General features: G+C 36.2%; 72 protein-coding genes, 5 tRNA genes and 1 riboswitch. Of the genes, 60 read left to right on the top strand and 17 right to left on the bottom strand.

Going from position 1 to position 56052, the window contains the following annotated elements:
• Positions 1 to 345 precede the first annotated feature (345 nt).
• On the bottom strand, positions 346 to 696 hold the full coding sequence (locus tag EAI80_RS00830; RefSeq protein ID WP_129980575.1) for a DUF2599 domain-containing protein: 351 nt from the start codon (positions 694 to 696) through the stop codon (positions 346 to 348).
• A gap of 1047 nt (positions 697 to 1743) precedes the next feature.
• Between EAI80_RS00830 and EAI80_RS00825 the strand changes: the two genes are divergently transcribed.
• Both EAI80_RS00825 and EAI80_RS00820 read left to right on the top strand, forming a co-directional pair.
• Positions 1744 to 3543 carry an ATP-binding cassette domain-containing protein gene (locus EAI80_RS00825; protein WP_129980574.1) on the top strand — a complete coding sequence of 600 codons (1800 nt, stop codon included), beginning with the start codon at positions 1744 to 1746 and terminating at the stop codon, positions 3541 to 3543.
• Between the two features lies 1 nt (position 3544).
• Complete coding sequence (locus tag EAI80_RS00820) at positions 3545 to 5650, top strand: ATP-binding cassette domain-containing protein (protein ID WP_238634326.1); 2106 nt, start codon at positions 3545 to 3547, stop codon at positions 5648 to 5650.
• 28 nt (positions 5651 to 5678) lie between these two features.
• Here the strand turns inward: EAI80_RS00820 and EAI80_RS00815 are convergent, their stop codons facing one another.
• Positions 5679 to 6569 carry an aldo/keto reductase gene (locus tag EAI80_RS00815; RefSeq protein ID WP_129980572.1) on the bottom strand — a complete coding sequence of 297 codons (891 nt, stop codon included), beginning with the start codon at positions 6567 to 6569 and terminating at the stop codon, positions 5679 to 5681.
• Between the two features lie 106 nt (positions 6570 to 6675).
• Here EAI80_RS00815 and EAI80_RS00810 point away from each other — a divergent pair, with 106 nt between their 5' ends.
• The 6 genes from EAI80_RS00810 (at position 6676) to EAI80_RS00785 (ending at position 7533) form a co-directional block, all read left to right on the top strand.
• Positions 6676 to 7074 carry a hypothetical protein gene (locus EAI80_RS00810; protein WP_129980571.1) on the top strand — a complete coding sequence of 133 codons (399 nt, stop codon included), beginning with the start codon at positions 6676 to 6678 and terminating at the stop codon, positions 7072 to 7074.
• A 48-nt stretch (positions 7075 to 7122) separates the two neighbouring features.
• Positions 7123 to 7198: transfer RNA gene (locus EAI80_RS00805), tRNA-Glu, on the top strand.
• A 5-nt stretch (positions 7199 to 7203) separates the two neighbouring features.
• Positions 7204 to 7279, top strand: a tRNA-Val gene (locus EAI80_RS00800).
• A 7-nt stretch (positions 7280 to 7286) separates the two neighbouring features.
• Positions 7287 to 7362, top strand: a tRNA-Thr gene (locus tag EAI80_RS00795).
• Between the two features lie 5 nt (positions 7363 to 7367).
• Positions 7368 to 7443, top strand: a tRNA-Lys gene (locus EAI80_RS00790).
• 7 nt (positions 7444 to 7450) lie between these two features.
• Positions 7451 to 7533 (top strand) — tRNA-Leu (locus EAI80_RS00785).
• A gap of 73 nt (positions 7534 to 7606) precedes the next feature.
• On the opposite strand, the gene EAI80_RS00780 is transcribed toward EAI80_RS00785, so the two are convergent.
• The 3 genes from EAI80_RS00780 to EAI80_RS00770 form a co-directional block, all read right to left on the bottom strand.
• The gene (locus EAI80_RS00780) at positions 7607 to 8707 is read right to left on the bottom strand and encodes a site-specific integrase (RefSeq protein ID WP_129980570.1); all 1101 of its coding nucleotides are present in this window, start codon (positions 8705 to 8707) and stop codon (positions 7607 to 7609) included.
• Positions 8708 to 8998: 291 nt separating this feature from the next.
• On the bottom strand, positions 8999 to 9535 hold the full coding sequence (locus EAI80_RS00775) for a type II toxin-antitoxin system PemK/MazF family toxin (RefSeq protein ID WP_129980569.1): 537 nt from the start codon (positions 9533 to 9535) through the stop codon (positions 8999 to 9001).
• Positions 9536 to 9559: 24 nt separating this feature from the next.
• Positions 9560 to 10195, bottom strand: a complete 636-nt coding sequence (locus tag EAI80_RS00770) for a LexA family transcriptional regulator (RefSeq protein ID WP_161220248.1) — start codon at positions 10193 to 10195, stop codon at positions 9560 to 9562.
• Between the two features lie 146 nt (positions 10196 to 10341).
• Here EAI80_RS00770 and EAI80_RS00765 point away from each other — a divergent pair, with 146 nt between their 5' ends.
• The 48 genes from EAI80_RS00765 (at position 10342) to EAI80_RS00540 (ending at position 41902) form a co-directional block, all read left to right on the top strand.
• On the top strand, positions 10342 to 10557 hold the full coding sequence (locus EAI80_RS00765; RefSeq protein ID WP_129980567.1) for a helix-turn-helix domain-containing protein: 216 nt from the start codon (positions 10342 to 10344) through the stop codon (positions 10555 to 10557).
• A gap of 31 nt (positions 10558 to 10588) precedes the next feature.
• On the top strand, positions 10589 to 11344 hold the full coding sequence (locus tag EAI80_RS00760) for a phage antirepressor (protein WP_129980566.1): 756 nt from the start codon (positions 10589 to 10591) through the stop codon (positions 11342 to 11344).
• The gene (locus EAI80_RS00755; protein WP_129980565.1) at positions 11337 to 11621 is read left to right on the top strand and encodes a hypothetical protein; all 285 of its coding nucleotides are present in this window, start codon (positions 11337 to 11339) and stop codon (positions 11619 to 11621) included. Before EAI80_RS00760 ends, EAI80_RS00755 begins: the two co-directional genes overlap by 8 nt.
• A 255-nt stretch (positions 11622 to 11876) precedes the next feature.
• On the top strand, positions 11877 to 12053 hold the full coding sequence (locus tag EAI80_RS13265) for a hypothetical protein (protein ID WP_161220247.1): 177 nt from the start codon (positions 11877 to 11879) through the stop codon (positions 12051 to 12053).
• Between the two features lie 2 nt (positions 12054 to 12055).
• Positions 12056 to 12373 carry a hypothetical protein gene (locus tag EAI80_RS00750; RefSeq protein ID WP_129980564.1) on the top strand — a complete coding sequence of 106 codons (318 nt, stop codon included), beginning with the start codon at positions 12056 to 12058 and terminating at the stop codon, positions 12371 to 12373.
• The gene (locus tag EAI80_RS00745) at positions 12363 to 12587 is read left to right on the top strand and encodes a hypothetical protein (RefSeq protein WP_129980563.1); all 225 of its coding nucleotides are present in this window, start codon (positions 12363 to 12365) and stop codon (positions 12585 to 12587) included. Before EAI80_RS00750 ends, EAI80_RS00745 begins: the two co-directional genes overlap by 11 nt.
• A gap of 1 nt (position 12588) precedes the next feature.
• Entirely contained in the window at positions 12589 to 13011 is a 423-nt protein-coding gene (locus EAI80_RS00740) for a hypothetical protein (RefSeq protein WP_129980562.1), read from the top strand.
• Complete coding sequence (locus EAI80_RS00735; protein WP_129980561.1) at positions 13011 to 13682, top strand: YqaJ viral recombinase family protein; 672 nt, start codon at positions 13011 to 13013, stop codon at positions 13680 to 13682. The genes EAI80_RS00740 and EAI80_RS00735 overlap by 1 nt, the downstream gene beginning before the upstream one ends.
• Before the next feature lie 12 nt (positions 13683 to 13694).
• The gene (locus EAI80_RS00730) at positions 13695 to 14954 is read left to right on the top strand and encodes a DUF1351 domain-containing protein (RefSeq protein WP_129980560.1); all 1260 of its coding nucleotides are present in this window, start codon (positions 13695 to 13697) and stop codon (positions 14952 to 14954) included.
• A 2-nt stretch (positions 14955 to 14956) separates the two neighbouring features.
• Positions 14957 to 15910: a recombinase RecT gene (locus EAI80_RS00725; protein ID WP_129980559.1), complete on the top strand. Its 954-nt coding sequence runs from the start codon at positions 14957 to 14959 to the stop codon at positions 15908 to 15910.
• A gap of 23 nt (positions 15911 to 15933) precedes the next feature.
• On the top strand, positions 15934 to 16650 hold the full coding sequence (locus EAI80_RS00720; RefSeq protein ID WP_129980558.1) for a hypothetical protein: 717 nt from the start codon (positions 15934 to 15936) through the stop codon (positions 16648 to 16650).
• A complete protein-coding gene (locus tag EAI80_RS00715; protein ID WP_129980557.1) occupies positions 16650 to 17096 on the top strand; it encodes a hypothetical protein in 447 nt (148 codons plus the stop codon). Before EAI80_RS00720 ends, EAI80_RS00715 begins: the two co-directional genes overlap by 1 nt.
• Positions 17083 to 17280 carry a hypothetical protein gene (locus tag EAI80_RS00710; RefSeq protein WP_129980556.1) on the top strand — a complete coding sequence of 66 codons (198 nt, stop codon included), beginning with the start codon at positions 17083 to 17085 and terminating at the stop codon, positions 17278 to 17280. The genes EAI80_RS00715 and EAI80_RS00710 overlap by 14 nt, the downstream gene beginning before the upstream one ends.
• A 21-nt stretch (positions 17281 to 17301) precedes the next feature.
• Complete coding sequence (locus EAI80_RS00705; protein ID WP_129980555.1) at positions 17302 to 17769, top strand: hypothetical protein; 468 nt, start codon at positions 17302 to 17304, stop codon at positions 17767 to 17769.
• On the top strand, positions 17756 to 18067 hold the full coding sequence (locus tag EAI80_RS00700; RefSeq protein ID WP_129980554.1) for a hypothetical protein: 312 nt from the start codon (positions 17756 to 17758) through the stop codon (positions 18065 to 18067). The genes EAI80_RS00705 and EAI80_RS00700 overlap by 14 nt, the downstream gene beginning before the upstream one ends.
• Positions 18068 to 18073: 6 nt before the next feature.
• Positions 18074 to 18448, top strand: coding sequence for a hypothetical protein (locus EAI80_RS00695; protein WP_129980553.1), 375 nt, complete (start codon positions 18074 to 18076; stop codon positions 18446 to 18448).
• A gap of 12 nt (positions 18449 to 18460) precedes the next feature.
• Entirely contained in the window at positions 18461 to 18691 is a 231-nt protein-coding gene (locus EAI80_RS00690) for a hypothetical protein (RefSeq protein ID WP_129980552.1), read from the top strand.
• Between the two features lie 20 nt (positions 18692 to 18711).
• On the top strand, positions 18712 to 18876 hold the full coding sequence (locus EAI80_RS13260) for a hypothetical protein (protein WP_161220246.1): 165 nt from the start codon (positions 18712 to 18714) through the stop codon (positions 18874 to 18876).
• Between the two features lie 28 nt (positions 18877 to 18904).
• Entirely contained in the window at positions 18905 to 19336 is a 432-nt protein-coding gene (gene ssb / locus EAI80_RS00685; protein ID WP_129980551.1) for a single-stranded DNA-binding protein, read from the top strand.
• Positions 19336 to 19671: a DUF1064 domain-containing protein gene (locus EAI80_RS00680; RefSeq protein ID WP_129980550.1), complete on the top strand. Its 336-nt coding sequence runs from the start codon at positions 19336 to 19338 to the stop codon at positions 19669 to 19671. The genes ssb and EAI80_RS00680 overlap by 1 nt, the downstream gene beginning before the upstream one ends.
• 4 nt (positions 19672 to 19675) lie before the next feature.
• The gene (locus EAI80_RS00675) at positions 19676 to 20386 is read left to right on the top strand and encodes a hypothetical protein (RefSeq protein WP_129980549.1); all 711 of its coding nucleotides are present in this window, start codon (positions 19676 to 19678) and stop codon (positions 20384 to 20386) included.
• Positions 20387 to 20798: 412 nt separating this feature from the next.
• Positions 20799 to 21167 carry a hypothetical protein gene (locus EAI80_RS00670; protein ID WP_129980548.1) on the top strand — a complete coding sequence of 123 codons (369 nt, stop codon included), beginning with the start codon at positions 20799 to 20801 and terminating at the stop codon, positions 21165 to 21167.
• Positions 21168 to 21305: 138 nt separating this feature from the next.
• Complete coding sequence (locus EAI80_RS00665) at positions 21306 to 21734, top strand: terminase small subunit (protein ID WP_129980547.1); 429 nt, start codon at positions 21306 to 21308, stop codon at positions 21732 to 21734.
• The gene (locus EAI80_RS00660; protein ID WP_129980546.1) at positions 21724 to 22989 is read left to right on the top strand and encodes a PBSX family phage terminase large subunit; all 1266 of its coding nucleotides are present in this window, start codon (positions 21724 to 21726) and stop codon (positions 22987 to 22989) included. The genes EAI80_RS00665 and EAI80_RS00660 overlap by 11 nt, the downstream gene beginning before the upstream one ends.
• Positions 22990 to 22992: 3 nt before the next feature.
• Positions 22993 to 24447, top strand: coding sequence for a phage portal protein (locus EAI80_RS00655; protein ID WP_129980545.1), 1455 nt, complete (start codon positions 22993 to 22995; stop codon positions 24445 to 24447).
• 12 nt (positions 24448 to 24459) lie between these two features.
• On the top strand, positions 24460 to 26040 hold the full coding sequence (locus EAI80_RS00650) for a minor capsid protein (protein ID WP_129980544.1): 1581 nt from the start codon (positions 24460 to 24462) through the stop codon (positions 26038 to 26040).
• Positions 26041 to 26046: 6 nt separating this feature from the next.
• Positions 26047 to 26316, top strand: coding sequence for a hypothetical protein (locus tag EAI80_RS00645; protein ID WP_129980543.1), 270 nt, complete (start codon positions 26047 to 26049; stop codon positions 26314 to 26316).
• A gap of 48 nt (positions 26317 to 26364) precedes the next feature.
• Positions 26365 to 26706 (top strand): YjcQ family protein, encoded by a 342-nt coding sequence (locus EAI80_RS00640; RefSeq protein WP_129980542.1) that lies wholly within the window; start codon positions 26365 to 26367, stop codon positions 26704 to 26706.
• A gap of 53 nt (positions 26707 to 26759) precedes the next feature.
• Complete coding sequence (locus EAI80_RS00635; protein ID WP_055232353.1) at positions 26760 to 26978, top strand: hypothetical protein; 219 nt, start codon at positions 26760 to 26762, stop codon at positions 26976 to 26978.
• 98 nt (positions 26979 to 27076) lie between these two features.
• Positions 27077 to 27664, top strand: coding sequence for a DUF4355 domain-containing protein (locus EAI80_RS00630; protein WP_129980541.1), 588 nt, complete (start codon positions 27077 to 27079; stop codon positions 27662 to 27664).
• Positions 27665 to 27680: 16 nt separating this feature from the next.
• Positions 27681 to 28598, top strand: a complete 918-nt coding sequence (locus EAI80_RS00625; RefSeq protein ID WP_129980540.1) for a hypothetical protein — start codon at positions 27681 to 27683, stop codon at positions 28596 to 28598.
• Positions 28598 to 28858: a Rho termination factor N-terminal domain-containing protein gene (locus EAI80_RS00620; RefSeq protein WP_055289266.1), complete on the top strand. Its 261-nt coding sequence runs from the start codon at positions 28598 to 28600 to the stop codon at positions 28856 to 28858. Before EAI80_RS00625 ends, EAI80_RS00620 begins: the two co-directional genes overlap by 1 nt.
• Positions 28859 to 28861: 3 nt before the next feature.
• The gene (locus EAI80_RS00615; RefSeq protein ID WP_129980539.1) at positions 28862 to 29185 is read left to right on the top strand and encodes a phage head-tail connector protein; all 324 of its coding nucleotides are present in this window, start codon (positions 28862 to 28864) and stop codon (positions 29183 to 29185) included.
• Entirely contained in the window at positions 29182 to 29517 is a 336-nt protein-coding gene (locus EAI80_RS00610; RefSeq protein ID WP_129980538.1) for a hypothetical protein, read from the top strand. Before EAI80_RS00615 ends, EAI80_RS00610 begins: the two co-directional genes overlap by 4 nt.
• Complete coding sequence (locus EAI80_RS00605; RefSeq protein ID WP_129980537.1) at positions 29514 to 30017, top strand: HK97-gp10 family putative phage morphogenesis protein; 504 nt, start codon at positions 29514 to 29516, stop codon at positions 30015 to 30017. The genes EAI80_RS00610 and EAI80_RS00605 overlap by 4 nt, the downstream gene beginning before the upstream one ends.
• Before the next feature lie 6 nt (positions 30018 to 30023).
• On the top strand, positions 30024 to 30377 hold the full coding sequence (locus tag EAI80_RS00600; protein WP_129980536.1) for a hypothetical protein: 354 nt from the start codon (positions 30024 to 30026) through the stop codon (positions 30375 to 30377).
• Positions 30378 to 30398: 21 nt separating this feature from the next.
• Positions 30399 to 30824 carry a phage tail tube protein gene (locus EAI80_RS00595; RefSeq protein WP_129980535.1) on the top strand — a complete coding sequence of 142 codons (426 nt, stop codon included), beginning with the start codon at positions 30399 to 30401 and terminating at the stop codon, positions 30822 to 30824.
• 18 nt (positions 30825 to 30842) lie between these two features.
• Entirely contained in the window at positions 30843 to 31226 is a 384-nt protein-coding gene (locus tag EAI80_RS00590) for a DUF6096 family protein (RefSeq protein WP_129980534.1), read from the top strand.
• Positions 31227 to 31369: 143 nt separating this feature from the next.
• Complete coding sequence (locus EAI80_RS00585) at positions 31370 to 31708, top strand: hypothetical protein (RefSeq protein WP_129980533.1); 339 nt, start codon at positions 31370 to 31372, stop codon at positions 31706 to 31708.
• Complete coding sequence (locus EAI80_RS00580; protein WP_129980532.1) at positions 31629 to 34679, top strand: tape measure protein; 3051 nt, start codon at positions 31629 to 31631, stop codon at positions 34677 to 34679. Before EAI80_RS00585 ends, EAI80_RS00580 begins: the two co-directional genes overlap by 80 nt.
• A 12-nt stretch (positions 34680 to 34691) precedes the next feature.
• Positions 34692 to 35057 (top strand): DUF6711 family protein, encoded by a 366-nt coding sequence (locus EAI80_RS00575; protein WP_055232373.1) that lies wholly within the window; start codon positions 34692 to 34694, stop codon positions 35055 to 35057.
• 4 nt (positions 35058 to 35061) lie between these two features.
• Complete coding sequence (locus EAI80_RS00570) at positions 35062 to 36666, top strand: hypothetical protein (RefSeq protein ID WP_129980531.1); 1605 nt, start codon at positions 35062 to 35064, stop codon at positions 36664 to 36666.
• Positions 36667 to 36676: 10 nt separating this feature from the next.
• The gene (locus tag EAI80_RS00565) at positions 36677 to 37729 is read left to right on the top strand and encodes a hypothetical protein (protein WP_129980530.1); all 1053 of its coding nucleotides are present in this window, start codon (positions 36677 to 36679) and stop codon (positions 37727 to 37729) included.
• 4 nt (positions 37730 to 37733) lie between these two features.
• The gene (locus tag EAI80_RS00560) at positions 37734 to 38498 is read left to right on the top strand and encodes a hypothetical protein (protein WP_129980529.1); all 765 of its coding nucleotides are present in this window, start codon (positions 37734 to 37736) and stop codon (positions 38496 to 38498) included.
• Entirely contained in the window at positions 38498 to 40366 is a 1869-nt protein-coding gene (locus EAI80_RS00555) for a DUF859 family phage minor structural protein (protein WP_129980528.1), read from the top strand. Before EAI80_RS00560 ends, EAI80_RS00555 begins: the two co-directional genes overlap by 1 nt.
• Before the next feature lie 15 nt (positions 40367 to 40381).
• Positions 40382 to 40849, top strand: a complete 468-nt coding sequence (locus EAI80_RS00550; protein ID WP_129980527.1) for a phage holin family protein — start codon at positions 40382 to 40384, stop codon at positions 40847 to 40849.
• Positions 40842 to 41090 carry a DUF6275 family protein gene (locus EAI80_RS00545; RefSeq protein WP_129980526.1) on the top strand — a complete coding sequence of 83 codons (249 nt, stop codon included), beginning with the start codon at positions 40842 to 40844 and terminating at the stop codon, positions 41088 to 41090. The genes EAI80_RS00550 and EAI80_RS00545 overlap by 8 nt, the downstream gene beginning before the upstream one ends.
• Positions 41091 to 41107: 17 nt before the next feature.
• A complete protein-coding gene (locus EAI80_RS00540) occupies positions 41108 to 41902 on the top strand; it encodes an N-acetylmuramoyl-L-alanine amidase (protein ID WP_238634324.1) in 795 nt (264 codons plus the stop codon).
• A 95-nt stretch (positions 41903 to 41997) separates the two neighbouring features.
• Here the strand turns inward: EAI80_RS00540 and EAI80_RS00530 are convergent, their stop codons facing one another.
• Complete coding sequence (locus EAI80_RS00530) at positions 41998 to 42201, bottom strand: hypothetical protein (RefSeq protein WP_129980525.1); 204 nt, start codon at positions 42199 to 42201, stop codon at positions 41998 to 42000.
• A gap of 182 nt (positions 42202 to 42383) precedes the next feature.
• Positions 42384 to 42524, bottom strand: coding sequence for a hypothetical protein (locus EAI80_RS13255; RefSeq protein WP_161220245.1), 141 nt, complete (start codon positions 42522 to 42524; stop codon positions 42384 to 42386).
• A 589-nt stretch (positions 42525 to 43113) separates the two neighbouring features.
• Positions 43114 to 43214: riboswitch (TPP riboswitch) on the top strand.
• Between the two features lie 33 nt (positions 43215 to 43247).
• Between EAI80_RS13255 and thiM the strand changes: the two genes are divergently transcribed.
• From thiM to EAI80_RS00510, 4 genes are all read left to right on the top strand, one after another.
• Positions 43248 to 44048, top strand: coding sequence for a hydroxyethylthiazole kinase (gene thiM / locus EAI80_RS00525; RefSeq protein ID WP_238634322.1), 801 nt, complete (start codon positions 43248 to 43250; stop codon positions 44046 to 44048).
• The gene (gene thiD / locus EAI80_RS14005; protein ID WP_129980523.1) at positions 44035 to 45453 is read left to right on the top strand and encodes a bifunctional hydroxymethylpyrimidine kinase/phosphomethylpyrimidine kinase; all 1419 of its coding nucleotides are present in this window, start codon (positions 44035 to 44037) and stop codon (positions 45451 to 45453) included. The genes thiM and thiD overlap by 14 nt, the downstream gene beginning before the upstream one ends.
• A 259-nt stretch (positions 45454 to 45712) precedes the next feature.
• Complete coding sequence (locus tag EAI80_RS00515) at positions 45713 to 46645, top strand: MarR family transcriptional regulator (RefSeq protein WP_129980522.1); 933 nt, start codon at positions 45713 to 45715, stop codon at positions 46643 to 46645.
• Complete coding sequence (locus EAI80_RS00510; RefSeq protein WP_129980521.1) at positions 46645 to 47406, top strand: hypothetical protein; 762 nt, start codon at positions 46645 to 46647, stop codon at positions 47404 to 47406. Before EAI80_RS00515 ends, EAI80_RS00510 begins: the two co-directional genes overlap by 1 nt.
• Positions 47407 to 47454: 48 nt before the next feature.
• Here the strand turns inward: EAI80_RS00510 and EAI80_RS00505 are convergent, their stop codons facing one another.
• The 10 genes from EAI80_RS00505 to EAI80_RS00460 are packed head-to-tail and all read right to left on the bottom strand — an operon-like array spanning position 47455 to position 55799.
• On the bottom strand, positions 47455 to 47910 hold the full coding sequence (locus EAI80_RS00505) for a MarR family winged helix-turn-helix transcriptional regulator (RefSeq protein ID WP_129980520.1): 456 nt from the start codon (positions 47908 to 47910) through the stop codon (positions 47455 to 47457).
• A gap of 54 nt (positions 47911 to 47964) precedes the next feature.
• Complete coding sequence (locus EAI80_RS00500) at positions 47965 to 48633, bottom strand: biotin--[acetyl-CoA-carboxylase] ligase (protein ID WP_129980519.1); 669 nt, start codon at positions 48631 to 48633, stop codon at positions 47965 to 47967.
• Complete coding sequence (gene fabZ, locus EAI80_RS00495) at positions 48633 to 49061, bottom strand: 3-hydroxyacyl-ACP dehydratase FabZ (RefSeq protein ID WP_129980518.1); 429 nt, start codon at positions 49059 to 49061, stop codon at positions 48633 to 48635. Before fabZ ends, EAI80_RS00500 begins: the two co-directional genes overlap by 1 nt.
• Complete coding sequence (gene fabF / locus EAI80_RS00490; RefSeq protein WP_129980517.1) at positions 49048 to 50298, bottom strand: beta-ketoacyl-ACP synthase II; 1251 nt, start codon at positions 50296 to 50298, stop codon at positions 49048 to 49050. Before fabF ends, fabZ begins: the two co-directional genes overlap by 14 nt.
• Before the next feature lie 10 nt (positions 50299 to 50308).
• Positions 50309 to 51061 (bottom strand): 3-oxoacyl-[acyl-carrier-protein] reductase, encoded by a 753-nt coding sequence (gene fabG / locus EAI80_RS00485; protein WP_129980516.1) that lies wholly within the window; start codon positions 51059 to 51061, stop codon positions 50309 to 50311.
• Positions 51048 to 51971, bottom strand: coding sequence for an ACP S-malonyltransferase (gene fabD / locus EAI80_RS00480; protein ID WP_129980515.1), 924 nt, complete (start codon positions 51969 to 51971; stop codon positions 51048 to 51050). The genes fabG and fabD overlap by 14 nt, the downstream gene beginning before the upstream one ends.
• Positions 51968 to 53005, bottom strand: coding sequence for a nitronate monooxygenase (locus EAI80_RS00475; RefSeq protein ID WP_129980514.1), 1038 nt, complete (start codon positions 53003 to 53005; stop codon positions 51968 to 51970). Before EAI80_RS00475 ends, fabD begins: the two co-directional genes overlap by 4 nt.
• Positions 53002 to 53937 carry a nitronate monooxygenase gene (locus EAI80_RS00470; protein WP_129980513.1) on the bottom strand — a complete coding sequence of 312 codons (936 nt, stop codon included), beginning with the start codon at positions 53935 to 53937 and terminating at the stop codon, positions 53002 to 53004. Before EAI80_RS00470 ends, EAI80_RS00475 begins: the two co-directional genes overlap by 4 nt.
• Before the next feature lie 10 nt (positions 53938 to 53947).
• Positions 53948 to 54868 carry a beta-ketoacyl-ACP synthase III gene (locus EAI80_RS00465; protein WP_129980512.1) on the bottom strand — a complete coding sequence of 307 codons (921 nt, stop codon included), beginning with the start codon at positions 54866 to 54868 and terminating at the stop codon, positions 53948 to 53950.
• On the bottom strand, positions 54861 to 55799 hold the full coding sequence (locus EAI80_RS00460; protein WP_129980511.1) for an acetyl-CoA carboxylase carboxyltransferase subunit alpha: 939 nt from the start codon (positions 55797 to 55799) through the stop codon (positions 54861 to 54863). Before EAI80_RS00460 ends, EAI80_RS00465 begins: the two co-directional genes overlap by 8 nt.
• Positions 55800 to 56052: the final 253 nt, after the last annotated feature.

Genomic DNA, 56052 nt, shown 5'->3' with positions numbered 1-56052 from the left:
AATCTCTTTTCTCTACAGTTTTCCCACTTTTAATTTTAATCAGTGAAGGAACTTCTTTAACATTAAATTCCTTGCATATTTTATTTGTGGCACCACTTTTTCTCCAGTAGTCAGTATTAAAGTAATAAATTTTTTTGGGCAATCGATAATCATTATTGTTAATGTAACGTTGAAATTTTATACAATTCGGACAAGAAGGCCTACCGAAATAGACAAAGTATTCCTTATCAGAATCAAATAGGGAGATGTCGCGGATTGTTTCAACTTTGATTTTATAAGATGGCTTTAAATTGATATACAGCGATGATATGACGCAGATAATCACCAAATATATCAATTTTTTCTTTAAGGATTGCAAAAATTTTTAACAACAATTGCCCAATTTGTTTCAGTTCTATGTGGCTCGATATTCCAAGGTGTTTTATTAGGCCCTGCAAATATAACATGGCAATTAAATTGTGCCTCCATACTAGCTGTGTTTTTCCATTTGCTACTTGACTTATGTTTTTTGTATAACAAACTCCAGGCTGTAGCTGCATGAACTGCTAGTACATTTGCATTATTATAGGTACGACCATATAATTTATTTGTAGGAGTAATGCTTAAAGAAACTTCACCTTTTCTTGTTATCCATTTTACGCTTTTGAAATATTCATTATAAGTGTACGTTTTTATGGAAGCTTTTAGCATATCCATAGTAATATTTTGGTCTCTGTAGACAGTTTTATAACTGTTAGTTTGTTTGGCAAATGCAGCATTATAAATTTCTAAGTATTCGTCTCCAGTTAAACTAAAACCATCATCTTCTCCATAAACAGGATTAGCAATTAAACAAGTTAGTGCTAACGTAAGGCAAATTAAAAATGATATTATTTTATTCCTATCTCCTCCTTGTGTTGATTAATGAAAGCGATTTCTTTAAAAAAAGTTTATCATGAGCCATTAATTTACGTCAATAATTATATTGATAGAATATACATACTTTTTTTTCTTTCTGATAAAAATAAGCACAAAAGGTAGATAAACTAGCATCTCTTCATCTATAATACAAATCAAAAAATATATGGAACTACACCTCCAAAAAAATTTACAAGCCAAAAGCAATGATAGGAGTTTTGCACTCCTGACATTTTATAGTTTGAGTAAATTCACTGTCTATCTAATTTCTCTAAATAATAATTTAAAGTGTAATTTTACTTTTTGCTTTAAATCATTATTAATTTTGTGATGTAAGGGTTTACATTCAATAATCTATATGCTTTTGTAATATATATAATAATACTAAAGGTGAACAGTTATGAATAAGAAATTTATACTATTAGCTACTATTAGCAAGTGGTATTGCATGTTTTATTAGCATCCAATCCGTTTATGCTGCATCAATGTCTAAGACATTACGTGGAACATGTGCAGGAACCTCTGCTAGTGTAACAGCGACTTACTATACTCACGAAACAACACGATGGAAAGTAGGATCACCAACCAGTATCGGCTATTCTGGAAAAGGTGGATACGCTACTAAATCAGGAAGTCCAAAAACTTATAAAAGAAGTCCTAGTTTTTACCATTGTGAACAAAAAGTAAATTTTTCAAGCACTGATTATAATTACGTTTCCCATTCCGGCAGCATGATTTATCATTGGTCTGTAAATGGTGCAACTGACAAATGGTCTACATGTAATATAAAATAATTTTAACGACTCCCAGTTCTACTGGGAGTTATATTTAGAAAGGAATAATAATATGATTGAACTCAAAGATGTAACCATCGCCTATGATAGAGTTATTCTAGATCAAGCATCTTTCAGTATTCCCGCTCATTCTATTACTCTTCTAAGAGGTAAAAGTGGTTCAGGAAAAACTGCACTTCTTTATTGTATTGCCCTCATGGATAATAAAAGCAGTTATAAGTATTTCTATGATGGAAAACTCATAGAAGGAGAGGAAAGAGATGAATATAGAAGAAGCCGTATAAGTTATGTTTTACAAGAAAGCAGTCTTCTTCCTCATCTTGATATAACAGGTACACTTCAATATTTTGCGCGTATTTATAATAAAGTATTAACGGATGATGATATAAATAAATGCCTTGATAGGATGCATTTAGATGTTTCTCCTTCACAAAACGTTATGACACTTTCTCTTGGTGAAAGACAAAGACTTTCTATTGCGTGTGCCCTTATTAGTCATCCACAGGTTCTTATTCTTGATGAACCGACTGCTTCTCTAGATCATGATAATGAAATACAAATATATGAAATCCTAAAAGAACTGAGTCATGATATGACTATTGTTATGGCATCACATTCTGAATGTGCAATAGAATATGCTGATGTTACTTATATGATTGAAGATGGTATGCTTTCATCTTCTGATTTTTTATTTTCAGAAGATCAAAGCGGTGAAGGGACAGCCCCTTCTATTAATCAAAATTTCTGTATTGAATATGTTAAAACATATATGAAACATTATAGATTCATGTATGTTCTTTTATTGATGGTTTTTGTTTTAAGTCTTGTTTCATGTCAGGTTATGACTGGAATTATTCATAACTCTAAAAAGCAGGCAATGCAGATGCTAGTAGGACAATTAGAAAACAAAGCTATTATCACAAAAGATAAGCATTCATATGTAGATCAAGACTACAGCAAACTCATCACATTAAAAAACAAGAATGCATATCCTTTATATAAGATGTGTACGGATATAAATGGTGAAGAAGTTTATATTGTGCCTTATTTCAAAGAAGATGATTTATCCAAGTATATAGATAGACCTATACAGGATAAACAAAATGGTATCTATATGGATGAATCTACCTTCTATATTCTCAATCAGAAATCCAAGAACAATAAAATAAACCTTGATATAACAATTAAAGATAGAGAAGGAATGCATCAAACTGAACATAGTTTTGATATGAATGGTGTATTTAAAAATTCTAAAAAAGTCCATTATGTAGTAAAAAGTCAAAGATATATCTACATGCCTTATTCATTAATGAAATCCATTTATGAAAAGAACAGTAAAGATAAACAATATATAGGATACGTAATCTGCTATGATACATACGATAAATTAGAAACAGCTCTTAAAGACTATGAAAGCAGTGGTTATACAATCAATGATTCATTTACAGATAGAGAATCGATGAATAGCTTAAACAACTATTATCAAATGTTGATGTTTACATTTGCAGGTATTATTATTCTTGTAGCTATAATTATTGATATTGTTCTTGAATCACATTTATTAATGCAAAGAAAGAGCGAACTTGTTTTGTTAAGAATTTCTGGTTTAAGAGAAAAAGATTTGATTCATATATCTCTTACCGAAAGCATTATTGGGCTTTGTGCTGTTTTAGTAATTAGTACAATTATATCTATTATCATGTTGCTTTTAACAGGCATATTCTCACTTGTAGCACCTCTTATATCTACTTTTGTATTTATAATTGCACTTCTTTTAGAAAGAGTGATAACGCAATCTAGATTTATCAAAAAGATTGATATTGTTACAGAACTAAGAAATGAGGTGGTTTAATATGCTTGAAATTAAACAACTTAATGTGTCTTTTGGAAAAAAGACTCTATTTAAAGATGCTTCATTCTGCGCTGAATGTGGACATTTAACTGTTATCAAAGGAAGAAGCGGATCAGGAAAATCCACATTTCTTAAAGCCTTCCAATTTGCTTATGACTGTATTTATCTTTATGAAGGTGAAAGAATAGATACTCTTGATGAAGAAAATAAACAAAAGTTTATTTATAATCATCTCGCAAATGTTCATCAGATCCCTTTATTTATAGAAGGAATGACTATTGGCAGTCATATTAAACAGCTAGAAAAATTAGGATGTAAAAGAATTCCTGATTATGAAGAACAATTAGGTATAAAACCTCTTGAAAATAAGTATCCTAAAAGCTTATCTGGAGGAGAAAAAACACGTGCTGCTGTTTATTTAGCCTTAATAAGACAGCCTGAAATACTCATCTTAGATGAACCTACTGCTGCGCTTGATGCAGGTTATGCACAGACAATGATTCATATTCTCAAGGAATATGCAGATAAAGGACATTATGTAATTAGTGCATCACATGATAGTAGAATGATTCAAGCAGCTGATACGCTTTATAAAGTGGAGGGTGCATTAATCATAGATAGAGATCTATCCAAAGAGAAGAATCTAGTAAAAGCACCTATCCTAAAAGATAAAAACATGGATATTCGTTTTTCGCATCGTACTTTCAGAACAGTAATGAATATACTTATTGCTTTCACAATGATTATATGTGCTTATAGTTATAATATTTATGGAACATATAGTGCTTCTTATGAAGACAAAATTAATTCTGTTGCTTCTAGAGACCTTGTTGTCTACAAAGAAAAATATAAGAATGATTATTATACATACTATTCTGGAAAAACACCTCTGAGTCAACAGGATTATAATAAGATTAAAAGTGTCAGTCACATAGAACGCCTTACATGGAGATATGATGTTCACTATAGCACCTTCTCAGAATGGACGGATGATATGAATGGTGCAACAGAAAATAACTATGATCAGATATCACTATCTGATGGTCATATGAATGGTAGTTCATCTATCTTTATGCTTCAAACTTATGATAGCAGGGATGATTATACAAACATCACTATTAAACATGCTGATAATAAAGGTGTCTATTTAAGCAGCGAAAAAATGGAAGCTTTCTTAGAAGAAAATAACCTTAGACTAGAAGATATTAATATCAAGAAGTTAAAAATAGGATTATGGGTTCCAATACCTGTCTATAATGCTTCTGGTATTTCTCAAATGGGAACATCATCTGATGGTGATGAGTGGGTCGATATCAACACACCTTGTGTTAAACTTGTCTATATGAATCTACCTGTGAGAGGAATTTTAAAACCAGGATCAGCTATAAGTACAAATAGTGTCGGTACAGGAAATCCATATGTTTACATTCCTAGAGACTGTATAGCACCTCATATGGAAACTTTTAAAGCCAAAGAAAGTGTTGTCGTTTATAGTATAGAGGATCCTCATAGTGAAAAAGGTTGTGTAACATTCGAAAATGTTCTTCCTTCAAAATACACTACAAATGATGTGACTGATATCATCATGAAAACTCCATGGCGTCCAGATGCTTATACATTAAGAGTAGATAATCTTAAGAATATCAATCAGGTAAAGAATGAATTAGAAAGATTAGGTTTTAGGGTAGAGGGTGCATTTGTAGATAATGATGCAATCAATTCTCTTATCAACAACAATCAGAAAGTATTGATAGAATTCATTGCAGTTGTCTTTATATTATTGTATGGTTTCTATTTTTACCTTAAGTATCTCATTTTAAGAGAAGAGAAACAGACAAGAGACTATCTCTATAACATGGGTTTAACAACTAAGAGAATAGATCACAGTTTCTATCGCACATACTTGAAAAACGCATTAATATTAGGTACATTTGTATGGATTATTCTAGAAGTGATTATGATTTTCACAATAAAGATGATGATTATTCCATTAATCATGCCTATCACAAAAATACATATCGCATTATTCTATACTTCTTCATTTGTGATAGAATTCTTTATACCTGTATCCATTCAAAAGATGATATCAAAACATAACATCCGTTAAAAAAAGACTTCAATTGAAGTCTTTTTAGCTACCACTTCTTATTTTCTTTTCTACAATCTTCATTTACTCTTCTTTCTTTCACAATCTTGTCGAACCATTCAACCATATTAGGATCATTATGAGAGAAGAATAAGCTATTACTAGTATCTAATGTTTTAATAGAATTCATGTCTTCTTCTGTTAATTCAAAATCAAAGACATTGATATTTTCCTGCATTCTTTCAATATGAGTAGACTTGCAAGCAACAATAACACCTCTTTGAACAAGCCATCTCAACATAACCTGGGCAGAACTCTTATTATATTTCTTACCAATAGAAACTAATGTTTCATTAGTAAATAGATTATTTCTTCCTTCACCAAATGGGGCCCATGCTTCCATTTTTACACCATGTTTTTCCATGTTTTCCTGAGCACACCATTGTGCATTAAAAGGATTGACTTCTACCTGGTTCACTGCAGGAATAACCTTTCTATCAAACATACAAATATCTGTCAAACGATCAGGATAGAAATTAGAAACACCAATTGCTTTAATTTTACCTTCCGCATATAACTCTTCTAAAGCACGATAAGCACCATAATAATCACTAAAAGGCTGATGAAGCAAACATAAGTCCAAATAATCTGTTTTTAGTTTTCTTAATGATTCTTCTACTGAAGCCTTACACTCTTCATAACCATAATGATCAATCCACACTTTAGTAGTAATAAAGAGTTCTTCTCTAGGTACACCACATTCCACAATCGCATCTCCTACTTCACTTTCATTGAAATAGCTCTGTGCTGTATCAATGCCTCTATATCCTGACTTAATTGCATCTAAGACACATCTCTTAGTATCTTCTTTAGGAATCTGATAGACTCCAAAACTGATGAGTGGCATTTCTATGCCATTATTTAATTTTACATATTCCATAACGAATACCTCCTACATTTACTGTACTAGACGGTAGTTACTCCCTGTCAAACTTCTCTTGCAATTTCTTATTAAAGTTCTAATATAAAGACAAGGAGGTATACATATGAAGAAGATACTATTATTACTATGTCTCTTATTATGTGCATGTAGTGCTCAAACTGATATAAAGGACTATACAATCATTTATAAGAATAAAGAGGTCTATCCTGGTGTGAGTGCATCAAAGATGTCAGATGCTTTATTTGATTCTAATATTCAATATTCAGAAAAGGATGGAAAAATCCAAACAATCACTCTCTTTACTAAGAAGTATAAACTTAAGAATAGTATTACTGTTGGAACTGATTATTCTACAGTAAAGCATACTTATTCTTCTCCTACTTCTAACCATTACAATAACGGAAAAGGTACAATAACCTATAAATATAAAGAGAAGAATATACAAATTAAGTTTACTTTTAAAGACAAAAAAATTTCAGCATTTTCTTTATCAAAATGTTAAAATAACTATTGACGTATTCGTTTCTCCTATGATATACTCAATTCCGCTGGCCGGTTGGAGAAACGGTTAACTCACATGCCTTTCACGCATGCATTCACGGGTTCGAATCCCGTACCGGTCACCATATATGGAGGTTTAGCTCAGTTGGGAGAGCATCTGCCTTACAAGCAGAGGGTCAGCGGTTCGAGCCCGTTAACCTCCACCATTTTTTTGCCGACTTAGCTCAACTGGTAGAGCAACTGACTTGTAATCAGTAGGTTGGGGGTTCAAGTCCTCTAGTCGGCACCATTAGTGACTCGCTAGCTCAGATGGCAGAGCATCTGACTTTTAATCAGAGGGTCAGGGGTTCAAATCCCCTGCGAGTCACCATCTTGATGCGGGTGTGGTGAAATTGGCAGACACGCTAGACTTAGGATCTAGTGCTTCGGCGTGCAGGTTCAAGTCCTGTCACCCGCACCATTAAAAAATTACCTCGATATAATCGAGGTTTTTTTGTTTATATATTTATAATGGACTAAAAATGGACTAAAATTTATTTGTTGTTCATGATGTTTAATAGTTTATCATCATCATTTGGCATCATATGTGCATAAACTTGTAAAGTTATAGTTGGACTTGAATGTCCAAGTCTTTTCGATATGGCCAGAATGAGGTTTTGATCATTTGGCATGTTATTAATAAGATAACTTGCATGGCTATGCCTAAAATCATGTATTCTTATTTGCTTCACATTTGCTATCTTACAATATTCATTTTTCTTTCTTTCAATTGTTGTATCACTAAGAGGCTTCTCTAGACCGAATACAAAGCAATTATCGTTGAATCCTTCTATTTCTTTGCTGTATTCATAAAGTCTCTGTATTAAGCTAATTAGTTGCTCTGGGAGAGGTATGTTTCTGTTTGAACCTGGTGTTTTTGGTGTTGTTATTTCGTAGGGTTGACCTTTAATTTTTTGATTTATTGTTTTTCTTATCTTTACAGTCTTGAAGCCAGATGTAAAATCATTCCAGTTTAACGCTAAGGCTTCTCCACGCCTACATCCAGTCCAATATAAGAAATTGAATAGTGTTTTATATTCTAGATCATCAATAACATTATCGAACTGCTCGAATTCTTCAAGAGTCCAAAATAGCATTTCTTTTTTTGGCTCTGTTGGGTCTTTGAAATTTCCTTCAAGCTTTAGACAATTGTTTTCTGTTCCGTAGTACTTTTCAGAAAAATTAAAGATAGTTGATAACATGATGAAAATATCTCTTTTGTATCTTAATGAAAGATTCTTTGCATTCATTTCATCTTTCCATTTTCTGATATGTATTGGCTTGATATCATTAATTATCATATTATTAAAATAAGGTCTAATATGCTTGTTGGTTTTATTTACTAGAGAATTGTACGATGACTTTTTCATTTCTTTTTTCTTCTGTGAAAAATACTCATCAATTAATCTGGACATGAGGATGCTTCCTTTTTGTTCGGCAAGAAAGTTTTTTAGAAATTCAGACTCTGCAAATTTGGCTTCTTGCTTTGTTCTGAACCCACGTCTTTTATAATCTTTATACTTATTTGTTATTGGATCTTTATATTTCCCATAGAAATACCATTTTTTAGTTTTCTCGTCTTTTCTTACAGCCATAATAAATCACGCTCCTTCATTTATATTTGCCTTGAACGTGCTTTATGCGTTAAAATAAAGTACGCAAAAGGACTTTATGTGATAGTTTCTTTTATAGTGATGTTGGAGCATCACATTATCCGCATCCTAGTTGGCGCTAGGGTGCTTTTTTTGTAAAAAGAAAAGGAACCTCTAACGAGATTCCTTCAATGGCGCTAGGCCGTTGTGTAAATAACAATAGCGTATAGCTCTTGTTCAATTAGATGTTATCACACAAAGCGGCTATTGTCAAACCTCGTTATTATATCTTTGCTATTTATCATTGATGAATAATTCTTTTATTTTATTATCAACTAAATCAAGAATTAGGCTATCAGCAATCAAATTTTTGATTGGATCATAATGATTTACAGGTTTTTTTATTCTTATTTTACTTACTGTTGTAATATTTTGTACCAATGCAAATGATTTTTTATTCTTGTTAATGTATATGTTTGCGACTTTTTTAAATTCATTAACATTATTGATGACTTTTTGAACGTCTTCAACGTTGTATTCATTTGCATCAGATGAATCCAAATTTGCTAATGCTGTATATAATTCTCTAGTAATATTTAATAATTGCGGATAAACCTGTTTCGAAACAAAATTTCCTATATCTAAATAGTAAGGTTTTTCTTTGGAACTTAGTGGTATGACAGTCAAGACACCATTATTAGGGGAGTCTTTCTTTGTTATTACAATTGCAAAATGTTTGCCACGTAATTCACTACCCATAGAAGGACTAAAGTCAATCAATACAATCTGTCCACGTTTGTATCTTTGATATTTCATTTTCTTTTCTTGCATATAATTTATAATCCTCCTATCAATTTATATTACATCACTTTGGAAAGCGACGGCTCTTCCGATAACCCTAACTTGATTCAACTGCTCTCCAGTAAGGATTATATCCTGATACTTTGGATTCTCAGGCTTTAGAATAACTAAATTCTGTTCACGATAATAGAAGAATCTTTTTAGTGTAGCCTCATCATCTATGATTACTACAGCAATCTCTCCGTTCTCTACTATGTCAGTTTTCTTCACAAAGACAATATCACCGTCATGGATCCTTGCATTTATCATACTGTCGCCCTGGCACTGTAGACAGAAATCAGCACCAATATCAGTGCCGACCATTATATAGCTTTCTCTGTCTTCATCCGCAAAGATAGGCTCACCACATGCTACCTTTCCAAGAAAAGGTAGTTTTATTTTGTCTAGTTTATAGATGTTATCTACTGTTTCAGTTGCTTCTGTCTCGTAATCCCATCCCATTAACTCGCCAGGAGTTGTTTCTAAAGCATTGGCAAAAGCCAAAATTTTAGACTGTGGAAGGTCAACATTACCCTTTTCTATTTTTGCAATCATGCTCTTATCTGCATACCCCATTTTTAAAGCAAGGTCAGTTTGAGTCATCTTCAATTGTTGCCTTCTTCTCTTAATATTTTTGTATAGTTCAAGCATTAATATGTACCTCCTTTCTTTAATTATATAATATCCCATGTTGTAAAATTATTCAACATTTTTGTTGAAAAGGTTGACACACATGCAACTGTGATGTATAGTTGAAGTAGGTTGAAAGAAATGCAACTTAAGAAAGGAGAAACAAAATGACGGATATAGTTAAATTAAAAAAAGCAATAGATGACAGTGGAATGACTATGACTGCCATTGCTAAAAAAGGCGGAATAGCAAGAGAAACATTGTATAATCGTCTGAATGGAATTGGTGAGTTCACTGCCTCTGAAATTGTCGGACTTAGTTACGCATTGAAATTAACCAAAAGACAAAGGGACGAAATTTTTTTAACCGAAAAGTTGAACTAAATGCAACTACATAGAGAAAGGAGAAACAAAAATGAACGAAGTACAATTATTTAATTTTGAAAATCATGAAGTAAGGAGTCTTTTAATTAACAGTGAGCCTTGGTTTGTTGGCAAAGATGTGGCAAAGATTCTTGGGTATAAAGATACCTCAGACGCTTTAAAAAAACATGTTGATGGAGAAGATAAGCTGACAAGGCGATTCGCCGACTCAGGTCAAAGCCGTGAAATGTATATCATCAACGAATCTGGTCTATACAGCTTAGTCCTCTCAAGCAAATTACCAAGTGCCAAGAAATTCAAGCGCTGGGTAACAAGTGAAGTTTTGCCAACATTAAGAAAAACAGGGCAGTACCAAGTGAAAGAGTTGAGTGGCTCAGAATTAATGGCTAAAGCGCTGATTGAAGCGCAGAATGTCTTAGCTGCTAAAGACAAGCAGATTGAGGAAATGAAACCTAAAGCATTATTCGCTGATGCAGTAGCCACTAGCCATACATCTATCCTTGTTGGTGAACTTGCTAAAATCTTAAAGCAGAATGGCATTGACATGGGTCAGAAGCGTTTATTTGCATGGCTCAGAGAAAAAGGCTATCTGATCAAGCGCCAGGGCACTGATTACAACATGCCTACACAGAAGGCTATGGATCTCGGTCTATTTGAAATCAAGGAAGGCTCTTACGTCAACGGCTCAGGAGTAAATATTACTACTAAGACGCCTAAGGTTACTGGCAAGGGTCAGCAGTATTTCATCAATAAATTCTTAGCAAAGGAGTGTGAGAAAAATGTGTAAACAGGCTTCGAACTTGCAAATGTTTGATGTGATTAAGAAACAGTGGGCTGATAGAAATGACATCATGATTTTAGCAAGTTGCAGTGAAGCAAAGGCTTCTAGACTTAAGAAAGAGATGACCGAGAAAGTACTTAAGTCTGGTAAAAGACTTCATGACAGTAGACATTTGCCGATGAAACTGGTTATCGATTATCTTGGGATTGATGAAAAAAGGATCATCAAAAATGCGAATATTGAACATGAGATGATTCTAAAAGAAAAACAATTGAATAAATAGCTTTAGTTGCTCGTAGGCACCTAAGGCTAGGAGACAAATAATAATTCGTAGAATGAACTGCAATACATAATTTAACATTTCTCTTTTTGGGTAATTCCATTGACTATACATACCTACTGTATACGGTCTCCTGGCGCTAAGTGCTTATGAGCACAAAAAAAAGAACACACGACAGACATCGTGTGCTCCCACTCAATCTTGGAAAAGATTGATAAAAATCAGACAGTGCTAATTATAGCACAGAAAGAGGAAATTATGAATAGTAAAAGAATCTTATTAATCACAATTAATTTGTTTGTTTTAGGCATGGTTATTTCAATGATTAGTACAGGCACAAATTGGGATAGTACAGCCGCACATGTCTTAAGTGCTTTCTCATTAGGATTAAACATCTTATTTTTGGAATATATCGGATTAAAGGGGGATAAATAATCATGATCAAACACGTAGAAACACCATTCCTACACCTTGAGATTAAAAACGGGAACTGTGAAGTAACAGGAACAGGAAACACATGGCAGTACCTCTTGCTATTTGCTTACATCGTTAAAGCTGCCAAAGAAGGACGCTTCACTAATGGGTTTGACGCTGAAGGAGAAAAAAAGGAATTCAATAGAATTATAAATAAGGTGTATGAAAGTCCAGATGATGCAATTGAGGCATTTGGACCATTAGGAGATGTAAATACAATCTCCGATATCTTAGAAGCGCTAGACAGATTGTTTGAAGGGGATTACGTAGATGGAGAATAAGAAAGATATTCTAGAGAGCCTTTTTGAGACTCTCACTAGAACTAGAAAGTGGCGAGATGAAATCGCTGAAATGCTTTACCACAAGGATAAGAACGGCAATGAAGAGGTCACTGTCAGACTTTATGAAGGTAATGAAGAAGTGTTCATTGATGTTACTGGGGACAGTGGCATGGCTCTCATTAAAGATGTTATTAATGCTTTAGAGGCTATGTAATATGTGGAAATGGGATATATACAAGCCTCTTCCTCCATATGAGGAATTAGCTCGTAGACTGAATAGATTCATGTATGACGATATGCTTGAACGCAGAAAAATCTATGATGAAGTAACAGGCGATGATCTATATAACATCCAAGTACACCAGTACATGGATAACTCCACAAGGGTCAGAATCATCTATCTTGATGATACTGCTCACACGGTAACTCGAATCATCGATGTGACAGGCATGAAAGTATCAGAAGCATATGAATTCGTTGTAAAAAACATTAGTCATTCAGATGTCAAAAAGATTTCAAAAGAAGAAGTAGATGCAATCGATGCTGTTGAAGGCAAAGTAAGAAGAAGATACCTGTATGCATATGTTCATTCTCCAGAATGCTTTGAATGCACAAAGGTGCGCTTAGGTATTGATTAATGATTGAATTCAAAAATCTATTCGATTGCATTTATGAAGAGATTCCCAAGACAAAAGAAGGGTGGCTCTCTCAGAGAAGGAAGGGGATTGGCGGTTCAGATGCCGGCATAATTGAAGGTGTCAACCGTTACACAACTTTACACGAACTTTGGGAAGACAAGACAGGCAGACAAAAAAGACCTCAGGTTTCAAATCACGCTATTGAGATGGGGAACCGCCTAGAGCCTGTAATGTTCAACCTGTTTGAGGCACTCTATGGTGATGACTATGAAGTCATTGATACAAAGGATTACTCCTTATCCAGGAAAGATAAGGAATGGATGCGAGCCAACTTGGACGGCGCTCTTATTCGAAAGGAAGATGGATCAACAGGGATTTTAGAAATTAAGTCAACAACCATTAACAAGTGGCAGTACTTCCAAGAAGAGTGGGGCGATGATTCAATGCCTCAGACATATTACTGTCAGTGCTTGCACTATATGAATGTGACAGGCGCTGAATTCGTTGTCTTATTCGCTATTGCTATGATGCCGTGGTGCGATGAAACCAAGACAATTATTAGAAGAATTGAAAGAAGCGAGGTGCTTTTGGATTTAATGCAGCTAGAAGCAGATGAAGAAGCCTTCTGGAAAAAGCACATCGTGGAAGATATTGAACCAAATTTTATTTAAAGGAGAAAAAGAATGAGATTTAAGGAAGAAATCAAAGACCGCTTATATGGCGGTCACATCGGAATCGAAACAGACAAGATTGATTTTGAGATTCTCAAGGTCATGCTTGCTGATGATCACAAGAAGATTGCAGATGGAAAGCCAGTAACTGAACTAGCATGGCCTTTTGGAGCAATTACAGCACTCACTGCAGTTAATGACAATGGTGAAGTATTCGCTGACAAGCAGATTGACATCAGATACGAACAGGTGAAGTTCAGGGATGCAATCATTGAAGAAGAAGATACACAGCCTATTGATGCCGATGTCAATGAAGTGGCTGAAATGCCTAGTTTAAGCGTTGTGAAGGTCATTCCAGCGCAGATTGAAGGATGTAACGTAAAACACTTCAAAGAGGCTGTAAAGTCTTATTTGAAGCGCTATGACGGCATTGTAGTGACTGCAGACAACTATAAAGAGTTATCTGATGTTGTTTCTAAACTGAAGAAAGAAAAAGACAATGTCAATGAAAGCAAAAAGGCAGTCAAAAAAGAAGCGATGAAAGTCTACACAGACTTCGAGAACGATATGAAAGAAGTTCTTAAGATGTTTGATGCTTCTATTAGTTCATTATCTAGTGATATTAAGGAATTTACAGATAAGGAAGTAGCAGAGAATGAAATGGTTGTAAGAAAACTCTGTAATGAGGCTCTTAATTATTATGTGCATAGAGATGACTTTGATGGATACTGTGCAACTAAGGTTTTCTCTATTGATCCACGCTGGAGTTCATTAAAGAAGTTTATCAACAGCAAGAAACCAACCAAAGCATTAGTAGATGCAATCAAACAGGAATGCGAAAGAACTAAAGAAACATATAAATCATATATGCAGCGCTGTGAGTCTTTAGACATCTATTTAGAGGCTAGATGTAAAGAAACTGATGTTGATCAAGAGATGATTGATGTAAGTGTCTATAAAGATAAGTTAAGAGACGGCTCTTTTGAAGACATTAAGCCACTCCTAGAAAGAAGATTTAGAGAAATCATCAATAGACGAGATGAACAGGAACATCAGAAGAAAGAAGAAGCAAAGAAGGAAGAAGTTAAGCAGCAGGAAAAGCCTGTGAATGTTTCTTCAGAAGAAAAAGAGCTAAAGATGTTGGTTGGTAAAATCGTAGGAACAAAAGCAGCACTAAATGAGTTGAAAACATCTCTAGACTACCTCAAAGCAAAATATGATGGTTGTTTCGATTATGATTTAAGATTCCCTAGAAAGAAAGAAGGTAAATAAAAATGACAGTTAAAAACAGTTTAAGAAAAGACACAACAAACAAAGCAAAATTCAGTACTTTTATCGCAAGCCCAGCAGTACAGAGAAAAATCAATGATGTTGTTGGCGGTAAGAATGGAACACGTTTCATCGCTTCTATTACTTCTACAGTTGTCAATGATCCAAAGCTTCAGGAGTGTGAGCCTAATAGTATCATTACTGCTGCATTCCTTGGCGAAGCGCTCAACTTATCGCCTTCTCCTCAGTTAGGACAGTACTACTTTGTACCTTACAAGACTAAGAGAGGAACAGTTGCACAGTTCCAATTAGGTTATAAAGGCTACATTCAGCTAGCCATCAGAAGTGGACAGTATAGAAAGTTAAATGTTATTTCAATTAAGGAAGGTGAATTAATCCGTTACGACCCTCTTAATGAAGAGATTGAAGTCAGATTAATTGATGATGAACTTGTAAGAGAGAACGCTAAGACAGTCGGCTATTATGCAATGTTTGAATATACAAACGGCTTTAGAAAAACAATGTACTGGTCAAAAGAGAAGATGGAAGCACATGCGCTTAAGTATTCTCAAGGATATGCAGCAGACAAAAGAAAAGGCACTAACTGGACATTCTGGTCTAAAGATTTTGACGGAATGGCATACAAGACTATGCTACGTCAGCTGATCAGTAAGTGGGGTATCATGTCAATTGATCTGCAGAATGCTATTGATGCTGATATGGCGGTAATCAATAGTGATGGTACAAAAGAGTATGTTGATGCTCCTGTTACATTTGTAAACGAGGAAGAACCACAGGAAGAAGCACCTAAAGCAATCGCAAATGAAAGTTCAGCGCCTAAAGCACTACAGCCACATGAAGAATCTGACAAGGTTCTTGAAGATGCTGGAGTCAATACTGATTTCGGCGATGCTGAATTCGGTGACTTCGATGATGGTTATGATTATGAACAGTTCTAATTAAAGAAAGGAAGACATGAAAGATGGATGAAAAAAGAAGATGGATCAAGTTATACATGATGGACTACGACGAAGTCTATCATGATTCAAAAATGCTACACCTTTGGATTGACATCCTTCTTCATGCCAATCCTGTTGATTACTATCATCATGGCCAGCTTATTAAAAGAGGACAATGTATCTTGTCTCTAAGACAGGTATCAGAAAGATGCGGGATGGCAAAAAACACTATTACTAAATATCTTCATCTCTTAGAAGAGTGCGGAAAAATCAAATTAGATATATCTAGAAAAGGCACTCTTATAACAGTTGAGAACTGGGATAAATATCAGAACCGTGTCTCACCAAGTGTCCTAAAAATAGGACAAGAGGTAGGACAAGAGGTAGGACAAGAGGTAGGACAAGAGGTAGGACAAGAGGTAGGACAAGAGGTAGGACGTAATAAGAATAAAAGAATAAAAGAAATAAAGAATAAAAGAAGACTGTCTGTCAGTGACTCTGACTTGTCTGATTTAAAATCTTTTCTTATTGAAAATGACTTTGAAGAAGTTGCCGATGAAGTAATAGAAACATGTAAACTCTATGGACTTGAGAAAATAACCAATCTAAAGAACTTTGCTTTAGCAGTAGCAAAAGAAAAGAAATGGTACCAGAAGAAAAAGAAACTTAAAAAAAGAGTAACTGAAGAGGATAAAGAAGAATTAAGACGATTAACGGAAGAACTAGGAGGGGATTTATAATGACAATTGTGAATGATAGGAAGTTAGAAGCAGTCGCTAAATTCATTGGTGAAACGGAAGTCGAAGGCAATTGTATTTGTGACAATTTTAATGAAGTACTAGAAGAAAATAAAATCAATGTTCCTTGTACCGCTAGCAATTGCAAAAGCAACTGTCCATTCTATTCAAAAGAGAACTTCTTAAATTGGATTAAGAAGCCAACTAAGAAGTTAAGCATTAGAGAGGTTAAGAGACCTAAAGAAAGAGATTTTAGCCTTTTTTTAGACACAAAAGGTAAATCGTTAGTAAATTATAAAGAATATGCCGAAGCATTAGAAAGATACTGCACTGATTTGGAAAACATATTCGCCAACCTCGAATATGATCTAGACAATGCAGAATGTGAAAATAGAGAGCTAACAGAAAAGTTAGAGAAGGTTAGAGGTGTTCTTGATGGCAATGATTGAAGTGGATGAAAAGAAACTAGATGCAGTATTGAATAACTCGCTGATTAGTTGTTTAGGTATATCTAGTGATTATTTTGGCGATAGATCATGCGAAGAGTTCAATCTTGAAGTCAAATCATTTTCGTGCTCATTATGCTGCCTTAAGAATAAGCAGAGCATTAAAGAGTGGTTGAAAGAAGATTAATTATTTTGGAGGTAGATTAATATGCTAAATGCGGAAAAGAATAAGAAAGTAATACTAGATCTTACAGAAGGAGGCTATTATTTTGCGGTTAGAAAAGATGGACAAAATATTGCAAGAAGCTGTGATGGTCTTAACTGTGAAGACTGTATTTTTGATGAAGAAGAGGATTGCGGTTGCAGTTTTTCGCGTATGAAATGGATGCTCTCTGAATATAAAGAGACTGCCAAATTAAGTAAATTGGAATATGAGTTTTTAAAATGGTCTGAAAAGAAAGGTCATAAATACATTGTAAGAGATAAGATAAATCATTTATTTATCTTTAAAGACGCACCGATAAAACGCGAAAATTGTTGGGTTCCTGAAAGTTCATACTGTTCTATAGCGTTATTCGACAACTTATTCAAATTTATAAAACAGGAAGATGAAGAACCAATAGCAATCAAGGATATTTTAGAGAATTGTGAGGTGGTCAATGATGCTGAAGAATAAAGAAGAGAGAACCTCATTCTTAAGAAATGAGAAGAACTGGGAAGTTGAGTATTTAACACCTGATATTAAAATGCTGACTTTAAAATTAACACCTAAACTATATGTCAGAAAAATTCAAGTGATGGGTTTTAATAAATATTTTAAAAAAAGTGGATGGTATACGCAGTTTACTAAGTTCTTTTATCCTGATGATCTATATTATAGTCCTAATACTTCCGATACAGAATTATTGCGATATTTAACTGCGCATAAAAATGATGATTACATTGAAGACTTAGAAGCGAAAGGAGAACAGTAAAATAACATGAACACTATTTCAATGGAATTACACCAGGAACAGATTACAGAATTACAAAGTCAGATTGAAGAACTAGAAAGTGAAAAGCATTGCTTAGAAGAAGAGTTGGAAGATGCAAACGAAGAATATAGAGAACTAGAAGAAGCATGCCAAGATTTAAAAAAAGAAAACAACACACTTAAAAGAAAGTGCAAGAGCCTTTTCAAGGCAAACCAAACTCTGTTGAATATTTACAATGGGGACTCAAAAAAGATATATGATCTTCAGAATTTGAATAATAAACTTGTTAAAAACTGTAAAAAGGCTAACAGAGATTTCTTTATTCTCGCAGCAGCATATGTTGCTACACTAGCGTTAATGATTTACTTATTTATCAGATAGGAGAGGATGATTATGCCAAATATTTATAGAACATGCAGATATAAAAATGAAAATTATCTATTTCACTGCCTCGAACAGTTTTCGAATGTTATTGGTCCTTCTGTCGCTATTGGTGGACATCTAGGAGGACAGATTAGTCATGTATTCGCTCTAATCGAAGATAGAAAAGGAAATATCCAACGAGTAGATCCTACGATGATTACATTCACTGATGATGAATTTAGTAAATATTTTTTAGAATAGTTAAGAAAGGAATGAAATAGATGTTTTTATTGCAGGTATTAGGAAATGTATTTTGTGTGTTTGCTATTCTCATGCTGATTATTGGTATTCTTATTGCAATATCAGTGATTGCTATTGCAGTTTTCGTTATCGTGTCAATGATTGTGAATGGCATCGAAGAAGATAAGGAGAATAATAACTTATGACAATAAATGACAAGGAGGAACACTATTAATGCTTAATCGTGCTTTATTAGTCGGAAGACTTACAAGAGACCCTGAACTAAGAAGAACAGGGAGTGGAAAGGCAGTCACTTCTTTCAATCTAGCAGTAGAAAGAAACTTCAAGAGCGATGATCAGGAGGCTGACTTCATTAATTGTGTGTGCTGGGGGAAGATTGCAGAAAACACAGAGCGCTATTGCTCTAAAGGTTCCCTCGTTTCTGTTGATGGTCGCATTCAGACAAGAAACTATGAGAACAATCAAGGTCAGAAGGTATATGTTACTGAGGTAATTGCTGACTCTGTACAGTTTATTAATACAAAGAGGGATAGTAATACAGCCACTGCATCACAAGCGCAAACCAATAGTTATCTGCATAATGAACCAATTCAGCAGTTTGAGGATGAAGGCTTAATCATGGATGAAGAGGATATCCAATTCTAATGAGCAAGTACAACTCAAGAAAGACTACAGTTGACGGCTTTACATTCGATTCCAAGAAGGAAGCAAAACGCTATTTGGAATTAAAGCAGATGGAAAAAGACGGATTAATTCATAATCTACAATTACAGGTACCTTTTGAGTTAATCCCTCCTTTTGAAATTGAGATTGATGGCAAAAAGAGAAAAAGAAGAAAGATGGAGTATATTGCTGACTTCGTCTATTACATCAATAACGTTAAAGTTGTGGAAGATGTCAAAGGCAGAAAAACAGAAGTATATAAGATTAAGAAAAAGATTTTTGAATATAAGTTCAAAACAACGATAAAGGAGACATAGAAAAATGATAAGAACTGGTTCTTATTATGCATACAATGCAGATGATGGCAGCTTTTTAGCATGTGGGAGCAGTAATAAAATGAAGAAGTTCTTTGGAATCTCAAACGATACTCTTAGAATCCATTCAAAAAATGGTAAGATATACAATTCAAATAAATATGATCTTCACCTAAAGATTAAGTGGTTCGATGGAGTTATTAAAGATATTGAACCAACAATTAAACTTAAACCAAGGCCAAAACCACAGATAGAAAGAAAACCAAATAAATTAAAATGTAACTTCGTAGAAGTGTTCAAAGTATTCAAGCATCAAGAAGCGGAAGAAGAAAAAGAACACATGAGAAATAATTTTTCTGTTATCAATCTAGAAAGAGTTAGATTTGAACTAAAAAAGCATGCAAAAGAATCATATCCTTACAGAATTGCGTTCTATACTAAGAAATCGCCAACAACTTTGGTATTCGATGAATATTTTCTTTCGTTGGAGTTAGCAGAGCAGCGTATGGAATATCTGAAGAACTTCAAAGGCAAAAAAGACAATGGAGACTTCTGGTATGACGGTGTTAATTACGAAGCAGATAGAGTTATCATTGCAACAAGAACACGAAATAATAGAAATATGATTATTTCTTTAGATGATATATCTACCAAAAAAACTGACTATGACGAATATCTGGAACTAGCTAGATTCATTCAATCAGAATTCATCAGATAATCAAGCAGGGCATTGAGTTCTTTATTAGATTTTATATACTATCAAGAAAATTTATTAGGACCCCTCATACTTAATAGATTCTTTTCTAAAAGCAAGATCCTCTCATGGATTCGATGCCCTAACATATTTTTCTATTCTAAAACCAACAAACAACAGCAGTGTCATGGCTTTGCTTCCATCTCATTCACCTTCTTTCGCAAAGAATAAGAGTATGAAGCGCTAATTTTGCTATCCAACTATAAAGTTATGATGTTGCTGGGAGAAGAGAAGACACAAATTGAAAACCAATAGGAAGAGTAAAGGACTGTTTTCTTCTTCTCCAGAAAGGAGGTTAATTTTTGTTTTTTATTTTATTTGTACTGGTGATAGTGATTTATTTATTTTTTATTTTTGAGTAATCAGGAGGTAACGTATGACAGCCGAAGAAGTCAGAACATATTTAAAATCATATAGGAATCTAAAAGACAAAGCAGACTATCTACAGAATAAGTTAATAAACGTTAAAGCAATCTCATATAGAGACAGTCCAACAGGTTCATACAGTGAGCCCAAGACACAGAATGACTATATATTGATGAAGGATAAGTGTTTAGAAGAAATGGCTCTCATACGTCAAAATATAGATAAACTAGATGATATCAATCATAGGGATGTACTCTTTTATCGATACATCGAACTAATGAGTATCTATGATACTGCTGACATGCTGCATGTATCGCAGAGAACAGCAGAGAAGTATATACATGATGCAATTGAAAAGATGATTGTTATTTTATCTTAACGTGAATACACGGTTATAAACGTTAAACGGCGCAACATTGCGCATTTAAATGTTATATAATGGTAAAAAGAGGCAAATTAAGCAGAGAGGCATAATAAAGCCTCTTTTTTTATTACTTGATGAGAAAGGGGTGCGACTATGACAGAAAAGCAGAAACTATTTTGTGATGAGTATCTAAAAGATACTAATGCTACAAGAGCATATTTAGCAGTATATGATAATTGTAAAAGTGCCATAAGTGCAGCACCTCTTGCCTCTAAGCTTTTAAAAAAAGAAGAGATACAAAAGTATATCTCTGAAAAGATGGAAGAAATCCATAATGAGAACACCGCAGATATTCAAGAAATAGTTGAGTATTTAACATCTGTTATGCGCGCTAAATCAGAGTCTTATGTAATGATCATGAACGGTAACGGTATGCAGAAGGTCATACAGAAGCCTCCGGACGAGAAAGAAAGGCTTAAAGCTGCTGAATTATTAGGCAAGCGTTTTGGTATGTTTACGGAAAATGTAGATGTTACATCGAACGGCAAGACAGTAATCGTGGATGATATAGATGAAAGTTAGTTTAAAGTCCATTATTGGTCCTGCTTTCTATGATGTTCATAAGCATATCAAAAACAATGATTACACGCACTATTGGTTAAAAGGTGGCCGTGGATCATTGAAGTCTTCATTCATTGGTACTGAAATTCCTTTAGGCATCATGAGGGATGCACAAAAGGGACTGATGAGCAATGCAGTTGTTATCAGACGTGTAAAAGATACATTGAGAGGTTCAGTATATGAACAAATCAAATGGGCTATTTACATGATGAAAGTTGAAAATGAATGGGAGATGCCTGACTCAAAACTGCAGATGACTTACAAGCCAACAGGACAAGTCATCATATTTAAAGGTGCTGACAATCCTAAAAAGTTGAAATCAACAAAGGTGTTTGTAGGTTATATAAAATATGTTTGGTTTGAAGAATGTGATGAGTTTGAAAGTCATGACAAGATCACCAATATCAATCAGTCTTTGCTTCGTGGTGGTCCTGAATATTGTGTGTTCTACTCTTTTAACCCTCCTGAAAGCCAAAGAAATTGGTGCAACAAAGAAGTTTTAGTAAAAAGGGATGATACATATGTCTCTCACACTACTTATCTTCAAGCACCGAAAGAATGGCTTGGAGAACAGTTTTTAATTGAAGCTGAACATATGAAAAAAGTTAAGCCTGAAAAATACTGTCATGATTATTTAGGTGAAGTTACTGGTACAGGCGGTGAGGTTTTTACAAACCTTGATATACGTGAGATAACCGACGAGGAAATACAGGTATTCGATAGATTAAAAAACGGATTGGACTTTGGTTATGCTGGTGACCCATTGGCATATGTCAAAGCAAACTATGACAAGACGCGCAGGCGTCTTTTTATTTTTGGTGAAGTATATGGAACTAGACTATCAAATGCCAAGGCCGTGAAACTCATAAAAGAGATCAACCCACTCAATAAGCTAGTCACTGCTGATTCAGCTGAACCAAGAACTATTAATGAATTCAAGTTATTAGGTCTCAATATCATCGGTGCAAAGAAAGGCGCTGACAGTGTGGACAATGGAATAAAGTTCCTTCAGGACTTAGACAAGATAATTATAGATCCTGTTAGATGCCCCAATGCTGCACGTGAATTCAATGACTATGAAATTGAAATGGATAGAGACGGCAACCTTAGAGGGGAGTTCCCCGACAGAAACAACCACACTATAGATGCGGTTAGATATGCTATAGAAAATGAAATCCTTATGAAAAAGGCAAGAGCAGGAAAGAGGAGATTTTAAAAGATGTATTATACTTTCACGATTCCACGAGAAGAATTCGACGAGACAAACATAGACAGAAGCATGATCCTTCGTCTCATTAGCAAGCATTATAGTATTCGTGCTCCTGAGATATTGAAGAATGTTGGCTATTACTTTGGTAAGCATGCCATCATGAACAGGAAAAAGAAGTTCAAGAACCAGCCGAACAATAAGATCATGGTAAACCATGCTAAAGATATATCAGATACAGCAACGGGCTATTTTCTTTCAAACCCTATCACATTCAAGAAGAATACAGAAGACGGCAATATTGACAAGCTGACAGGTGCTTTTGTTGATGCTGAAACAGATGATACAGATTCATGCAATGCCATCAATATGTCACGTGCTGGTGTCGCTTATGAGTATGTTTACTTATGTGAGCATGAAAGCAAGCTGATGACCAAGACACTTGACCCATTGTCAACATTCAAAGTTTTCGATGCTTCAATTGAACAGCATGAACTATTCAGCGTTTATTATTCGATTGAAAAAGATGATTCTACTGACAGGTTCAATATCATCGCAACAGTAACAACTGAGAACTATGTCACAAGAATCGGAATCACTTGCAATGAGGAATTCGAAAAAGGCGAGTTTTCAGAACTAGGTGAGCCTTATCCACATTTCTTAGGTGAGGACCCTATCATTGAGTATAGAAACAACATGGACTGCATTGGAGACTATGAACAGCAGATTTCTCTAATTGACGCATACAATACATTATGCTCTGACAGAATCAACGATAAGGAGCAGTTCATTGACGCAGTACTTGTTGTCTATGGTGCTCTTTTAGGTGATGACGATGAAGAAGAAACAAAAGCGCTCCAGGCTATCCGTAAGAATGGTGTTATGGAACTTCCTAGTGATGCACGCTCTGAATATCTGACTAGAACATTTGACGAGAATGCTGTGGAAACACTCAAGCGCTCAATAAAGGAAGATATCTATTCACTTTCTCATGTTCCTAATCTGACAGATGAAAACTTTGCTGGCAACAGTTCAGGCATTGCCATTCAATATAAGCTTCTAGCACTTGAGACTCTCACCAAGACAAAAGAGAGATATTACAAGAAAGGGCTTAAGAAGCGTATAAGAATGTTCTGTACTTACCTCAATCTAAAGGCAATTGCTGCTGATCAGTCAATGATTGAGCCTGTATTTACAAGAGGATTACCACAGAACCGTCTTGAATTATCACAGATTATTGCGAATCTTAAAGGTGTTGTATCAACTAAGACACTTCTTGCACTCCTTGACTTTGTTTCAAACGTCGATGATGAAATGAAAGAAGTCAAAAAAGAAAAACAGGAAGCACTTGAAACACAGAAGCAGTTATTTGATACCGAAAATCAGAATACTCCTCCAGAAGATGAAGAAGAAACAGATGATCACAAGGAAGATGGTAATAATGATGATGACAAAGACAAGGAATAATAGTGCTCTGTTATGACTAACATCAAAAACATAAAGTACTGGGAGATGCGAGAAGCAAGGAACATGTACAAGGATATGCAGTTGGCTGAGGACTGCGCCAAAGAGTTGAGCGTAATCTATAGCAAGGCTGCAATCTACACTGCCAAACAGATTGAGGGAATATTCAATAGATTCGCTTCAAAGCATCATCTGACAAGAGACGAGGCAATTAATCTTCTTTCAGAGGCTGACAGCAGAAATTTCGAAAAACTGCTTGAGGTATACAAGAATAAGACAGGCGCCCAAAAAAGAGAGGTGCTAGCAGAATTGGAAGCCCCAGCATACAAGAACCGTATGAAGAGGCTTGATGATATTAACAATTCAATTAATAAGCTGATTAATACCCTTGCATCCAAGGAAAGAGATGCAATAGGGAAGACAATGCGAAAGGTCTATGAAAGCAGTTATCACCATGCAGTATATGAAGCTGCAAGAATGAGCGGTCTAGATCTTCAGACAGGCCCTATTGATGAAGGCGCTCTTGAAACCATTCTGAAAAAGAAATGGTCAGGTCAGAACTATTCCGAAAGAGTATGGAACAATACTCAGAAGGTGGCCGATGCACTAAAAGAGGAGCTCATGATAGGAGCACTTACAGGAAAGACAGAGAAGGAAATGACCGACTCAATCAACGAACAGTTCCTATCAGGTAGAAATAAAGCTAGAAGACTTGTAAGAACCGAATCATCATACATTCACAATGAGGCGCACTTCCAGGCTTACAAGGATTACGGCATAGAGGAGTATAGATTTGTTGCAACACTAGACCTTAGAACGTCTCAAATTTGCCGTGAGAGAGACGGAAGTGTATACAGGGTGAATGATAAGATGATAGGCGTAAACGCCCCTCCAATGCACCCATGGTGCCGTTCTACTACTATTATGAATCTTGACGATGAAACTATGCATAATCTAGAAAGATTTGCAAGGGACCCTGTTACAGGTGAAAGGATGAAAGTTCCAGCGGATGAGACTTATAAAGAGTGGCATAAGAGAATGGTTGAAAAGCATGGTGCAGATGCAATTAACACTGCTGAGAAATTAGTTGAGAATCGTTCTAGTGACAGGAAACAGCAAATAAAATACCTCGATTTGTTGGGTAAGCAAAATATACCTTTATCACTATCAGAATTTCAAAATTTGAAGTATAATGATAAAGAGAATTGGTTACTATTACAAAAATACAAGAGATCGCGTAGCTCAGGAAAATTATCAGCATTTTCAACATTTGAAGACTATAAGAAGTATCGTAAAATCATACAAGATGAAATTGTTGGGCGTACAACTAAGGATGGAGTTGTAATAAAATCGCAAAGTGACCATTTTATCGAAAGAGTATTAGGGACAACCGAAAAAGAAGGCCCTCAAAAGAATAAGAAACGTGAAGGTGTTGAAATAGAGGATGTTATTTCTGCATTAACTGACCCAGAAAAAATAATCGAAAAAGAAAATGGGAAACGTATAAGCAGAAAGTATATAGGTGAAAACGTAGAAGTTACACTTAACCCTGATACTGGAAATTTAATTCAAACAAACCCTAAGAAAAGAGAGTGAATTGTGATGTACAAATTATTGGATGAAGATGTGAAATTATTGAAAAAGCTGCTTCTTATGAAAGATTGGAACCCGGAAGATGGTTATTCAAAAGAATGTGTTATTGAATATGTTAATGCGAATAGAGAACTAAATAATGAAGAGATTAATCAGATTCGTAATTACGTATTAGACAAGAATCTTGAATATGGATTTGATGATAATGAAGAACCTAATGAACTAGGGTATGCAACTGAAGAATTAGGCGATAGACTGTTTTATGCTATGGATGATTAGTTAAATCCTTTAGTTGATAAAAAGACAATGTGAAAGGACTTGGAATATATGGCAAGAGATGATTATCATGTAATTGTTTATCAGATTCTATCCTACCTGTATATGCAGCTAAAGCATGGGAAGGATATTGATGCATCACTCATAAGACATGATAGTAAATATCTGCAGATCAACAGAAAGTACTGGACTTATGTCATTGTGAATCTGTTGAATGAGGGATATATCAGTGGGATAGTAATTGACCAGGATATAGACGAAAACGTAGAAATATATAACCTTGATAAATGTGAGATTACACCAAAAGGAATAGAATACCTTACTGATAATTCAACTATTGAAAAAGCCAAGCGATTTATGAAAGACTTGAAAGATATATTACCGTTCGTATAAGCCGACTATCTAGTCGGTTTTTATTTTGCTCAATTTCAAGAAAGGAGAACCATATGGCTGAAGGATTGAAACCACATCATCACCAGTACTTTGAGTATGACTGTAAAAGTCATTTTGACAGCCGTAGGCACGTCATTGTTAAGAAGGTGACATATATGTGCATGATATGCGGAAAACTCTCACACGAGACATATGAAGAGTACTGTCCGCCTCCCAAGGAAAGAAAACCTAAAGCATTGATGAAATACAGAAGCAGACAGAAGAGCGGTTGATGTTCTTCTTTTTTTTCTGTTTGTCCATAACGTGCATATGACATTAAAAGGTGCATGGATATAACAGTCATACGGACTATAAACGGAGGAATTAAGTTATGGAATATATTAAGAATATGATGCCTTTGAACCTTCAGCTTTTTGCGGAAGAAGGGGAAGAGGGGGAAGAAGATACAGGCGATGAAGGGAATCCCGATAATGCGCAGTCAGGTGAACCTGAAGATGGTAAAGCCAAAGTAACAACCCTCACAGAAGACGATGTGGACAGAATCGTCCAGAAGAGACTTGCCCGTGCAAGAAAGAAGTGGGATAAGGATCATACGGAAGCCGAAAGGCTTCAAAAGATGACAGATGATGAAAAGAAGCAGTATGAGGAAGACAAGAGAAAAGAAGAACTTGACAATAGAGAAGCAGCAATTACTCGTAGAGAACTGACTGCAGTTGCCAAGGAACAGCTTAATGCTGCAGGAGTTCCAGCAGGCATGGCTGACTTCATTGACTACACTGATGCTGATTCCGTAAATGAATCTGTCAAAAGACTCTCTAAAGCATTCAAGGGAGCGGTTCAGCAGTCTGTTGATGACCGATTAAAAGGGAAAGCACCTTTAGACAAGGCAAAAAACAATGTATTGACTGCTGAAGAAGAGAATGCAAGAAAGGCATTCGCAAATGCACTTAAATTTTAGAAAAGAGGTATAGAACATGGCAATTAACACATTACAGTATTCAACTATTTTTCAGACTGAACTAGATAAACAGATGGAGCATCTCACTCTTACATCATGGATGGATGCCAATGCCGGACAGATTAAGTATGACGGTGGTGCAGAGGTAAAAATCCCTAAGATGTCATTAGTGGGCTTAGGAGACTATAACAGAGATGAAGGATATAAACAGGGTGCTGTTACTCTTGAATATGAAACATTCAGGATGACACAGGACCGTGGAAGAAAGTTCCTTCTTGATGCAATGGATGTAAACGAAACTAACTTTGTGGCTTCTGCTGGCACTGTCATGGGAGAATTCCAGCGTTTACATGTTGCCCCTGAAGTAGATGCTTACCGTATTTCTAAGGTTGTTTCTGATGTTACAACGAAGAAATCAGCCAACATCCTAACAACTGTATTGACTGAACAGAATATTCTTTCTGAATTAGAAAAGGCAGCGGATACTATCCGTGATAAGGGATATCAGGGCGATATCATCTGTCATATTACATATGATACTTTAAGATTATTAAAGGAAAAGATGGTAAACAGCAACCTTACATCAGGTAAATTAACTATTGGAAATATCACATTAGACATCTATAAGCTTGATGAAATCACATTCATTCCTACACCAAAGAACAGAATGTATTCAGCTATCAAGGTTGATGCTGGAGCAACAAAAGACGCAGGTGGATATACAAAAGGTGAAACTGCTAAGGATGTAAACTTCTTAATGGCGCCAATCAATAGTGTTATCGGTGTTACTAAACAGGACAAGACAAGAGTATTTGACCCTGATACTAACCAGGATGCAAATGCTTGGCAGATTGACTATAGAAGATATCATGACTGCTGGGAAAAGGACAACATGCTTGACCTAATCATTGCTAACGTCTCAGCTGGTGCATAATGATCATTGTAAAAAGAATCAACGTTGAAAGGGCCATCCATGAGGATGACCTTCAGCGTTATACAGAACAGGGATATCGTGTCATTGAAGACAAGAAGAATGATGAAGATACTCCTGTAGAAAACAATGAAGTGACGGACCTCAACGATATGACTGTTGACCAGTTAAAGACTATTGCAAAGGAAAAGGGCGTTAGCGGATATTCTAGTCTTGTTAAAAAGGAACTGGTCGCAGTTCTCACTAAGATGCAGGAGGAGTAATCTATGGATCTAGTTGAGATTGTTGCTGAAAGAACAGGAACGAGTCAGGAGCGTGCAAAAATCTATGTTGAAATGGCAAAACAGCGTGCTCTTGCACATACGAACCGCACTGTATACATCACTGCAATGGATTTCTGTGTGGCTGATCTAGCATGTGCCATGTACTTCAGAGAGGGCATGGTCGGAGAATCATCACATTCAGAAGGTGGCATCACATCTACTTTTCAGTCTTCCACTTATGAAGATATTCTCTCAACTCTCAACAACTTAAGACTTATTCGTGCAGGAGGAATCGTGCACGAAAAGAAGCCGGAGGGGAATCAATGAGACTTTCAGCGCTTAAGAACTATCCTGTATATGAGCCTGTCATTGAAAAAGATGGTGAAGGTGTCACCACTGAAAAGTGGATCAAGAGAAAATCAATGCTTCTTGAGATATGGCCTGCATCCGGTAAGTTACAGGCTGAAATGTATGGGGAGAGACTGAACTACATTCTTAATATGATTATTCCTAAGAATAAGGATGATGATTTCAGACCCACTGAAAAGTGGGGCGTGAATGTCTATAATCAGTCAATCGATGAACCGGATTATAGGATCATCAGCATGAAGGAATATAACAGACACTATCTCTATGAACTGGAGAAGATTATTAAATGAGCCTCAATGGTGCTAATGAATTATTTAGAAAGCTTCGTGCTATAGATGCCGTTCTTGAGAATCCAGAACAGGTTCTTGGAAAGGCTGCGGAAACAATCAGAAGTGGTTGCGTTCTTGAATGTCCTGTAAATAATGGTGAATTAAGAAATTCCATTAAGACAAGAGTTGAAGGCGACAAGGGATATGTTTATACAAATAAGGCATATGCTCAATATGTTGAATTCGGAACAGGTCGAAAAGGTGCAGCAGATCATGCTGGAATATCTCCATATGTACATCCTTCTTATACTATGGAACCTTGGTGGATTCCTGAAGAGAAGTTATCAGAAGAAGCAATAAATAACTATCATTGGGTAGTTATCGAGGTTGATGGAAAGAGATATTACAGGTCGGATGGACAGCCTGCACAGCCATTCATGTACCAGGGAGCAAAGAAGACTGAAAAGAAAGCAGTAAAAGATGCTGGTATAGTAATCAGCCAGTTAATTGAAAAGGATTAAAAGCATATGATCAACATTAAAGATAAAGTATATAAGGCTCTGACAGATGAAGGCCTTGAAGTCACTGATATCTATCCTAAGGACTGGGCAAAGCTTCCAGCAGTTCAGTATGTTGAGGAAGATAACAGCGTGGCAGAATGGACGGATGACAAGGAGCAGACATCACATGTCCTTTACAGAATCGAAATCTGGGATACTAAGAGTACATCGGGTACAGCCTTGAAAGTTGATAAGGCATTATCAGCAATGGGGCTAAAGAGAGTATCATGCAGAGATATTGATGATGCATCAGGACTTAGACACAAGAAAATGAGTTATGAAGCATTTTATGATAGTGATTACATCTATCACGGTATGTAACTGATAAGGAGGAATTATATAATGCTAGCAAATGGCGCTAAATTATCTTATGACAAGACAAACAAGGGAACTACTTTCACTGACCTTCCAGGGTTGAAGAAGATTCCTGACATGGGTATTGAAAAAGAAAAAGTTGAAAACTCTTCACTTGATGATACAGTTAAGGTCTATGAGTTTGGTATCGGAGACCCTGGAGACCTTGAATATACATTCAAGTATGACAACAGCAAAGCAACATCTTCATACAGATTAATGAGGGAACTAGAAAAAACAGGGGCTACCGCAATGTTCAAGGAAACATTGAAGGACGGCACTACAACTACATTCTCAGGACAGGTCACTGTTAAAAGAGCGGGCGGTGGTGTCAATGATGCTATTGAATTTACTGTTGCAATCGCATTACAGTCTGAACTCACTATTACTGATCCAGCAGAAGCAGCAGCATAGAAAGGAAGATATAGATAAATGGTAGAAAAAGCAAAAAGAAAACCGTTCATTATTTGGAAAATCGGTGAAGAAGAATACAAATTAAAACTGACAACAGGAGAAATCTCTAGACTAGAACAGATGTATGGTGGAAGTCTTATCAACCTTCTTAATACAGAAACAGGCATGACACCATTATGCACTATGCTGGACATCACACATGGAGGTCTTCAGAAATTCAACAGCAACATCGACAGAAGCGATGTGAATGATATGTTTGATAGATACATCGATGAAGGTGGCTCACAGACAGAGTTCCTTAGTGATGTTCTTATTCCATTGTTCCAGGTATCGGGTTTTTTCTCTGGGGCTCTCGAAACGAAAATGGAAAAGGAAATGGCGGAAGCCAAGAAGAATCTCTAGAAGATATCCTGATTACAGATTACATATACAAGGCGGTCTATGATCCAGCGCTTGATGCTGGAGTAGACCCCTTTTCATTTTGGAATTATTCGTTAGATGAGCTATACGATATTATTTCAGCGCATGAAAGAAAGAAAAAAGAAATGGTGCGACAGGAAGCGATATCTCTTCAGATACAGGCTCTTCAGATAAGGGATTGTATTTCTGCTGTCCTTAACGGCAAGGATGATTCATTCACTCCTGCACAATTGTGGGACTTCTATCCTTCACTTTTTGAAGAGGATAAGAAAGAGTTTGAAAAAGAGAAGGAAAGAAAAGAGATTGCAAGCGCTAGATCTTCTCGTATTGCCTTCAGTAGAAGACATAATAAAGCACTAAGAAAAAGAAAGGCGGTGATGCAGAATGACGGTAGAGGAACTGCAGATAGTAATATCTGCACAGACGAAATCAGCGAAATCAGAACTGAACAGCGTGAAGAATGAAGTCACCGGCCTAAAGAATCATGTTGATAAGGTCACAGGCTCAATTGGCAATTCATTCAAGAGTATCCGCAATATTGTGGCGGGTCTTGGTATTGCTTCTCTGATTAAATCAACGATATTAGGGAATGTTGATGCTGCAATCAAGAGAGTTGATACTCTTAGCAACTATAGCCGTGTGATGTCAAATCTAGGTGTTGGGAGCGTTCAAGCGAATGCATCTGTACAGAAACTAAGCAATAAGCTTATTGGGCTCCCAACAACCCTAGATGATGCATCAGGCGCAGTACAGAGATTCACATCAGTGAACAGTAACATCTCTAGATCAACAGATATGTTCCTTGCACTAAATAATGCTATTCTAGCCGGCGGTGCAAGTTCTGAGATACAGAAATCAGCCTTAGAACAGTTGTCACAGTCATATGCTAAGGGTAAACCTGATATGTTTGAATGGCGTTCAGCGATGACTGCAATGCCTGCACAGATGAAACAGGTGGCTGAGGCCATGGGTTTTGTCAATGCTTCAGCATTAGGCGAGGCATTAAGAAACGGAACTGTATCTATGGACCAGTTCATGAATACTCTTATGCAGTTAAACACTCAGGGCATTAACGGCTATCAGTCATTTGAGGAACAGGCAAGAAATGCGACAGGTGGAATTTCTACATCAATCGCTAATATGAGAACAGCTATTGTTAGATGTATGTCCGAAGTAATGAATACAATCGGGCAGTCTAATATTGCTGGATTCTTTACTAATATTGCAAAGGCAATTAACTCATGCGTCCCATATGTTGTTGCATTCACTAAAGTTGTTATGGTCGCCGTTGGGTATCTGACGGCACTGTTTGGCGGCAAGTCAAAGAAGTTGAGTTCTTCTTTTGGTGGAGTGTCAAACAATGCTAAGAAGGCAGCAGGAAACACAGGGGCTCTTGCAAAGAATATGAACGATGCTTCCAATAGTTCGCAGAAGCTTTCTAAAGGCGCAAGCGGAACAGGAAGAGGATTAAAAAAGGCAGCAGGTAATGCTTCTAAACTCAAGAAGGAATTGAAAGGAGCTCTTGCTGGATTCGATGCAATCAATAACATCAATTCAAGCAATGGTTCAAGTGATCCGTCTTCAGGTGGCTCAGGTGGTTCGGGCGGTGCTGGTGGTACCGGTGGCATTGGTGATATAGGAAGCATAGGTGCTGATGCGTTTGATACTGGAAGTATGACTGCACCACTCGAAGAAGTAGACAAGCAGTTAGAGGAAATCAAGAAGAAGGTTGCGGAATTCTTCCAGCCATTAAAGCAGTCATGGGATAAGTTTGGTGCGCCGATGATTGCAGCTGCAGTATATGCATTTAATGGTGTCAAGAATCTTCTTATGGAAATCGGCAAGTCAATGTATACAGTGTGGGAAAACGGCACGGGCGCAAAGACTGTTGAACTGATATTGAAGATATTCACTAACATCTTCAAGATAATTGGCAATATCTCTCAAGGACTGGCCGATGCATGGAACACTGCAGGCCTAGGTGATTCAATCATCCAGCATTTATGGAATATATTTAACTCTATATTGAAGATCATCAATGAGATTCTGAAAATTGTGAGAGATGTTACTAAAGCGATTGACTGGACTGCTGTATTAGGTGCAGTGGATGTGGTTCTTATTATCATTGATGGGTTATTCTCTTTCATAGCAGATAATGTAGGTCGTATTCTTGGCATACTTTCAGTTATTGCGGGATTATCATTATTTTCTACTCTTGCTGGAATTCTTGGTACTGTTATCACACAGATACAGCTTGCAGTGGGAGTGTTTTCAGGTTGGGCATCGCTTGCAACTGCATTGAGCGGTGCGTTCGGAATTCTTCCACAGATATTCGCATCTATTGTAATGGCTGTGAATCCTGTAAATATCATCATTGGGGCAGTCATTGCTACAGTGGTAGATTTATGGCAGAAGAGTAAGAGCTTCAGAGATGACATAGTAAGCATTCTAGGAAATATTGCTACTATTGTTCAGAAGGTGTTTATGAATATTGTTGCACCTATCATTGATACAGTTGGTAAAATCATCATGGATTTTGTGGAAACTGTTCTCAAACCGTTGTGGAACGCATGGGAGAATGTATTCCAGAGCATAATGGGATTATTAAGTGATTTTCTAAAGTTCGCCACACCTATATTCAGTACGATTCTTGATATTCTAGGACCTGTATTCGAATTGGCCTTAACACTATTGAGAGGTGTATTTGATATGGTATTTGCTGCAATTAGGGGAATTATTGAACGCGCAGACAAAACAATATGCGAAAGAGTCAACAATATCAGAGAATTCTTCCGTAATCTAGGTGAATGGATGGAAGGAACTTTCGGTTTCAAATGGAAGAATGTGTTTGAAACGGTTAAGAATGCCGTCAAGGCATTCAGAGACTACGTGGGCCCTATCATTAATTCATTGGAAGTTGTTTTCTTGGGTCTTACTAGCTTTATCAGTGGTGTATTCTCAGGCAACTGGAGAAGAGCATGGTTTGGTGTCAGACAGATATTTGAAAGTATTGTTTCTGGATTAAGCCACATCTTCAAGGCTCCATTGAATTTCATGATTGATGGAATCAATAAATTCTTAAGCGGTATCGGCAAGATAAAGATTCCTGACTGGGTTCCTGGAGTCGGTGGAAAAGGATTCTCAATTCCTAGGATTCCTAGACTCGCAAAAGGTGGTATCGTAAGTGCATCCACTATTGCCAATATTGGTGAAGCAGGAACAGAAGCAGTAATACCATTACAGAGAAACACACAGGGACTTGATATGATTGCTGAAAAGATTTCAGAAAGATTATCACTTCCTCAGAATGACGGCACAGGCGCTACCTATGTCATTAAATTAGTACTTGATGACGGTAGAGTAATCACAAAGATGGTGATTGACAATATCAAGGATTATGAAGCACGCACAGGCAAGCCTGTATTTGACTATTAGGGGGTGGAATAAATGGCAGATGAAGCGAAAATCAAGATAAACGGAACACTTATTCCGACTCCTTCAGAGATTAGCGTAGAAATCAATGATCTAGATTCGGATAGTGTCAGACCTGTCTCAACAGGCATCTTAAGAAGAAATAGAATACGTTCTAACATGCTTAAGATTACATGTACATATAAGTTGAATACATTTACAGATGTAATGAATATTTTGAAGGTACTCACTCCGGCAGAGTTCACGGCAGAACTCTACATTCCTGATCATGGTATCAGAGGAACCAAGAAGATGTATGCTTCAAATAAGAAGTACAATTATAAGAGAGTGCAGTCTGGTCTAAAGGCAGATTCATTCTCTTTCTCTCTGATTGAGGTGTGATCATATGCTTATAAAGTATGGAGAGACAAATGTAACGGACAGACTTCTTGATTATAAGATGTCTGTCTCTTTTGCTGACTGCCGTATGATAGGCAACGTTCCATCAATTGAATTGACAATGAAGTTCGATAACTATGACGGCATTCTTGACAATATCGACATCAGCAAGTACTGGGAAGTCAAGGAGAATGATGCATCTGATACAAGATACTTCAAGGTGTATGACCAGCCGGAGAAGTACACCAAGGAACTCACTCTCAAGATGTATGACAACAACTATTCTCTTGACAAGGCATACGATACTAAACTGTCTTATCCTGTCACTATAAAAGACCAGCTAGACGAGATTGAAAGTCTGACTGGTCTTTCTATTATTCGTGAAGGAATACCGCAGTACGTTCTTGATAAGAGCGTATCATGGTATGATAACACGATTGTGATAAGAAACTATCTTGGGTGGATTGCTGAACTGTTTGGGGCTAATGTCTATGCAAAGGGAATTGATTCTATTAGATTTGTTCCCATTGAAAAGACTGCATTTGCAACTACACAGGATTTAACAGATTATGAGAAGAATGAAGTGTATACACTCACAAGAGTATATGCTGAAAATGGTCTCAATCCTCTTTCTAAAGGCGACGAAACAGGAAATACGCTATTTATTGATTCAGCAAATCTATATGCAGATGAACAGAGCATTATAGACAGCATCTATGACAGACTTAAAGGATTGACTTTCAACCAGGTGAAGAATGTCACAATGATATCGATTGATAACCTTCTTCCTGGTGCTCTTGTCAATTATAACAATAATGAATTCACTTTCTTTGTATCGGATCTAACTGTCAATTACAAAGGTGGACAGTTCTCTATGTCTACGGTTGACGGCAGTGTGACAACAAAGAATGAAGAAAAGACAGTGAATCGTGTATCTAATACAACACGAATCAGAAAGCTGCAGGTCAAACAGGACCAGGAATCATTGAAACTAGATATAATCGCAAAGGAACAGGAAGGCATCAATGACAAGATGGCGCAATTAAGCCTGTCCAATGAGAAGATATCACTAAGGGTTTCAGAAGTTGAAGAAAAGGCAGGAGAAGCAATCAAACAGGCACAGGGTTCAGTTAAGAAGTTTGTTTGTGAGTATGCTAGTTCAACAGATGGAGCTACACCACCAGAAACAGGTTGGTCAGAGACTGCACCGACATGGCGTCCTGGATTCTATATATGGCAGAGAACAGCTACGACGATCAACAATACTGTCACATACAGTACACCAGTATGTATAACAGGTGCAAAAGGCGAGGATTCTATATTATTGTGTATAGAATCATCAAACGGCACGACATTCAAGAACAGTGATGTGGCAACTATATTCACAGTGAATATCTATGTGGGCGGAGTTGTGATTGATAACTCTTCAAAATTGAGAGAAACATTTGGAGATAATGCATATCTGCAGTGGCTCATTAAAAGGCACGGAGAGACAGAATTCAGCAAGATCCCGTTAGATGATTCAAGACTCAACGATAACGGATTCATGTTTACTATTTCAGCAAAGGACATTAAATTCAAGGCAGTATTCAACTGCGAATTAAACATTTAGGAGGAAAATTATGGCAATTAAAGCGGTCAATCAGATTGACGTTATCGACTTAACCGATGGATATTCCGTCGTATTGACAAGTGATAGCCACACATTTTTAGGCACTACTACTTCTGTAAACGGCACACAGACAACTACTACACAGGTAATGGCATTGTGTGGTAATGAACAGGTTCCGTGTACTGTAGGAACTATCACATGTCCTACAGGAATTTCAGCAGTGTCTGACGGCAAGTCACCAATGCCAACAATCACAGTTACTGCAACATCTGCATTAACTAAGAGTGGCACTATCACTATTCCTATTGTTGTGAATGGTGATATTACAATCAACAAGACGTTCAGTTACTCAATCGCATTCAAGGGTCAGACAGGTCAGAATGGGACAAGTGTTACCGTAAGTTCTACTTCTGTAACTTACCAGGTCGGTGCAAGTGGAACTACTAAGCCAACAGGTGAATGGAGCGCTACTGTTCCAAATGTACCTAATGGTCAGTTCCTTTGGACTAAGACAGTAGTTAGGTATTCTGATGGCAAATCAACAGAAGCCTACTCAGTCTCTTACAAGGGTACAAACGGCTCAAATGGTTCAAACGGTACAAGCGTTACTGTAAGTTCAACATCTGTTACATACCAGGCAGGCACAAGCGGCACTACTCCTCCAACAGGAACTTGGAGTACTACAGTGCCTAGCGTGGCAAATGGTCAGTACTTATGGACAAAGACTGTTGTAAACTATTCGGATGGTAAGTCTACTGAATCATATTCTGTATCTTACAAAGGTACAAACGGAATCAACGGAACAAATGGCAAGGATGCTATTACCATGGCTATCACCTCAAGCGGTGGAACAATCTTCAAGAACACTGCTATTGCTACAACTTTAACTGCTCATGTTTATAAAGGTGGAGTTGAAGTGACTGGTTCTGCGTTATCTGCATTAGGAGCTATCAAGTGGTATAAGGACGGCGGAACTGCCGCAGTAGCAACAGGCGCGACATACACAATCGGTGCAGGTGATATCACAAACAAGGCAACATTCAGTGCTCAGCTAGAAGGTTAATTATATGGTTAAGGCATCGGCTAGCATGACCCTCGTGAGAGTTAATGATGGCGAGGACGGACAGGGAATTCGCTCAATCACTCCGGAGTATTACCTATCAGATTCAGCAACGGAAATGCCCGATGCAAGCAGTAACGGGTGGAAAAGCGTTCCCGATGACTACATTGACAAGCATTATTACTGGGTTAGGTCGAAGATATTATGGGATGATGGAACATATACAACGACCACCCCAGTGCTTGCAAATGACCTAAAGTCAATCATTGATGATTACGACAACAGAATAAACAACATGAACAATCAGCTGCAGCAGGCGACTAAGGATGCTTCTTCGTCTATAGAACAGACAAAGGCATCCATCTTACAGACAGTATCAGAGAATTATTATAGTGCTTCAGATGGTGCAAACCTCGCTTCTACTGTATCTACTATTCAGCAGACAACGGAAAGCATTCAGATGGGATTTGTAAAGAAAGAAGACTTTAGTTCTCTTTCTGACACTGTATCAAACAATCAGACTCAGCTGAACACTTATATCAGATTCAATGCAGACGGAATAGAGATAGGTAAGCAGGAATCTGAATTCAAGACAAAACAGACAAACAGCAAGTACTCTATTCTTCAGAACAATGACGAAGTAGCGTATTTCGCTAATAACAGAATGTACAATTCAAACATCGAAGTTTCTAGTTCCTTGAGGATTGGAAACTTCGGATTCATTGTTAACCGCGATGGATCATTAACATTTAAGAAAGTAGGTGGTGACTGATGGCAACATATGCAACATGCAGTGCTTCGTTTGGCGGCGGCAATGGTAATGTCACAATGACAATGACACGAACAGGTGTCAATGTTGACGAAAACTATGATTTATGGACTGCTACACTGACAAGGTACTATAAGTGGGATATCCACTCAAACGCTACTAAATACGGATCTATGTGGGCTAATGGCGTACTGTTATGGTCTGGTGGAGTGACTATTGGAGGAAGTGGAACAAAGACACTTGCGACGGTTACTAATATTAGAATCCCTCATGACAGTAACGGTGGCAAGCATTTTGATTTCTCATTCTCACAGGAATTGAAAGTAACTCTTTCGGGCAGCTATGTAGGTAGTGTATCTGCTTCGGGTGGTGTTGACTGCGATGTCATTCCTAGAGCAACTAAGCCTTACTGTTCTCCAACATCAGTTTATTTTGGAAACAGTGTGACAATCAAGACACCTAGGGCATCATCTGACTTTGGTCATGTAATCTCATACAGTTATTACGATATGAATGTACAGATTGCTGATAATCAGTGGAATGACGAATTCAGATGGACAGTACCGACTTCACTGATCAGCAAGATGACTAACACGTCATATTCATATATGACATTCAAGGTAGATACATACAATCGTGCCGGAAAGTACATCGGTACTAACTACTGCCGATTGGATTTAGTACTGCCATCGGGCTATGAGCCAACCGTAACAGGAATCACATACACAAATGAAGATGCTGCAATCGCAAAAAGATTCGGAGCATCAACAATTATACAGGGCGTTTCGAAAGTCAAATGTAATGTATCAGCAACGGCGAAGAACGGTGCTTCAATTACTTACTATTACAATGAGATTGATGGACAGATCATACCTGGACCAAACAGTTTCTTTACAACTCAGCCGTTGAAATCATCTGGCACAGTTACACTTAAATCGACAGTTACAGATTCAAGAGGACAGAAAGCCGCACTTTCGAAGAATATCAGTGTCACGCAGTGGTGGTCACCGACTGTTAAGAATGTCACTGCACAACGTTGGAATGTATCGACTAACAAAGCTGACGATGAAGGTACGGCAGTTAAGATTACTTATTCATTTTCAATTGCACCTGTTGCAAATAAAAATGATAAGTCTGTCATGATCCAGTATAAAAATGGTGAAACATGGACTACTCTTGCAACTTATACAGATTCATACAGTGGCGAGAACAAGGTATATATATCATCTGCTGGCAAGTTCAGCGCAGACAATGCCTATTCTTTCAGAGTGCTTGTGAAGGATTACTTCACTACAGATGGTGTTGCATCTTATGCTGCTATCGCTCCTTCATTTAAACTGCTTGATTTTTCGGCTGACGGCAGAGGAATTGGAGTTGGATGCAAGGCAGAGAGTGGGAAATTAAAGGTGGATATGCCTCTTGAAGCGCAGTCATTTAATGGGTATGTATTTGATTTTGATACAGAGAATCAAGTAGATACATGGGTGCCCGTGCTCACGGATAAGAAGATACAGCATAGAGTTATTGGCTGGTCTGATTGGATCTCTTGTGGAACTAATGCATGTGGTATCACACTGAAATACCGATATAACGACGGATTGAAACTCTGCGAAATAAACTGGGATGGTGTAGTAAACGCCACAATCGGAGGGAATACTATGGGGTACATGTGGACAGGATTTCCTGCCGACAAAAAACCAAAAAGCAATATGTTCATTCCCATAGCAAACCCCGCTGCAGACGCTGGGCTAGTCATCAGATATTACCCTATAACCAACGATGTCACAAAAGGTAATTTTACTTTGACTTCACTAAGAAACACCATAAACAACGTTTATATTTGCGGTTTTTATACATATTCATATGCTTAAAAAGGAGAAGAAAATATGAAATTATATGATACATCATTAAAATACATGGATGCGATTAACGCTATCGGAGGCACTATTGTAGCAGTATTGACTGCTGCATTAGGCACACATTGGTTTTTATTCGTAGGCTTTTTGACATTAAACATCATTGACTACATCACAGGAATTAGAAAGTCTAGATTAACAGGCAAAGAAAATTCCGCTAAAGGAGTCAGAGGTGTATGGAAAAAGTTAGGTTACTGGCTCATGGTGCTAGTAGCATTTCTTGCATCTTCTATTTTCATTGAGATTGGACAGACAATTAACATCGATTTGACTATCACAACTTATGTTGGATGGTTTACATTAGCATCTCTCATTATCAATGAATTAAGAAGCATCATTGAGAACTTCGTGGAAGCCGGAGACAACGTACCATCTGTTTTAACTAAAGGCTTAGAAGTAGCAGAAAACGCTATCAACAAGGAGAATAACAATGGGTAATGACGAATTTCTAAAGATTGCAACCGAAGAAGTAAGAAGATATACAAACGAACATCTAGAAGATCCACAGGATTTCGATATCTATGTTGTGTGGGTGTGTAAGACACTTCAAAATAACAAGGCTTTACTATCAACTACATTGTCAGATGGTATGTATTTTGAGGCTACTTATAACGGAGATAGAAAAGAATTATATTTAGATGCTTACAAGAAAGAAAAGAATGTGTGTATTAAATTATAAGAAAGAAGGTATAAAGTATGAGAATTAACGTTCATGGTGGACATTCTTTAAAATGTCGTGGAGCAAGTGGATTGTTAGACGAAGTCAATGAAGACAGAAAAGTTAAAAACAAAGTAATTGAGTTGTTAAGAGCAAACGGACATACAGTATATGACTGTACTGATGATAATGGAAAAGACCAGAATTCTAACCTAAAAGCAATTGTAAACAAGTGTAATGATCATAATGTTGACTTAGATATCTCTATTCATCTCAACGCTGGAGGCGGAACAGGTACAGAGGTATATATCTACAACAGTAAATCAAAAGCAAAAGATGAAGCTGAAAGAATCGTCAAGAATATTTCTAACACTCTAGGCATTAGAAATAGAGGTGTTAAAACATCTACAAAGTTATATGTGTTGAGAAAGACTAATTCTCCAGCGCTTCTAGTTGAGTGCTGCTTTGTTGACAATGCCACAGATAAGGCTCATTGGAACGCTGACAAGTGCGCAAAGGCAATTGTAGAGGGTATCTTAAATAAGAGTGTAAACGAACATGTTAAAACTCCTACACCTAAGCCACAGAGCAATGCATCTAGTACTTTAGGTACTTATATGATTACTGCTAGTGATTTAAGTGTCAGAACAGGACCAGGAGCTAACTGTAGAAGAAAAACATACAATGAATTAACTAAGAACGCTAAGGCTCACGATTACGACAAGGACGGCTGTCTAAATTATGGCACTCGTGTTACTGTGTCTAAATTCGATGGAGATTGGGCAAAGATTCCAAGTGGTTGGGTTGCTAGAAAGTATTTGAAAAAAGTCTAATTTAAGTTTTATTATGAGTTTATTCATAAAGATGTTGACTAAACTTGACTTAATTTCGACTACACAACAATTTAAAGCATAAGAAAAGACCAGGGCTATTTGCTCTGGTCCTTTTTTGCGTTTTCAATAACTGCTTCCATGGCTTCTCTGAAAACAGCAGACTGCTTTATTCCTAGTTTCTCACATGCTTCTCTGAACTCGGTGACAAATTCAGTTTTGTAACTAACGCTTACTGTTTTCATATTACTTTTTGTCCACTGTTTGACATATTCTTTTTGATTGAATTTTTCTTTTTCCATACTCAACTTTCCTTTGCTAGAAGATACATACCTAAAAGCATCATCAGTATTCCTATTAGCCAATAGCTTTTGTACACTGTTAATGCAATTCCTGAAAACATTACTATAATTGCTATTTTCTGTTTCATAGATTTGTGATATCATTTAGATGAAGAAGGAAGAAGAAGTTCTTCCTTTGTGAATTACTTCTTCTTTTTCTTTTTATTGCTCTGTGTAATGCTCTTTGCTAGTTTGGCGCCTACCCAAGAAGCAATCACTGTAGCAATCGGTTGGGCGAAATTGTTAAAGATTTCGCTCAATTTTTTTAAATCATCTAAATTCATCTTTTTCCCTCCTTCCTTTTGTGATTATATTATAACATACTCCAAGTAGTATGCAAAGAAGAATATAAAAAATATTGATATATTTATTTAAAAGATTTATTATAATTATATGCACGAGGGCACTTTTAAACATTGGGCTTTAGTGCTTTTGGTTAATCGCTTCTTTCTGTCTTTGGTCGGTCGGAAAGAAGCATTTTTTATTTGGACTAAAAAGTGGACTAAAAAATTAAAACGATAATGATAAATAGCATATTTCTATATATTTAAAGTCACGAAAAAACACATAAATATATAACATTATTCAATGTGAATTGCTATCAATAAAATCCTGTCACCCGCACCATTCTGAATGCAGACACCGAGTAATCGGTGTTTTTTTTATGCCTAAAAATAAAAAATCTACCAAAATGGTAGATTACATTCCATTATAGAAGAGAATTTGATGAGGGGAAGCTCATTAGTATCTCATATATTTTGGGAAGCTATAACAGAATGATGTGTATATTATAATACTCTAGAATAGAGTAGTAAATATGTATATGGTCATGAAATCCCTTGTATTTCATAACTGAATGTTTTAACATATTATTACAATTGAAATGGGAGCTAATTTGCTGAGAGTAGACATAAGTCTTGACCATGAAACCTGATTTGGATAATGCCAACGTAGGAATTTTATGAGCACCCTCTTTCAGCGTGCTCTTTTTTATGGAGGAAAAGAATATGAACTACATTAAGAAATTAAGAGAAGTAAAACCATTAGTACACAACATCACTAACTATGTAACAGTGAATGATGTAGCCAATGCGATTCTTGCAATTGGTGGCAGTCCTATTATGTCAGATGAGATCACAGAAGTGGCACAGATGACTTCTATCAGTAATGCATTAAATATTAATATTGGGACTCTCAATCAGGTGAAAATTGCTTCTATGTTTGAAGCAGGTAAGGCATCTAATGCGTGTAAACATATTACTGTATTAGATCCAGTAGGTGCAGGTGCGACTGATTTACGTACTAATACATGTAAGGATCTACTCGCTCAGATTCATTTTGATGCCATCAAAGGGAATGTTTCAGAAATCAAGACTTTAATGGCTGGTACAGGTCATACTAAAGGTGTTGATGCATCTGCAGAAGATCAGAAGAACTCACAGGATCTTATTGACGATATCAAAGCATTCGCAAAAGAACTCAATACTATTATTATTGTGACTGGTCCTATAGATTATGTCACTGATGGTAATAAGTGCTATATGATCAATAATGGATGTAAAGAAATGAGTGCTATTACTGGTACTGGATGTATGTTATCAGGTATCTTAGGCTGTTTCTTAACAGTAGAAAATAGTGTAGATAGTGCTGCGGCAGCTGTTATGTCCATGGGTATTGCGGGTGAAATTGGTGCATCTAAATTAAAAGAAGGTGAAGGTAATGCAACACTTCGTACTTATTTAATTGATGCATTATTCAATATGACTGATGAAGAACTAGAAAAGAGTGGTAAATATGAAGTTCAATAATGACATGTTGAGACTCTATGCTGTGACAGATCGTCATTGGACAGGAGAACAGACTCTATATGAGCAGGTAAGAGATGTTTTAATGGGTGGTGCAACTTGTCTTCAGCTAAGAGAAAAAGACCTAGATGAAGCCTCTTTCTATGAAGAAGCAAAGAATATTAAAGAACTATGTCGTTTATTTGATGTACCATTTATTATTAATGATAATGTTATGCTTGCTAAGGAAATAGATGCAGATGGTGTTCATGTGGGTCAGGATGATATGGCATGCGTGAAGGCAAGAGAAATACTTGGGCCAGATAAGATAATTGGTGTAAGTGCACATACTATAGAAGAAGCAAGAATTGCGAAAGAACATGGTGCAGACTATTTAGGTATAGGGGCTATTTTCCCTACATCTTCTAAAGATGATGCGGAAGTATTAGGTATCAAGCGTTTAAAAGAAATGACGGATACAGTGGATCTTCCAATGGTAGCCATTGGTGGAATCAGTTATGATAACTGCTTATTACTTAAAGATACAGGTATTGATGGCATTGCGGTTATTAGTGCTTTATTTGGTCAGAAGAATATTAAACAGGCTACTATTGATTTAAAGAAGCGTGTGGATGCACTTTATGAAACAATGCATACATGTTTAACTATTGCCGGTAGTGACTCGAGTGGTGGTGCAGGAATACAAGCAGATTTAAAGACAATGCTTGCTAATAAAGTATTTGGTATGAGCGCTATTACAGCCCTCACAGCCCAGAATACAACGGGTGTGACAGATATTATGGATGTTACTCCAGAGTTCTTAGAAAGCCAGATTCGTGCTGTATTTGATGATATCTATCCAGAAGCTGTTAAGATTGGTATGGTGTCTTCTAAAGCACTTATTCATACTATTGTAGAAATGTTGAAACATTATGATGCGAAGCATATTGTGGTAGATCCAGTCATGGTTGCGACAAGTGGCGCAAAGCTTATTAGTGATGAAGCTATCTCTACATTAAAGGAAGAATTACTTTCTATTGCTGAAGTCATTACTCCTAATATTCCAGAAACAGAAGTACTCACTGATATGGAAGTTAAGACTGTAGAAGATATGGAAATAGCAGCTAAGAAGATTTATGACACATATCATTGTGCTGTATTAGTCAAAGGTGGACATCAATTAAATGATGCCAATGACTACCTATACAATGGTGAAAAGGGTACTTGGTTTAAAGGACATAGAATAGACAACAGTAATACACATGGTACAGGATGTACTTTATCAAGTGCGATTGCATCCAACTTGGCTAAAGGCTATACACTAGAAGAATCAGTTAGACATGCTAAAGCATATCTTTCTGGTGCAATAGGTGCTATGTTAGATTTAGGTCAGGGAAGTGGTCCTATGGATCATGGCTATAATATCTAAAAGTACACAATAATTCCATAACTGCCTGGTATAATCTCTGTTAAGAGGTTAAGGGCATGAAAGAATTCAAAGCGTGGTTTATACTCATATTATTTATTTTGCTTCTTCGAGTTATATATCTATTACTTGAAGGTGGGCATATCTTATGAATATCCTCTAGATATATCATCTGGAGGATTTTTTTATTTAACTCAAAAACTTGCATATTAACATTCACAAAGTTAAAATGAAATAAATTAAGTTAAAAGGAGCCTATACAATGATTGATAATATATTTGGCCTATCTATAAGATATGAACCTTGGGATAAGAAAAGCATATTACCTCTCTATATTGTGAGTAATTATCAATTCTATACAGCTTATATAGAAAATATACGTTGTATTGTGATTATACCGATAGAAGAACTGCCAACACTTCCATCATTCAAAAAACAAATACAAAAAATTCGAGTAATTGATGATGTTCCTGTCGTATTATATAGTAAGACAATATCATTTTATAGAAGAAAGAGTCTTCTTGAGAATCACATTCCTTTCATAACAGATAAACAAACTTTTCTTCCTTTTATTGGTACATTACTTGTAAATGAAAAGGAACCAAAAAAGATTAAAGACAAGTTTGTCTATTCAACACAGTTATTATTTCTTGCTTATATGTATAATCATGAGAAGAAGGTATATGTATCAGATCTGTCAAAGAGCCTTCCATTTTCCGCAATGACCCTGTCTAGGGCAGTTATACAATTAGAAATGACAGATTTATTTTTAGTATATAAGGATGGTGTGAATAAGGTAATAGAATCGAAATATTCTTATAAAGAATTGTTTGAGCATATTCAACACTATCTCTTAACACCAGTACGTCAAGTAGGATATATGAATCAGTTTTTGGTTACAGATTATATGGTTCTTGCAGGAGAGACCGCATTATCAGAAATGAGTATGTTGAATCCAAGCCGTTTTAGAACATATGCAGTATATGAAAAGGACTTTGATAAGACGCAGCTTATTGATGAATTGATAGACCCAGAAGTACAGGTAAAAGTAGAAATATGGGCCTATGATCCTCAATTATTTACTCATACAAATATCGCAGATACTCTTTCTATAGTATTGTCTTTGAAAGAAAATAAAGATGAAAGAATTGAAGAAGTCTTAGAAGACATACTAGAAAAGGAGCTGACAGATTAATGGTCAATGGAATTGCTAAGTTTAAAGAATACTTTAAAGGGTTCGAGAATCAATATGTTATTATTGGTGGCACGGCCTGTGATGTTATAATGGAAAATGAAGAACTCCCATTTCGAGCTACCAAGGATATAGATATTGTATTAATTGTTGAGTCTATAACAGCAGAATTTGGCAGGAGATTTTGGGAGTATATTAAAGAAGCTAAGTATTCACATTTAAATAAAAGTACAGGTAAAGCACAGTTTTACAGATTTAGTTGTCCTAAGAGTAAGCAATACCCATATATGATAGAAATATTTTCAAGAAATCCTGATTATATGATTTTAGATAATGATTCAATTCTTACACCTTTACCAATTGATGAAGAGGTATCAAGTTTATCTGCTATTCTTTTGAATAAAGATTATTATGACTTATTAAAAGGTGGACAGTTAATTATTGATGGCGTACCAGTTCTCAGCCCTCTATGTTTAATTGCATTTAAAGCTAAAGCGTGGTTAGATTTGACAGAAGGAAGGTTATGTGGTGAACATATTGATAGTAAGAATACTAAGAAACACAAGAATCATGTATTTCGATTGGCTCAATTGGTCTCGCCTAATACAAGAATGATACTTAGCGATGAAATCAAGAAAGATATGGAGACGTTTTTATCAGTGATGGTAGATGAAAATGTGGATTTAAAAGCTATTGGTGTACAAGCAACAAATAAGGATGAATTAATTTCTCTTTTACATCAGTGGTATGGTTTAAGAAAATAAGTGTAAAAAACCCCTATAGAAGAATCACACCTTCTATAGGGGTTTATATTATTTATTAAGTTTTTTCTGGTATTCTTTTAAGTCTTCTATGACGTTCTCTATTGTATCATATACCCAGCCAATCATTTCATCAGGAATATGCTGACTATAAAGTCCAGATAAATCCCTATGGAACTGGTTATGAACCTCTAATGCCTGATATCCTTTATCAGTAATACGTAGATATGTGACACGATGATCCGCAGAAGAACGTTCTCTTGTAAGAAAACCTTTATTCACAATAGTCTTTACATTAGTAGTTAATGTTCCTACAGTTACCTTTAATGTCTTTGCAACATTTGTCATAGTAGGAAACTGCTGCTTACTTACAGCCTCTATAATATGCATTTCATTCATTGATAACTCAGGAAAAGGACTATGTTTAATATAATCTTCCTGCACTTTAATGGCGAGTTTAAAAACTGTATTAATAGAATCCATTAAATTATTCTTTTTCGCGTCCATAATTCCACTCCTTGACTCTATTCTACAATTTTATCACATATTTGAGAAGACTAATTATATACGACCTAATGATAATTCATTCAAGAGAATCGTATGTTTTTTCTTGTTTTCATCCTCTATCACAAGATGACAATTCTCATCTAGATATAAGAATTTCACTAAACCATACTCTTTATAGGGAATTGTCTTACCTCTTAAATAAGAATGACGATTCATGCCATCTAATAAAGATGCAAAAGGCATATGAAGCATATTCTTAAATGTATCAATAATATTCAACATCAGCTTTTCTTTATCTATAGGATGATTTATCACATCAGATAGAGAATAGTAAGAACCCTTACTAATATTTAACCCTATCCCAATAATAATACCCTGTAAAGTACTCTCATAAATTGTCTCTACAAGAATACCTGCAATCTTTTGATTATTTATATATATATCATTTGGCCACTTAATGAATGCATTGATCTGTTTCATTCTTAGAACTGTCACAATCGCATAAGCCATAATGGCAGACACTTTTAAAGGATCCACGTTCTGTTTCATATAATAACTAAAGAGAAGCTGTTCATTTTTATCTGCCTCCCAGATATGATTAGAACGTCCTCGACCATGAGTTTGATAATGTGCACGGACAATTGTATCATCATCTAATTCCTGATAATGATCATGAATATACGTATTAGTAGAATCAATTTCTTCAAATTCTATATATTTCATTAGTCACCAATCGCAAAAGTGAGTTCAGCCTGTACAACAGTTTTACCATTGACTGTTGCTTTTGCTTCACCAATACCGATCTTACCTCTCATTCTTGTGAGTGTGCATTCTAATTCCATCACATCTCCAGGAATGACCTGACCTTTAAACTTACATTTATTGATTCCTGCAAAGAAGACAATCTTACCCTGATGTTCTTTCTGACTTAATATCGCAATACATCCAGTCTGTGCTAAAGCTTCTACAATCAATACACCTGGCATTACATGATGCTCAGGGAAATGCCCCATAAACTGCATTTCATTCACACTGACACACTTAATGCCTTTCGCATATTCTCCTGGCTTATAATCAGTAATACGATCTACAAGCGCAAATGGATAACGATGAGGATTAATTTTCGCAATTTCATTACTATTTAGTTCCATTGTCATACTCCTTGAATATAATACTTGCATTATGTCCACCAAAACCTAATGAATTACTCATCACATAATGAAGATCTTTCTTAACACCAACGTTTGGTACTACATTTAAATCACATTCTTCATCCTTTGCCTGATAATTTAAAGTAGGAGGAATAAAGTCATGCTTTAAGGCTAATACTGATAGTACTGCTTCAATACCTCCTGCAGCCCCTAAACAATGTCCTGTATGACCTTTAGTAGAACTTACTGCAAGCTTGTATACATGTTCCTTAAATACTGATTTAATCGCTTCAGTTTCACATAAATCATTTAAATGAGTAGAAGTACCATGCGCATTAATATAATCAATCACATCATAACTGATACCTGCATCATCTAATGCATTCTGCATTGCATAGGCACCACCTTCACCATTAGGAAGTGGGGCAGTAATATGATGGGCATCACAACTTACACCATAACCAGTCATTTCACCATAAATATGTGCGCCTCTCTTTAAGGCATGTTCTAATTCTTCAAGAATAAGAATACCTGCTCCTTCACCCATGACAAATCCATTTCTTTCTTTATCAAAAGGAATAGAAGCACGTTTAGGATCAGTGGCATCACTTAAAGCCTTCATAGAAGTAAATCCACCAATACCTAAAGGAGTTACTGAAGCTTCACATCCACCAGCAATCATGACATCCTGATATCCATCACGAATATTTCTAAAAGCATCACCAATCGCATTTGTACCCCCTGCACAGGCAGTCACTGGGCAGGTACATAACCCTTGTGCATGATAAGCAATTGCAATATGACCCGCTGCTAAGTTAGAAATAGTCATAGGAATAAAGAAAGGAGATACTCTATCAAAACCTCTCTTTTCTGCTGTCTGATAGTTCTTTTCAATAGAACCTAAACCGCCAATACCACTTGATACAATCACTCCAAAACGATGAGAATCAATGTTGTTGATATCAAGACCACTATCAGTCACCGCTTCTTTAGCTGCAATCATACCCATCTGAATAAAGCGGTCCATCTTTTTCGCTTCTTTCTTATCAATATACTTTGTAACATCAAAGTCTTTGACTTCACCAGCAAGAGTGACCTTCATATCTTTTGTATCAAATAAAGAAATAGGCGCAATACCGCACTTACCTTCTTCAATAGACTTCCATGTTTCTTCCACATTATGTCCAATAGGATTTATTGTTCCTATACCTGTAACTACTACTCTACGTTTTGTCATAAGCTCCTCCTTACATAGCCATTCCACCGTCTACATGAATGGTCTGTCCTGTAATATACTTTGCATCATCACTTGCTAGGAATGCGATTGTCTTTGCAACATCTTCTACATGTCCAAGTGTTCCTAAAGGAATAGATGCCTTTAAACCAACTTTAATTTCATCGCTTAATACTTCTGTCATATCAGTTTCAATAAATCCAGGAGCTACTGCATTCACAGTGACACCTCTAGGACCTAATTCTCTTGCTAGAGACATTGTCATACCAATGACACCTGCTTTACTTGCTGCATAGTTAACCTGTCCGGCATTACCAATCACACCTACGACAGAAGATAAAGAAATAATATGACCAGACTTCTGTTTCATCATTAAGCGACTTGCCTGCTTCATACATAAATAAGTTCCCTTAAGATTTGTATTAATAACGGCATCAAAGTCTTCAGTTTTCATTCTTAAAATTAACTGGTCTCTTGTAATACCTGCATTATTCACAAGAATATCAAGATGTCCAAAGTACTTCTTGATACTCTTGAAGATCTTTTCTACATCCTCTTCATGAGAAATATCACCTTCAACACATAATACATCTCTACCAAGATCTTTAAGTTCTTTCACTAATTCTTCAGCTAATACTTTATTCTTTTCACTTGCACGATAATTTAACGCAATATCTGCACCTTGAGTTGCAAGTTCCATCACTGTCGCACGTCCAATACCTTTTAACCCTCCAGTGACAAGGGCTACCTTATTACTTAGTTTCATTTAATGCCTCCACACACTTCTGTAAAGAAGCCATATCTTCTACCTGATATGTCTTGATTTTTTTATCAATCTTACGGACAAAACCACTTAATACCTTACCAGGACCAATTTCTATCATTGTATCCACACCATTATTGATCATAGTACGAATACTATCTTCAAAATATACAGGACTCATGACCTGTTTCTCTAACATATCCTGTACACTGCAATTTTCTAATTCCTTACCAGTACAATTGAAAATCACTGGAACATTCATTTCATGGAATTTAACATTTTTAAATACTTCATGAAGTCTTGTACTTGCATCTTTTAATAACTTTGTATGGAAAGGACCACTTGTATTTAAAGGTACAGCTCTTCTTGCACCATGATCTAATGCTTTCTGACCTGCTTCTTCTACTGCTTTCTTTTCTCCTGCAATAACTAACTGTCCAGGACAGTTATAGTTCGCAATAGAAACATACCCATCACAGCCAACACATATATTAAGTAATGGCTCACGTTCAAGTCCAAGAATAGCCATCATTGCACTCTCAACACCTTCAGCGGCCTTTTCCATTGCGAGCCCTCTTTCTCTTACAACCTGGATTGCTGTTTCAGGATCAAATACACCTGCTGCACTTAAAGCACTGTATTCACCTAAAGATAAACCACATACATAATCAGGTGTAATCCTATTCTTCTTTAAAAGAAGAGTAGCCATATTGGCAACTGCTACCATCGCAGGCTGAGTAAAACGAGTTGTACTAATAGTCTTTTCATCACTATTAAACATGATATCCTTTAAATCAAAATCTAATTTTACATTATCTAATAGGTTCTTACAGTCTTCATCATTTTCATAAAAAGACTGTCCCATACCTACATATTGTGTTCCTTGTCCTGCATAGATAAAACCGAGTTTCATACAATACCCTCCATTAATTCATCAATCAGATCACTTACATGTACAAGCTTGTCAATGCGATATCCGTTTGTGCCAGTAAATACAAGACCATTCTCACAATCACCATTCACCGCATTAATTAAAGCCTGAGTAATACAATAAGGAATAGACTTCATATCACAGCTCGCAATACATCTAAAACATCTCTTAATAGGATGTGTCTTTTCCATAAAAGGTGTCATAAAAGCACGTCCTGGCATACCAACAGGAGACTGTACAATTTTGATATCTTCCTTCTTACCGTTAATAAAATAATTCTTATACTCCATTGAAGCATCACATTCATAAGTACCAATAAAACGTGTACCCATCTGAACACCATCCGCACCAGCTTCTAACATCTCTTTAATATCTTCATTAGTATAGATGCCTCCAGCTACAAAGACTGGAATAGAATGATTGAATAGCTCTTCAAAGCTTTTCACAATTTCCTTAACATCCTCCAAGATATCCTTTAGAGAAGCACATGTATTCTCTAATAGTTCATCCTTCTTAAATCCAAGATGTCCACCTGCTTTATATCCTTCAATCACAATAAAGTCAGCTGTACGATTATACTGACGTTTCCACTTGTTTAATATCAAACGTGCTGCCTTACCAGAAGATACAATAGGTGCAATGGCTGTTTTTTCATCCACGTATTCAGGAAGCTTTAATGGTAAACCAGCTCCAGAAATAATCGCATCTACGCCACTTTTTACAGCTTGTTTGACATGCTGTTCATAATCACTTAAGGCAACCATGACATTGACTGCCACCATACCTTTATTATTTGAAATCTCTTTAGCACGTTTGATTTCTTCATCAATCGCTTCTAGATTTGCTTTCTTTGTATCTTTAAGAAAAGAAGGCTTCTTAAAGCCAATCTGAGCTGTAGAAATAACACCCATAGCTCCCTTTTTAGCCACATTTCCAGCTAAAGAACTTAAGGAAACACCAACACCCATTCCTCCCTGAATTAAAGGGAGAGATAAAGAATGTGATCCTATTTTCATAGATGAACCTCCATCACACGTTTCTTTTCTTCTTCATATTCTTTAAATAAACCTTCAATGATGTCTTTAAGACTTCTTTCTTCATGCACCATGCCAGCTACCTGACCACTCATTAAAGAACCGGTTTCTACATCACCTTCAAATACAGCACGTTTTAAAGAACCTAATGTATACTTTTCTAGTTCCATCATTTCGGTTCCTTCTTTTTCCTTCTTAATATAAGTACGTGCCATCTTATTCTTTAAGATACGTACAGGAGTTCCAGCAATACGTCCAGTTACTGTTGTATCAGTATCTTTTGCCTTAATAATCGCATTCTTATAGTTCTGGTGAATAGGACATTCTGTACTTGCAAGAAGAATAGTACCAACCTGTACACCATCAGCACCAAGTGCAACTGCTGCAAGAAGCTGTTTACCACTCGCAACCCCGCCTGCAACAATCACAGGAATATTCACTGCAGCCTTGACCTGTGGTGCTAAAGCCATAGTAGTCAATTCTCCCACATGACCACCAGATTCAGTTCCTTCTGCAATAACGGCATCCACACCTGCTTTTTCCATACGTTTCGCAAGGGCAACACTAGGGACTACAGGCATCACAATAATACCTGCTTCTTTCCATTTCTTAATATAAATACCTGGATTACCAGCACCTGTTGTAACAACAGGAACCTTTTCTTCCACCACAATATCAGCCATTTCTCCTGCTTGAGGATGTAATAACATCAAATTAACACCAAAAGGTTTATCAGTAAGTTTCTTTGCCTCACGGATATTTTCTCTTAACATCTCAGGAGACATACCACCTCCTGCAATAAGTCCTAAACCACCTGCATTAGACACAGCTGCCGCAAAAGCGCCTGTCGCAATATTAGCCATACCACCCTGAATAAGAGGGTATTTAATCTTTAATGTTTCATTTAACCACATAGTCTTCTCCTTACCACTCTATCAGATTGGCACCATAAGTCAGTCCTGCACCAAAACCAACACAGAGTATCTTCATACCTCTTTTTAATAACTTCTTTTCATTCATCTCTCCAAGTACAAGAGGAATACTTGCAGCAGATGTATTACCATATTCATCGACATTCAGATAAAACTTATCTGATGTTACTTTCATTTTCTTATAGACATGACGAATAATTCTTTCATTCGCCTGATGCACCACAAAGTAATCAATATCATCTTTAGTAAGTGATGCTTTCTCTAATACTTTCTCTATACACATAGGAAGAACTCTTGTCGCAAACTTAAATACTTCTTTACCTTCCATATGTAAATAATCATTCTTTAAACCATAAAGCACTTCTTCATTGCCTTCTGATCCTTGATAATCACAAAATAATTTCTTTTCTTTCTCTATGACAACAGCACCAGCCCCATCACCAAACAAGATGCATGTTGTACGATCTTTCCAATCAATGAGATTTGAAAGCTGTTCAGCACCAATAATTAAGGCATAACGCTTATCACTTGTATAAAGTAATGAACGTGCCACTGATAATGCATAGACAAACCCACTGCATGCCCCGTTTAAATCAAACGCAAATACATCATTATTTAAACCTAAACGTTCCTGTAAGAGACAGGCAATAGAAGGGGTATTATAGGGAGAAGACATTGTTGCCACAATAATGATTCCAATATCTTCTTTGTTGATGTTGTTTAATGCCTTTAAAGATGCCTTATAAGCCATATCTATAAGTGTTTCATCTTTACATATATGACGTTTCTTGATACCAGTGCGGGGATAAATCCATTCATCACTCGTATCAACTATCTTTGATAGATCATCATTAGTCAGTACATTCTCAGGTACATAATATCCTGTATCGATGACAGAAATACCTTTATCCATTCTTCCATTCTCCAATCTTACGATATCTGTTATATCTCTTACGTATTAAAGTATTTACATCCATTGGGACTAGAATATCTAACTGTTCTCTAATCACCTTACGTATATTTCTATAGACAGCGACAGGATTTATAGTCATACCACCTAGAGGTTCCTTGATGATTTCATCAATAATCCCATAATGATATAAATCTTCAGCTGTCATTTTCATGACTTCACATGCTTCTTCAATACGTTCTCCCTTCACATCTTTCCAAAGAATAGATGCAAAACCTTCAGGAGATAAAACAGAATAAACCGCATTTTCTAACATGGCTAAGTGATCACCAATACTTAGGGCTAAAGCACCACCGCTTCCCCCTTCACCAGTAATAATCACAATAATAGGGACCTTTAAATCACTCATCATCATCAGACTCTGACCAATTGCTTCACCAATACCATTCTCTTCAGAACTAATACCAGGATAAGCACCTGGTGTATCAATAAAAGTAATAATAGGACGATGGAACTTCTCTGCCTGTTTCATTAAACGCATCCCTTTACGATACCCTTCAGGACTTGCCATGCCAAACTGACACTTTAAATTTTCATCAATACTTCTTCCTTTTTGATGTCCAATAATTGTGACTGGCATGTTATTAAACATTCCAATACCACCGACAATGGCCTGATCATCCTTGAAATAACGATCGCCACGCATTTCTACAAACTCATCAAACACATGATCAATAAACTCATGTATATGAGAACGTTCAGGTTTTCTCGCAAGATAAACACGATCATATGCACAAAGATGTGAATATGTCTCTTTCTTATAATCATTGATTGTTTCTTCAATCTTACTGGAATCTATTTCTCTATCATTCTTAATGACTGCAAGCTTCTTTTCTAGCTCTGCAATCTTTTCCTCCTTTTCCTTTAAAGACATAATTTCCTCCATTTCCCCGCGCCTTCGTTGCGCGGACACAAATATATAACCAAACTCAAATCCCCCAAAACTCTAGTGCGCATCTCGATATAATAGTATAATCAAAGAGAGGTGGTATACTACAGAGCACGTGAAGGTGAGTAGGCAATTCTACTCAAATAGAATATCCTGAATAATTATAAGTCGCCGCTATCTTTTCAAGCACAAATAAGTTGGACTTAGAGCCAGGACACTTATGATTGTACAATCAACT

Source organism: Catenibacterium sp. co_0103, assembly GCF_004168205.1.
GTDB classification, from domain to species: domain Bacteria; phylum Bacillota_I; class Bacilli_A; order Erysipelotrichales; family Coprobacillaceae; genus Catenibacterium; species Catenibacterium mitsuoka_A.
Note: the sequence above shows the minus strand (reverse complement) of the source record. Positions and strands in the feature narration are given on the sequence as shown.

Coding starts and splice junctions, on each gene's coding strand:
- EAI80_RS00830 (WP_129980575.1), bottom strand. CDS start 696: ATGGATATGCTAAAAGCTTCCATAAAAACGTACACTTATAATGAATAT.
- EAI80_RS00825 (WP_129980574.1), top strand. CDS start 1,744: ATGATTGAACTCAAAGATGTAACCATCGCCTATGATAGAGTTATTCTA.
- EAI80_RS00820 (WP_238634326.1), top strand. CDS start 3,545: ATGCTTGAAATTAAACAACTTAATGTGTCTTTTGGAAAAAAGACTCTA.
- EAI80_RS00815 (WP_129980572.1), bottom strand. CDS start 6,569: ATGGAATATGTAAAATTAAATAATGGCATAGAAATGCCACTCATCAGT.
- EAI80_RS00810 (WP_129980571.1), top strand. CDS start 6,676: ATGAAGAAGATACTATTATTACTATGTCTCTTATTATGTGCATGTAGT.
- EAI80_RS00780 (WP_129980570.1), bottom strand. CDS start 8,707: ATGGCTGTAAGAAAAGACGAGAAAACTAAAAAATGGTATTTCTATGGG.
- EAI80_RS00775 (WP_129980569.1), bottom strand. CDS start 9,535: ATGCAAGAAAAGAAAATGAAATATCAAAGATACAAACGTGGACAGATT.
- EAI80_RS00770 (WP_161220248.1), bottom strand. CDS start 10,195: ATGCTTGAACTATACAAAAATATTAAGAGAAGAAGGCAACAATTGAAG.
- EAI80_RS00765 (WP_129980567.1), top strand. CDS start 10,342: ATGACGGATATAGTTAAATTAAAAAAAGCAATAGATGACAGTGGAATG.
- EAI80_RS00760 (WP_129980566.1), top strand. CDS start 10,589: ATGAACGAAGTACAATTATTTAATTTTGAAAATCATGAAGTAAGGAGT.
- EAI80_RS00755 (WP_129980565.1), top strand. CDS start 11,337: ATGTGTAAACAGGCTTCGAACTTGCAAATGTTTGATGTGATTAAGAAA.
- EAI80_RS13265 (WP_161220247.1), top strand. CDS start 11,877: ATGAATAGTAAAAGAATCTTATTAATCACAATTAATTTGTTTGTTTTA.
- EAI80_RS00750 (WP_129980564.1), top strand. CDS start 12,056: ATGATCAAACACGTAGAAACACCATTCCTACACCTTGAGATTAAAAAC.
- EAI80_RS00745 (WP_129980563.1), top strand. CDS start 12,363: ATGGAGAATAAGAAAGATATTCTAGAGAGCCTTTTTGAGACTCTCACT.
- EAI80_RS00740 (WP_129980562.1), top strand. CDS start 12,589: ATGTGGAAATGGGATATATACAAGCCTCTTCCTCCATATGAGGAATTA.
- EAI80_RS00735 (WP_129980561.1), top strand. CDS start 13,011: ATGATTGAATTCAAAAATCTATTCGATTGCATTTATGAAGAGATTCCC.
- EAI80_RS00730 (WP_129980560.1), top strand. CDS start 13,695: ATGAGATTTAAGGAAGAAATCAAAGACCGCTTATATGGCGGTCACATC.
- EAI80_RS00725 (WP_129980559.1), top strand. CDS start 14,957: ATGACAGTTAAAAACAGTTTAAGAAAAGACACAACAAACAAAGCAAAA.
- EAI80_RS00720 (WP_129980558.1), top strand. CDS start 15,934: ATGGATGAAAAAAGAAGATGGATCAAGTTATACATGATGGACTACGAC.
- EAI80_RS00715 (WP_129980557.1), top strand. CDS start 16,650: ATGACAATTGTGAATGATAGGAAGTTAGAAGCAGTCGCTAAATTCATT.
- EAI80_RS00710 (WP_129980556.1), top strand. CDS start 17,083: ATGGCAATGATTGAAGTGGATGAAAAGAAACTAGATGCAGTATTGAAT.
- EAI80_RS00705 (WP_129980555.1), top strand. CDS start 17,302: ATGCTAAATGCGGAAAAGAATAAGAAAGTAATACTAGATCTTACAGAA.
- EAI80_RS00700 (WP_129980554.1), top strand. CDS start 17,756: ATGCTGAAGAATAAAGAAGAGAGAACCTCATTCTTAAGAAATGAGAAG.
- EAI80_RS00695 (WP_129980553.1), top strand. CDS start 18,074: ATGAACACTATTTCAATGGAATTACACCAGGAACAGATTACAGAATTA.
- EAI80_RS00690 (WP_129980552.1), top strand. CDS start 18,461: ATGCCAAATATTTATAGAACATGCAGATATAAAAATGAAAATTATCTA.
- EAI80_RS13260 (WP_161220246.1), top strand. CDS start 18,712: ATGTTTTTATTGCAGGTATTAGGAAATGTATTTTGTGTGTTTGCTATT.
- ssb (WP_129980551.1), top strand. CDS start 18,905: ATGCTTAATCGTGCTTTATTAGTCGGAAGACTTACAAGAGACCCTGAA.
- EAI80_RS00680 (WP_129980550.1), top strand. CDS start 19,336: ATGAGCAAGTACAACTCAAGAAAGACTACAGTTGACGGCTTTACATTC.
- EAI80_RS00675 (WP_129980549.1), top strand. CDS start 19,676: ATGATAAGAACTGGTTCTTATTATGCATACAATGCAGATGATGGCAGC.
- EAI80_RS00670 (WP_129980548.1), top strand. CDS start 20,799: ATGACAGCCGAAGAAGTCAGAACATATTTAAAATCATATAGGAATCTA.
- EAI80_RS00665 (WP_129980547.1), top strand. CDS start 21,306: ATGACAGAAAAGCAGAAACTATTTTGTGATGAGTATCTAAAAGATACT.
- EAI80_RS00660 (WP_129980546.1), top strand. CDS start 21,724: ATGAAAGTTAGTTTAAAGTCCATTATTGGTCCTGCTTTCTATGATGTT.
- EAI80_RS00655 (WP_129980545.1), top strand. CDS start 22,993: ATGTATTATACTTTCACGATTCCACGAGAAGAATTCGACGAGACAAAC.
- EAI80_RS00650 (WP_129980544.1), top strand. CDS start 24,460: ATGACTAACATCAAAAACATAAAGTACTGGGAGATGCGAGAAGCAAGG.
- EAI80_RS00645 (WP_129980543.1), top strand. CDS start 26,047: ATGTACAAATTATTGGATGAAGATGTGAAATTATTGAAAAAGCTGCTT.
- EAI80_RS00640 (WP_129980542.1), top strand. CDS start 26,365: ATGGCAAGAGATGATTATCATGTAATTGTTTATCAGATTCTATCCTAC.
- EAI80_RS00635 (WP_055232353.1), top strand. CDS start 26,760: ATGGCTGAAGGATTGAAACCACATCATCACCAGTACTTTGAGTATGAC.
- EAI80_RS00630 (WP_129980541.1), top strand. CDS start 27,077: ATGGAATATATTAAGAATATGATGCCTTTGAACCTTCAGCTTTTTGCG.
- EAI80_RS00625 (WP_129980540.1), top strand. CDS start 27,681: ATGGCAATTAACACATTACAGTATTCAACTATTTTTCAGACTGAACTA.
- EAI80_RS00620 (WP_055289266.1), top strand. CDS start 28,598: ATGATCATTGTAAAAAGAATCAACGTTGAAAGGGCCATCCATGAGGAT.
- EAI80_RS00615 (WP_129980539.1), top strand. CDS start 28,862: ATGGATCTAGTTGAGATTGTTGCTGAAAGAACAGGAACGAGTCAGGAG.
- EAI80_RS00610 (WP_129980538.1), top strand. CDS start 29,182: ATGAGACTTTCAGCGCTTAAGAACTATCCTGTATATGAGCCTGTCATT.
- EAI80_RS00605 (WP_129980537.1), top strand. CDS start 29,514: ATGAGCCTCAATGGTGCTAATGAATTATTTAGAAAGCTTCGTGCTATA.
- EAI80_RS00600 (WP_129980536.1), top strand. CDS start 30,024: ATGATCAACATTAAAGATAAAGTATATAAGGCTCTGACAGATGAAGGC.
- EAI80_RS00595 (WP_129980535.1), top strand. CDS start 30,399: ATGCTAGCAAATGGCGCTAAATTATCTTATGACAAGACAAACAAGGGA.
- EAI80_RS00590 (WP_129980534.1), top strand. CDS start 30,843: ATGGTAGAAAAAGCAAAAAGAAAACCGTTCATTATTTGGAAAATCGGT.
- EAI80_RS00585 (WP_129980533.1), top strand. CDS start 31,370: ATGGTGCGACAGGAAGCGATATCTCTTCAGATACAGGCTCTTCAGATA.
- EAI80_RS00580 (WP_129980532.1), top strand. CDS start 31,629: ATGACGGTAGAGGAACTGCAGATAGTAATATCTGCACAGACGAAATCA.
- EAI80_RS00575 (WP_055232373.1), top strand. CDS start 34,692: ATGGCAGATGAAGCGAAAATCAAGATAAACGGAACACTTATTCCGACT.
- EAI80_RS00570 (WP_129980531.1), top strand. CDS start 35,062: ATGCTTATAAAGTATGGAGAGACAAATGTAACGGACAGACTTCTTGAT.
- EAI80_RS00565 (WP_129980530.1), top strand. CDS start 36,677: ATGGCAATTAAAGCGGTCAATCAGATTGACGTTATCGACTTAACCGAT.
- EAI80_RS00560 (WP_129980529.1), top strand. CDS start 37,734: ATGGTTAAGGCATCGGCTAGCATGACCCTCGTGAGAGTTAATGATGGC.
- EAI80_RS00555 (WP_129980528.1), top strand. CDS start 38,498: ATGGCAACATATGCAACATGCAGTGCTTCGTTTGGCGGCGGCAATGGT.
- EAI80_RS00550 (WP_129980527.1), top strand. CDS start 40,382: ATGAAATTATATGATACATCATTAAAATACATGGATGCGATTAACGCT.
- EAI80_RS00545 (WP_129980526.1), top strand. CDS start 40,842: ATGGGTAATGACGAATTTCTAAAGATTGCAACCGAAGAAGTAAGAAGA.
- EAI80_RS00540 (WP_238634324.1), top strand. CDS start 41,108: ATGAGAATTAACGTTCATGGTGGACATTCTTTAAAATGTCGTGGAGCA.
- EAI80_RS00530 (WP_129980525.1), bottom strand. CDS start 42,201: ATGGAAAAAGAAAAATTCAATCAAAAAGAATATGTCAAACAGTGGACA.
- EAI80_RS13255 (WP_161220245.1), bottom strand. CDS start 42,524: ATGAATTTAGATGATTTAAAAAAATTGAGCGAAATCTTTAACAATTTC.
- thiM (WP_238634322.1), top strand. CDS start 43,248: ATGAACTACATTAAGAAATTAAGAGAAGTAAAACCATTAGTACACAAC.
- thiD (WP_129980523.1), top strand. CDS start 44,035: ATGAAGTTCAATAATGACATGTTGAGACTCTATGCTGTGACAGATCGT.
- EAI80_RS00515 (WP_129980522.1), top strand. CDS start 45,713: ATGATTGATAATATATTTGGCCTATCTATAAGATATGAACCTTGGGAT.
- EAI80_RS00510 (WP_129980521.1), top strand. CDS start 46,645: ATGGTCAATGGAATTGCTAAGTTTAAAGAATACTTTAAAGGGTTCGAG.
- EAI80_RS00505 (WP_129980520.1), bottom strand. CDS start 47,910: ATGGACGCGAAAAAGAATAATTTAATGGATTCTATTAATACAGTTTTT.
- EAI80_RS00500 (WP_129980519.1), bottom strand. CDS start 48,633: ATGAAATATATAGAATTTGAAGAAATTGATTCTACTAATACGTATATT.
- fabZ (WP_129980518.1), bottom strand. CDS start 49,061: ATGGAACTAAATAGTAATGAAATTGCGAAAATTAATCCTCATCGTTAT.
- fabF (WP_129980517.1), bottom strand. CDS start 50,298: ATGACAAAACGTAGAGTAGTAGTTACAGGTATAGGAACAATAAATCCT.
- fabG (WP_129980516.1), bottom strand. CDS start 51,061: ATGAAACTAAGTAATAAGGTAGCCCTTGTCACTGGAGGGTTAAAAGGT.
- fabD (WP_129980515.1), bottom strand. CDS start 51,971: ATGAAACTCGGTTTTATCTATGCAGGACAAGGAACACAATATGTAGGT.
- EAI80_RS00475 (WP_129980514.1), bottom strand. CDS start 53,005: ATGAAAATAGGATCACATTCTTTATCTCTCCCTTTAATTCAGGGAGGA.
- EAI80_RS00470 (WP_129980513.1), bottom strand. CDS start 53,937: ATGTGGTTAAATGAAACATTAAAGATTAAATACCCTCTTATTCAGGGT.
- EAI80_RS00465 (WP_129980512.1), bottom strand. CDS start 54,868: ATGGATAAAGGTATTTCTGTCATCGATACAGGATATTATGTACCTGAG.
- EAI80_RS00460 (WP_129980511.1), bottom strand. CDS start 55,799: ATGTCTTTAAAGGAAAAGGAGGAAAAGATTGCAGAGCTAGAAAAGAAG.